This window comes from Lysinibacillus sp. NPDC056232, from assembly GCF_042267565.1.
Lineage (GTDB): Bacteria > Bacillota > Bacilli > Bacillales_A > Planococcaceae > Lysinibacillus.
Genome location: NZ_JBHJTF010000001.1, coordinates 44,932 through 102,602 on the forward strand (window position 1 = coordinate 44,932; position 57,671 = coordinate 102,602).

Below are 57,671 nucleotides of genomic sequence, written 5' to 3' on the forward strand. Positions count from 1 at the left end.
GTTGCTGTCGCTACGTTAGCACTGCGCTTTCGCACAGAAAACATTTGTTGCTGTCGCTACGTTAGCACTGCGCTTTCGCACAGAAAACATTTGTTGCTGTCGCTACGTTAGCACTGCGCTTTCGCACAGAAAACATTTGTTGGCCCAAAGCCTTCGGACGCAATTATGCCGGGTATAATTGATTGTGAAACATAAAATGACACATAAATTTCATTGGAAATAAGAAGGCATCTGGAATAATCTTATTCAGATGCCTTTTTGAACTTTTTCGTAATTCGACGAAATTTGCGATTGGTTAACATTGCTTCAAATTAAGTCGAACTATGGTTTAGTACTAAATAGGGGGGAGGAATCATCTATATTTTAATCCTTTTTCTCATTTTCTATAGGTAAGTTTTCAACCCTCTTAGATTCTAATATCGTTGCTTTATCCCTAAGTTTGACTTTTCGTATAGGCACTACTTTTTGCATAAGTAAAAAAAATAAATGCTCCAATTGTTACCTGTAAGACAGTATAGAATCACTATTCAGAATTTTATGGAATATTATAGACTTAGATTTGAATAGTAAAAAGGAACTCTAATTTAGACATTGTGTCTACCGTTATTTTGTAATAAAATGGAAGAAAACAGATCCCAAAACCGTAAACACTGTCAAAGTAGTGTAAAATGACTAGTAGCGAGTTGTGTTGTGTGAAGCTAGTAAAATCAAGGGATACGGAAGTATTGTCCTGGTTATTTATGAATAAAAATAGGGCATTTATACTATTAGAAAGTGACAAAAGACAATAGACACTACGTATCATCTTAATTACAATTGTATTATTGGATAAAATAAGAAGTACATAAATGAGGTGAGTTTTTTGGATATGTTTGGAGGGACTATTAGTAGCCTGGAAAATGGACTTTCCTATGCAACTTTAAATCATAAAACGATCGCTAATAACATTGCGAATGTCGATACACCGAACTATAAGGCGAAAAGTGTAAGTTTTAAAGATATGTTGGAGAAAGAACAACAAATATCAATTTCGGCATATCGTACTGATAATAGACATTATGATTTCGAGATTCGACAATCAACACCTGGTGTGAATAATATGAATGGCTTACGTTATCGAAATAATGGTAATGCCGTAGATATGGATGCTGAACAAGCAAAACTTGCGGAAAATCAAATTTATTACAACGCATTAATTGAACGTATGAACGGTAAGTTAAATACTCTAAATACGGTTATTAAAGGAGGTAAGTAATAGATGTCTATTTTTCATGGGATGAATACCACTGCCTCAGCTTTAACAGCACAGCGTTTGCGAATGGATGTCATTTCTTCAAATATGGCAAACACGGATACAACGCGTGCTAGACAAGTGAATGGGGAGTGGGAACCGTACCGTCGAAAGTCTGTGACGTTTACAGCGCAAGAGGGACAGTTTTCAAAGTTCTTTAATGCCGCACTTGGCAAAAACGCAAAAAGTGGTGTTGGCAACGGCGTAAAAGTTACACAAATAAAAGAAGATAGTGAAACACCTTTCAAACTTGTGTATGATCCAACTCATCCAGATGCAAATGCAGATGGCTATGTAAACATGCCGAATGTAGATCCATTAAAAGAAATGGTAGATTTAATGTCAGCTACTCGTTCCTACGAGGCAAACGTAACTGTATTGAATGCAAATAAATCCATGCTGACAAAGGCTTTAGAGATTGGAAGATAAATAAGAGGAAAGGAAGATACATAATGACAATTTCGTCCGTTGCACAAATGACACCTACGCAGGTTGTAAATGAAACAAATAAACTCAATACGACACCTTATGAAGCACAACAGAGCTTTGCGAACTCTTTAAAAGAAGCAATTTCGAAAGTTAATGATCAACAAATTACTTCTGATAACCTTACTCAAAAGTTAATTAATGGTGGAGATGTAGAGTTGCACGAAGTGATGATTGCATCACAAAAGGCGAGCATTACATTAAATGCAACAATTGAAGTTCGCAATAAGGTGATTGAAGCTTACCAAGAAATAATGCGTATGAGTGTCTAACTTTATTTGAATAAGCACAATTGAAGTAAAGAATATATCCCATATTTTAAATGAATGATTGATGTGGAGGTTGGGTGTCTCCTTAGGGATCACGTTCACGTTACAGAAGGTGATAGCCTTGAAGTGAGACGATAGAAAAACGGAGGCAAAAAGCATCACGTTTTGTGATAATGCCTTCGTGACCAACATCCTGATTGCCCCAAATGGTTTATCGGACGCTCCTAGTCGAAACGGAAATCAACCCGATATGGTGATAATAATGATTGAATGTTATGGGATATCACTGTTTTCGCGAATTATTAGATGGATAGGTTGTTCACTATAACCGGAGGATTCATAATGAATGAACGATTGACGAAAATAAAAAACGACACCAGCCAATTTTGGACAAGTCGTAGTAAAAAACAAAAAATTGTAATGATTGGTTCAGTGGTAGGGGTTATAGCACTTGCTGCTGTTATTACACTTTTTGCTACAAAAATTACATATGTACCACTTTATAAGGATTTATCGACAAGAGAAATCGGACAAGTGAAGGAAGAGTTAGATACCAAAGGTGTAAAATATGAACTTGCACCGGGAGGGACATCGATTTTAGTACCTGAAGAACAAGTTGATTCATTGTTAGTACAGTTGGCATCGGACGGATATCCGCAAACAGGGTCGATTGATTACTCTTTTGCAAAGGGCTCTGGATTTGGTATGACGGATAATGAGTTTAATCTATTAAAAAAAGCAGCGACCGAAACAGAAGTTGCAAAGCTCATTAAAAATCTAGATGGTGTAAAAGATGCAAAGGTAATGATCAACGTTCCAGAAGAGGGAGTTTTCCTAAAGGATGTTAAAGAAGATGCGACAGCATCTATTGTTTTGAATACTGACTCTGGCTATAAATTTACAGAACAACAAATTACTACTATGTACAATCTAGTTGCCAAAAGTGTTCCGAATTTAAAGACGGACGATATTGTTATTTCTAACCAATTTTCTGAGTACTTTGATCTGCATGCTGCAACTACTGATGGAACTTCAACAACGACAGCTGAAGGTCAGTTACAAGCGAAGAAATTGGTTGAGCGCGATCTACAACGACAAGTTCAAAGTATGCTAGGTACGCTTATGGGACAAGACAAAGTAATTGTTTCTGTGACAACAGACATCGATTTCAAAAAAGAAAATCGTGAAGAAAACCTAGTTACACCGGTTGACGAAGAGAATATGGCAGGAATAGAAATTAGTGCACAACGTATTTCGGATCAATATTCTGGTACAGCTGCGGCTACTGGTACACCTGAAGCTGAAACGACAACAGATAACTTTACCACTTATAACGAAGGTACCATGGGTAACGGGGATTCCGAGCATACCGAAGAAACAATTAATTATGACGTAAACCGTATACGCAAAGAGATCCAAGAGGCACCATATAAAGTTCAAGATATAGGTATCCAAGTAATTGTTGAACCGCCAACAGCAACTGACGCAGCAACATTACCAGATGGGATTCGTGAGGACATCCAACAAATTTTAAGTACTATTGTGCGTACGACGATTTCGAAAGATGTAGCAGCTGAACTTACTCAAGATCAAATCGATGAAAAAGTAGCTGTTTCAGTGCATCCTTTAAATGGTAAAGCAACAGAGACGGCTAGCGAAAAATCTGTTATTCCATGGTGGGTTTGGGTAATCGGCGGCATATTACTCGCTGTCATCGTATTGCTTGCCTTCTTCATTGTCCGTTCTCGTAAACGTGCACAGGAAGAAGAAGAGCTTAGTATCCTAGATGAACAAGAAGAACTAATGATTGAAGATATAAATGAAGAAATTGAAACGGAAGCTACAATGCGTCGTAAGCAACTTGAAAAAATGGCAAAAGAAAAGCCAGACGATTTTGCGAAGTTACTGCGTAGTTGGATTGCGGAAGACTAACTAGGAGGTTCGGCTGTGTCCAAGAAAGATAAGGAATTAACAGGAAAACAAAAGGCCGCTCTCTTGTTAATTTCATTAGGGCCTGAGGTTTCAGCTTCTGTCTATAAACATTTAACAGAAGAAGAAATTGAACGTTTAACATTAGAAATTTCGAGCGTAAAAAAAGTAGAAGCAAATGTTAAAGAGGAAATTATTGAAGAATTCCACAATATCGCACTTGCGCAAGATTATATTACACAGGGTGGTATTGGGTACGCGAAGACAGTATTGGAGAAAGCACTTGGTGTAGAACAGGCGCAAACAATTATTAATCGTCTAACATCTTCTTTACAAGTGCGTCCCTTTGACTTTGCGCGTAGAGCTGATCCAGCACAAATTTTTAACTTTATTCAAAATGAACATCCACAAACAATTGCCCTTATCCTCTCTTATTTAGAGGCAGGGCAAGCGGGTGTTATTTTATCTTCATTGCCACAGGAAGTACAGGCTGATATTGCTAAACGTATTGCTGTAATGGAATCAACTTCACCAGAAGTTATTAGTGAAATTGAATCTGTTTTAGAGCGTAAATTATCATCGACTGTGACACAGGATTACACTGAAACGGGTGGCGTTGATGCAGTTGTTGAAGTGTTAAATGGTGTAGACCGACAAACGGAAAAAACGATTCTCGATGCACTCGAAATTCAAGATCCGGAGCTTGCAGAAGAAATCAAAAAACGTATGTTTGTATTCGAGGATATTGTTACGCTCGACAATCGCTCGATACAACGTGTTATTCGTGATTGTGAAAATGAAGACTTATTGCTTTCGATGAAAGTTTCAAGTGAAGAAGTAAAAGATATTATTTTCCGCAATATGTCACAACGTATGGCTGAGACATTTAAAGAAGAAATGGAAATTATGGGTCCTGTTCGTCTGCGTGACGTAGAAGAAGCGCAATCTCGAATTGTTGCGGTTATTCGTCGCTTAGAGGATGCGGGTGAGATTATTATTGCACGTGGTGGAGGAGATGACGTCATTGTCTAGAATCATCCGTTCTGTACACACACAGTCCAATGGTGATCATGTCAAAAAGATTCAAATCCGTGAAATGTTTGAGTTGCATGAGATAGAAAATGGAGAAATTCCACCTCAAAAACAAATTACTATGGAAGAAGTGCTAGAAGAACGCGAGCGCTTACTTGCAGAGGCTAGAGCTGCTTTACAGGCAGAACGTGAGGCTTTTGAGCAAGAAAAACAAATGTTTTTTCAGGAAATGGAACATTTAAAGCAAGGTTGGGAAGAAGAACGACCTAATCGAGTGCAAGAAGCTTATGATGAAGGATTTGGTCAAGGCTATGAGGATGGGACAAACAAGGCAAATGAAGCGATGGCACAATCTCTCCAAACGGCCAATGAAATAATTATTCATGCGGGGGAGAATGCTCGAAAATATATTGAAGATCAGGAGTCGATTATTTTAGAGCTAGGCTTAACCGCCGCAGAGCGAATTATTGATGCATCTTTAGAGCGAGACAACGAATTATTTGCGTCAATCGTTCGTAGAGGACTTAAAGAAGCAAGAGAAATGAAAGAAATAAAAATCTATGTTTCCCCTACTTACTATGCATTAATTACTGCTAATCGTGATGAACTAGCTGAAATGTTTCCACCTGACATACCATTTATGATTTTTGTAAATGAGGATTTAGAAAATGAAACAGATTGCTATATTGAAACAAATCATGGTCGTATTGTTGTAAGTATTGATGAGCAATTAAACGAACTAAGATTGAAGTTACATGAAATATTAGAAAGTAAGGAATGATCTAGATGAAAACGGCTCAATTAATCGAACAAATTCCTCAAATACCAACCTTTAAAAAGTTTGGTAGAGTAACTAGAGTTGTCGGCTTGATGATTGAGTCGCAAGGTCCAGATAGTTCCATTGGTGACGTTTGTAAAATTTATGTGGAAACTTCTAAAAACGGTCCTCAAATTATCTTGGCAGAGGTTGTAGGCTTCAAAGATGAAATTGTTGTCTTAATGCCTTTTACCTCCCTTCGAGAAATATCAATTGGCTGTCTAGTCGAAGGTACAGGGGCACCACTTGAGGTAAAAGTTGGCCCTGAGCTAATCGGTAAGGTACTTGATTCTATGGGAAATCCAATAGATGGAACTGTATTACCGAAAGGATTAATGTCAGTTCCGACAGAGCAGGACCCACCAAATCCACTAACACGCCCACCTATTAATGAAAGACTTGAAGTAGGTGTGAAAGCAATTGATGGCATGCTTACAGTGGGTAATGGACAACGTGTTGGTATTTTCGCAGGTTCTGGGGTCGGGAAAAGTACATTGCTCGGTATGATTGCGCGAAATACACAAGCGGATTTAAACGTAATCGCACTAATTGGAGAGCGTGGTCGTGAGGTTCGTGAGTTTATAGAGCGAGATTTAGGGCCAGAGGGTTTAAGTCGTTCGATAGTTGTTGCCGCCACTTCTGATCAGCCTGCGCTTATGCGAATTAAAGGAGCCTTTACCGCAACAGCGATTGCCGAATATTTTAGAAATCGTGGCTTAAATGTCATGTTGATGATGGACTCCGTAACTCGTGTTGCTATGGCACAGCGTGAGATCGGTCTTGCGACAGGTGAACCACCAGCTCAAAAAGGATACACACCATCTGTTTTTGCGATTTTACCTAAATTATTAGAGCGCACAGGTACTAATGAGAAAGGCTCTATTACTGCCTTTTATACAGTATTAGTAGATGGTGATGATATGAATGAGCCAATTGCAGATACTGTTCGAGGGATTTTAGATGGTCATATAGTCCTTGATCGAAACCTTGCCAATAAAGGTCAATATCCAGCTATTAATGTGTTAAAAAGTGTCAGTCGTTTGATGAATCATGTGGCAGAACCAGAGCACAAAAAAGCTGCGGAACGATTAAGGGAGCTCTATTATACATATGACAAGTCGGAAGATCTAATTAATATCGGTGCTTATAAGAGAGGAACGTCAAAAGAAATTGATGAAGCGATTTACTATGAACCTCTCATTACCGCTTATTTAAAACAGGGCTATTTAGATAAAGTGACCCTTGAGGAAAGTATGAATGAGTTAATTTCATTATCATCGAACGGTGGTGGACATTAGGGTGGCAAATTATGTATATCGTTTTGAAAAAGTGTTAACCATTCGAGAGCAGGAAAAAAATGAAACAGAAATAGCTTATAAAGAATCCGTACGTTCTTTTGAAGAAGTAGCAACTAAGCTATATGATTTGTTAAAAAAGAAGGAAGATTTAATAGAGTTTCAGCAGGAGCGTTTAGCTGTAGGTTCATCAATAGAGGAGGTACATCATTATGCACGATTTATTGATAGCCTCGAAAAAACAATTGTTGATGTACAGCAGAAAGTTGTTCAAGCTCGTGCAAAAATGAATTGGCACGAAGAAAAATTATTAGAAAAAAACTTGGAAGTACGTAAATTTGAAAAAATGCGAGAAAAAGATTTAAAAGTATTCCAGCAAGAGCAGGATCGTATCGAAGGCATTTTTTTAGATGAGATTTCATCGCTTACGTATAACAAGAGAGAAATCAGGTGATTTCATGGCAAAAAAAGATAATCGACTTAAAACGGAATTAGTAGAACAACCGCCTAAACGTAAGTCAGGAGGCCTTCGAAAGTTTTTTACATGGTTTGTAATACCTATCATGTTTGTAGCCGCAGTTCTACTTGTTGTTGCAACCCTAATGAATACGAATGTCTTTGATTTAGGGAAGAAGGCAGTTCAAAGCTTACCATTCGTTCCTTCAGAAGAACAACAAGCAAAAGATGCTGTCGTGAATAATGGTTCGAAGGTTGTAAATTTACAGGCTGAAATACAAGAAAAAGAAGCAGAAATCGTGCAGCTACAAAAAAAGATGGATACGGCAACAACTGAAAAAGAAAAGTTAACGACAGAAAATGAACAGCTGAAATTCGAAGTTGAAAAGTTAAATAGGGAGCAAAGTGACGTAAAGCGTGATTTTAATGATATTTTAAAAACATACGATAAGATGTCCCCTAAAGCAGCAGCGCCAGTTCTTATTAAAATGAGTGATACGGAAGCACTTCGTATTTTAACAAATTTAAAGCCAGATAAATTAGCAGCGATTCTTGAAAAAATGGATCCACAAGATGCAGCGAAATATACAGAAATGATGGCTAAACAATAAGAACATCTGAAAGGAGGTGAAATGATGGATGTAGCAATGATGCAAATGATGTCTAAGGCTATACCAACTAAAAACGCCGCTACAAAGCCTTCAACATCAGACGATTCCAATGTGAAAGCAAATGGACCGTCGAACAAAGATAATTTAACAACGTTTGGGTCTGTTTTTGGAAAGGTTATTTCTTCTTCAAACCAAATACAGCAGCATACACAGTCAACTGATACAAAAGATACCTCTGATTTAGCAGCAGTTTTAAATGCTGAATCTATAGAAGAGGTACTAGATGTACTAGGTATTCCACACGACGATGGCTTGTTAATGCTTCAAATTGGTGAAGAAGGCAAAGCTGTTGCAATAGATGAAATGTTAAATCTTGATCACTTAATGGATGCATTGGGGATTGATACTGAGCAACTTCAAAAATTAGTGCAACAGTTGCTAGGAGAGGATAAAGAAGCAAGAGATATATGGGAGCTTCTAGCAATAGTAGACGCTCAGGCACCTGTGCTTCAAACACAAATCGTAGCAGCTTTACAAGGTGAAGGACAAGTGACACCAAAAGAAGTAGCGCCCTTGCTTCAAGTGTTAAAGTTAGCGCAGCTAGTTGGGCAAAAAACGGACTTAACAGCATCACAAGAAAACTTGCTAACTGACATAAAAAGTCTTTTGACAACGATGCAAACACAAGTAGAGACGACTCTATCTGAACAGCAAGTAACAACTAAAACAACCGTAACACTTCCGTTACAAGGCTTTCAGAAAGTAGTTCAACAAGTTCAAGTTACAAAACAGACAGACACAAGTGCTAATGAGATGGTGACTTCTAATACAGTCCAAACAAAAGCAGACACGTTCCAAGTAACATTGCCGGCTGCAAAACCAGCACAATCTGAGGCATTATTGAAAGAGATGCAAGCAATCATCAATAAAGCCCAAATCTCGAATGCACAAGGTATTACACGCTTAACTTTGAAATTGTATCCTGAAAATCTAGGAACAATACGTATCGAGCTTGTGCAAAATGACGGTGTCCTGACAGCACGACTACTGGCTTCTACGGCTCATGGACGTGAATTACTTGATAGTCAGGCACATCAATTAAAGCAAGCCTTTGTACAGCAAAATATTCAAGTTGATCGTCTCGATATTGCTCAATCATTGCAAGACGCAGATCGCCAACAACGCGACCAAAGCTTCTTCAATAATTTCTTCAAGCAACAACAGCAAGATGAGGAGGAGCAAAAAAACGACGATGACGATGAAGGTAAGACCTTTAATGACTATCTAATAAGTGAGGAGGTGTAGGAGTGGCAGATACAACGACTGATAAAATGACTGGAAAAATAACCGATGACTTTTACCATAAGAATTACAAGAAGCCAGTTAGGGAAACGGGTAATAGCGAACTAGGTAAGGATGCTTTTCTACAATTACTAATTACGCAATTACGAAATCAAGATCCAACGAACCCTATGGACGACCGTGAATTCATTTCTCAAATGGCACAATTCTCTTCTTTAGAGCAAATGCAAAATATGTCAAAAGCGATGGAATTATTACTTGCCTCACAGCAACAAACACAGCTTATGAGTTATACAACATTTGTTGGTAAGGAAGTAAAGTGGCGTGAGGGAACGGATGAGAAGGATGAAAAAGGTAATTCTATAGTCAACGAAGGAACGGGCATTATTGAATCATTAAAATTTGTTGACGGAGCTGTAGTATTCGTATTAGCTGATGGTAAGGAAATAACACCTGGCAATATCTCGGCAATTTTAGGCGGTACAGGAACGGATTCGAATGGTAACACTACTGAAAAAGAATCTCCTCTTGTACAAGCAAGCAAGCTAATTGGTAAAAAAGTTACCTATAAAGATGGCGAGCAAGAACTACAAGCACGTATTGTTTCTGTTTCGAGTAAAGATGGCGTTATCTATTACGTATTAGACAATGACAAAAAATTAACACAAAAAGAATTTACCGAAATAAGCGAATAAAGGTGGAGAAGAATGATGGATCAGTTTTCAATACATCGTGTACCATTGCATCCATCCATTCGCCAGACACAACCTACGCCAATAAAATCACAGCAATCGTTTAAAGCCCATTTACAGGAGGCTACTAAGCAACAAGAACTAAAAGTGAGCAAGCATGCGCATGAACGGATTATCCAGCGTAATATTGCGATTACTGAACAAGAATGGCAGGTTGTATCGGACAAGGTATTTGAAGCGCACTCAAAAGGTGTCAAACAACCATTAGTCTTGATGGATCAAGCAGCTTTAATTGTCAGTGCTAAAAACGCAACTGTCATTACAGCAATGGACCGCACGGAGGCAAAGCAGCAAATATTTACAAATATTGATGGCACAATCGTGCTGTAAGGGCTGGACCTGTAATAGGAGGCCTAGGTGTGCTGATTGATAGAGGCACACAATTAAAAGACGAAGGGAGAACGACATTATGTTACGTTCTATGTATTCTGGTATTTCAGGTTTAAAAAACTTCCAAACGAAGCTAGATGTAATTGGGAATAATATTGCTAATGTAAATACTTACGGCTTTAAAAAGGGGCGTGTCGTATTTAAAGATTTAATTTCTCAAACGCAAGCAGGTGCCTCTTCACCTACTCAAACTCGTGGTGGTGTTAATGCTAAACAAATCGGTTTAGGCTCACAACTTGCTGCAATCGATACAATACACGGTTCAGGTTCATTACAATCAACTTTTCGTGATTTAGACTTAGCTATCGCTGGTGATGGCTTCTTCATGGTAGGTGACGCAAATGGTGCACCCGATGAAGAGGGGGCGCTTGATGCAGAAGGTTATAGAAATATTCTTTATACACGTGCTGGTAATTTTTATATGGATAGAAATGGATATTTAGTGAACGCTGATGGTAAATATTTAGTAGGTCACGCAAGTGATGAGTTATCGATTTCTGCTGATGGTGATTCAATTGATGGTACTGCAGCTGACGAACAAAAAGAAGCGAATGGACTATCTGATATAGAAGGTAATATCGCTGAGGATATGGATTTCTCAACTGAAATTTCACCAATTCGTATCCCTACAACAGCGCAATCAATGTCTATTGGTCCAGATGGTACAGTTAATTATGTAGACTATAAAGGCGACCGACAATATGCAGGTCAGCTTATACTCGCGAAGTTCCCAAATGCTGGTGGTCTTCAGAAAGTCGGTGGTAACTACTTCCAACCTACAGCTAACTCTGGCGAACCATACGCTCAAGTGGCCACAGTAGGAGGAATTGGTAATGTTGAATCTGGCTTCATTGAAATGTCCAATGTCGACCTTTCTGAGGAGTTTACTGAAATGATTGTGGCACAACGTGGTTTCCAAGCAAATACACGTATTATCACAACTTCTGATGAAATTCTTCAAGAGCTTGTGAATTTAAAACGCTAGATTTTAGTATGAGATTTATACTTAATATGTAGGTAAAGAAAATACCGGTTAAGATGACAAAGTGCTCAAAACTAAAAACATAATTTCATATGAGGGAGGGTCGGGCCGGCTCTCGTGCTAGACCCGGCCCTATTTCAATGATTGAACTAACACGTTTAAATGGCAAAGCATTTACATTGAATGCTTTATACATAGAAACGGTCGAATCTTTTCCAGATACGACCATTACATTAACGACTGGAACCAAAATCATTGTTTTACAGAGTGAAGATGAGGTGCGACAAAAGGTAACAGCCTTTTATAAAAATATACAAATACTATCAAACCCGCATCTACGAGGTGAAGAAGATGAAGAATAACAAAGCGTTAACGATGATTATCATCGTACTAGTAGCAATCATACTTATCGGGGGTATTGGTTTTGTGTTATATACCCAATTTAATAAGCCAGCAGGCTCTCTTGAGCCAACTATTGATGAAATCGTAGAAGCTTCTGTAGAAGTTCCGGAAATTACGACAAATCTAGCTGATAACAAAATTGTACGCTTTTCGTTAAAAATTCAAACATCAAGTAAAGATGCTGCTGCTGAATTAACGAAGCGTGATTTCCAAGTGAAAAATATTGTTATTCAAGAGCTTTCCGAAATGGAGCAAAAAGATTTAGAAGGTAAGCAAGGTAAACAAGTCTTCCAAAAATCATTAAAAATAAAAATTAATGAATTGATGCAAGAGGGAGAAGTTCAGGAAGTTTATTTTACCTCCTTCATCACCCAATAAAACAGAAACTGCTTGAAATGGAGGTGGGCAAATGGCAGGAGATGTGTTATCTCAATCCGAGATAGATGCGCTGCTTTCCGCAATATCAACCGGGGAAATGTCAGCGGACGACATAAAAAAAGAGGACGAGGGGCGCAAGGTTAAGGTATATGACTTTAAACGAGCACTACGTTTCTCAAAAGATCAAATCCGAAGTTTGACCCGAATACATGAAAATTTTGCACGATTACTGACAACCTTCTTTTCTGCACAGCTGAGAAGCTATGTGCAGATTACTGTTGCATCAGTGGACCAAATACCATTTGAAGAGTTTGTACGTTCGATTCCGAATATGACACTCATTAATGTGTTTGAAGTGCCGCCATTAGATGGTAATATCTTAATGGAAATAAACCCAAACATTGCCTACTCTATGTTAGATCGTTTAATGGGCGGTAGTGGGGCGAGTCATAGTAATGTGGATAACTTAACAGAAATTGAAACTAAAATTATGACAAACCTTTTTGAGCGTTCATTCGACAATTTACGCGAGGCATGGGAAAATGTTGCGGAAATTGATCCAATTTTAGTAGAGCTTGAGGTCAACCCTCAATTTTTACAAATGATTTCGCCAAATGAAACGGTTGTCGTTATTTCCTTAAATACGATAATCGGTGAGACAAGCGGTATGATCAATATTTGTATTCCGCATGTTGTATTGGAACCTATTGTTCCAAATCTTTCTGTTCGCTACTGGATGCAGGCAAATACAAAAGAGATGTCTCCAGAGCAAACAAAAATGCTTGAAACAAGTGTGAAACAGGCCCAACTACCGGTTTCTGTTGAACTAGGTATTACCGACATTACCATTGAGGATTTCCTCACAATGCAGATTGGAGATGTCATTCAATTAGAACAAAAAATTGAAGATCCACTACTATTAAAAGTAGGAACCTTACCGAAATTTACCGTTCAGCCAGGAAAACAAGGTAAAAAATTAGCAATCCAGATTATCGACCCTTTGAAAGGAGGAGACGAAGATGAGTGATGAAATGCTCTCCCAAGAAGAAATTGAAGCGTTATTAAGGGGCGAAACGTTGGAAGATAAAAACAGCGGCACTGAAGCTTCTACAAATGAGGATAATAATGATATAAGAGTAGAGGATTACCTCGATTCGTTTGCCCAAGATGCGTTAGGTGAGGTAGGAAATATATCGTTTGGTAGCTCTGCCACAGCGCTGTCAGCGTTATTAGGGCAAAAAGTAGATATTACTACCCCAAGTATTTCAATGATTAACCGTAATAAATTAGAAGAGGAATTTCCTCATCCTTATGTAGCCGTACAGGTTGAATATACAATCGGATTAACAGGTATGAATTTACTCGTTATTAAGCAATCCGATGCAGCGATTATTGCTGATTTAATGTTAGGTGGAGATGGCTTAAATCCGAAACCAGACTTAGGTGAAATTCAGCTAAGTGCCGTGCAAGAAGCTATGAATCAAATGATGGGTTCTGCGGCTACTTCAATGTCGACAGTATTTAATAAAAAAGTGGATATTTCGCCACCTACTATTGATTTAATGAATATTTCTCAAAATGAAGGACGAGAAAACATTCCTGAAGATGATTTACTCGTAAAAGTATCGTTCAGATTGAGAATTGGTAATTTAATTGATTCGAATATAATGCAATTATTACCGCTGAAATTTAGTCAAAACATTGTTAAATCTCTATTAGGAGAAACACAATCAATTGAGGAACCTGTGGCTGCAACACTAGCACCTGAAGCGCCAGTAGCGCCGTCGCCTGTCCAACCACAAGCGCCTATGCAACCACAAGCACCTGTAACACCACCGCCTGCACAGCCAGTATATCAACAGCAGCCAGCGCCGGTGCAGCAACCAATGTATCAAGAGCAACAACAGATTCCGCAAGCAACAAGACCTGTTCAACCGGTCAATGTTCAACAAGCACAGTTTGCTAGTTTTGATCCGAATGTTATCTCGCAATCTGAAGCTAGAAATTTAAATATGCTACTTGATATTCCATTGCAAGTTACTGTAGAGTTAGGACGTACAAAGCGTTCTGTAAAAGAGATATTAGAACTATCTAGTGGTTCGATTATTGAACTAGATAAATTAGCTGGTGAACCAGTTGATATTTTAGTTAATAGCCGTTTAATCGCTAAAGGTGAAGTCGTTGTTATTGATGAAAACTTCGGTGTCCGCATTACAGATGTTTTAAGTCAAGCAGAGCGTTTAAATAATTTAAGATAGTTTCAATTGGAGGAGTTAACCATGTCTAAAAGAATTTTGATTGTAGACGATGCTGCATTCATGCGCATGATGATCAAGGATATTTTATCGAAAAATGGGTTTGAAGTTGTTGGGGAGGCAGCGGATGGTTTACAGGCTGTTGAAAAGTACAACGAATTAAAGCCAGATTTAGTAACAATGGATATTACAATGCCAGAGATGGACGGTATTGCAGCTCTTAAAGCAATTAAGGGTTCAGATCCAAATGCAACTGTCATTATGTGTTCAGCAATGGGACAACAAGCAATGGTAATCGATGCAATTCAAGCTGGTGCGAAAGACTTTATCGTTAAACCTTTCCAAGCTGATCGTGTAATTGAAGCGATTCAAAAAGCTCTAGGATGATTGAATGCAAATGTTAAAATCATTTCGTCTAACGATGGTTTTCGCATTTCTTGTATCCTTCCTGTTTTTGTACCCTACAACGACTTCTGTATATGCAGAATCTAACACGAATTCTGTTAGCGACTGCATCAAAAAAGGAGATTGTAAAGAAGATATTACTCCAGCTGCTAAGAAAGATTCAGATATACAAGCGGCTGGAGACATGTCTGCGTGGGAATACATAAAAATGGTTTTGGCGCTTATTTTTGTTGTAGCTTTATTTTATGGATTAATGAAGTTTTTAAATAAAAGAAATTTAAACTTTCAACGTAATCAATTAGTACAAAATTTAGGCGGTTTATCGTTAGGTGCCCAAAAGTCGGTACAACTATTACAAGTAGGTAAAACACTCTATTTAGTTGGGGTCGGTGAGGATGTCCAGCTATTACGTGAAATTACTGATCCGGATGAAGTTGCAACACTTTTAGCGCTATATAATGAACGACAAGAACTTGCAGCAACATCACCGTATATTGCAGAAGTATTATCTAAGTTTAAGAAAAAAAATAATGAGAGTGCATCAGTACAGCAAAAACAAAACTCTTTTGGTGAGCTGTTCGAAAAAAAGATTTCCGAAATTAAACAGGAGCGCAGTGAAGAACTAGAGAGATGGAAGCAAAAGGAGAATGATGATAAATGAATGATGTAATCAGTGTTTTTTCCAACAGCGACCCAACAAATGTCTCTAGTGCTGTGAAGCTTCTCTTGCTGTTAACAGTTCTTTCACTGGCACCGAGTATTTTAATTTTGATGACATCGTTTACACGAATAGTGATCGTGTTATCGTTTGTTCGTACTGCGTTAGCTACACAGCAAATGCCACCGAACCAGGTCATTGTAGGTCTTGCCTTGTTTTTAACTTTCTTTATCATGGCCCCAACATTTCAAGAGGTCAATAAAGAGGCATTACAGCCATTATTTTCTGAGGAAATTGGCATTGAAGAGGCGTATGATCGGGCCAGTGAGCCGTTTAAAGAGTTTATGAGTAAACATACAAGACAAAAGGATCTTGATTTATTCTTAACGTATAATAAAGCAGAAAAACCAGCATCTGTAGAAGAAATTCCCCTTACAATGCTAGTACCTGCTTTTGCATTGAGTGAGATTAAAACAGCATTTCAAATTGGCTTTATGATTTTTATTCCATTCCTAGTAATCGACATGATTGTCGCAAGTACTCTAATGTCGATGGGGATGATGATGTTACCACCGGTTATGATTTCATTGCCGTTTAAGATTTTATTATTTGTACTCGTTGATGGTTGGTATCTTGTGATGAAATCATTACTACAAAGTTTTTAGGGGATGATACAGTATGACAGGTGAATTGGTTATTTCAATTGCAGAGCGTGCCATTATGATTATCCTTCTAACAAGCGGTCCGCTACTATTAGTTGCTTTAATCACTGGTTTAGCGGTAAGTATTTTTCAGGCAACAACATCGATTCAAGAGCAAACTTTAGCATTCGTTCCAAAAATCGTCGCTGTATTAGCAGCCATCGTATTTTTCGGTCCTTGGATGTTATCACAAGTGACTAGCTATGCGAGAGACATTTTTGAGAATTTAACGCGTTATATAGGGTGAGTAGATGAATGAATTAATCCCGCATTTTACGGTTTTCTTATTAGTACTTGTGCGCGTATCGGCATTTTTTGTCACGGTGCCTTTTTTCTCGTACAGAACGATTCCGCCACAAGTTAAAATAACGCTCGCATTAGTTTTAGCTTGGATGATGTACTACACGATTGACGTCGAACCATTTGTATTTAATGGTGATTACATACTTTTAGTGATGAAAGAAGCGCTCATTGGGCTGTTACTTGGTCTAGTTGCTTATATCATCATGTCGGCAATTCAAATTGCCGGAAGCTTTATAGATTTTCAGATGGGTTTTGCCATTGCCAACATTATTGACCCGCAAACAGGCGCACAAAGTCCATTGATAGGACAATTTTTTAATTCGCTAGCATTACTGTTCCTTCTAGCTATAAATGGACATCATATGATTCTTGATGGAATTTATTATAGTTATCAATTCTTACCGATGAATCAAGGATTTCCTAATTTCGCAAATGACAATTATATCGAGTTTATCATCACAACATTTACGGCTGTTTTTGCGATTGCCTTTCAAATGGCTGCTCCTGTTGTAGCAACTTTATTTTTAGTTGATTTAGCACTAGGTATCACAGCGAAAACTGTACCACAATTAAATATTTTTGTTGTCGGTTTTCCTATTAAAATAGGCGTTAGTTTTCTAGTGTTGTTCACAATGATGGCTGTAATGATTCAAGTTATTCAAAAGCTTCTTTCAATTATGATTTATGCTATGCGTGATTTAATGGCTATTTTAGGTGGTGGGTAAAATGTTGCTACTGCTAGATTTAGATTTACAGTATTTTGCGGGAGAAAAAACGGAAAAGGCGACGCCTAAAAAACGACAAGATGCTCGAAAAAAAGGACAGGTTGTCAAAAGTCAGGATATTTCCAGTGCAATTGTCATGCTCATGGTATTTATCTTTTTATTCTTCTTTGCGGGTTCAATGCGAGACGATCTTTTAGCTTTTTTCAGGCAAACTTTTATTCATAACATTCGCGTAGAAACACTAACAATTGATAGTGTGATGCACCTATTTACAGAAACATTAGTGCAAATGGCTTTTATTGTTGTCCCAATAATGGGAATTGCATTTGTTGGAGCATTAGCAGGTAACTTCCTACAGTTCGGTTTTCTATTTACATTAGAGCCGATGAAGTTTGATTTAAAAAAGATGGACCCGATCAAAGGGTTGAAAAAAATATTTTCTGTTAAAGCCATTATAGAGCTTCTCAAGTCAATATTAAAGATTAGCTTCATAGGTGGCGTTACAACAATTATCGTTTGGACGAATTTGCCGGAAGTTTTGGCGTTATCCTTTAAAAGCCCATGGATGACTCTCATTACAGTGGGTAAGCTTGTTGGTATCATGGGGATTGCTGCTTCGCTCGTCTTACTATGTGTATCCCTTTTAGACTGGATGTATCAAAAACATGATTACGAAAAAAATCTTAAAATGTCTAAGCAAGACATTAAAGATGAATATAAAAATAGTGAGGGCGATCCGCTGATAAAATCGAAAATCAAACAACGCCAACGCGAAATGGCGATGCGTCGAATGATGTCAGAGATTCCAAACGCCGATGTTGTCATAACAAACCCAACTCACTATGCGATTGCCATCAAATATGATGAGGAAAGTATGGATGCCCCACGCATCGTTGCTAAGGGTACAGACTTTATCGCTCAAAAAATTAAACTGATTGCGAAAGAACATGATGTGGTTATGGTTGAAAATAGACCATTAGCACGAGCAATGTACGATCAAGTAGAAATTGGTGATCAAGTACCAGAAGAGTTTTTCAAAGCAATAGCAGAAGTGCTTGCTTATGTTTATCGAATTAAGCGGAAAATTTAAAGCTTTTAGTAGGAGGGACACAAATGAAAGTTCGCGATATAGGGGTATTAGGTGCGGTTATTTTAATCGTTGCGATGCTCATCATCCCTCTTCCTCCGTGGATGTTAAGTTTCTTAATCGTCATTAATATTACATTAGGATTAATAGTACTGTTAACAGCAATGAGTATGAAGGAAGCATTAGACTTTTCTATTTTTCCTTCAGTTATTTTATTGTTAACTTTGTTCCGACTCGGACTGAGTGTTTCAACAACACGTGCCATTTTAGCGAAGGGTGATGCAGGTTCTGTTGTTGAAACGTTTGGTGATTTCGTAGTCGGCGGGAATGTACTAGTTGGTTTAGTTGTATTCTTAATTCTTGTGTTAATTCAGTTTATCGTTATTACAAAAGGAGCGGAGCGTGTAGCGGAAGTAGCAGCACGTTTCACACTTGATGCGATGCCGGGTAAACAAATGAGTATTGATGCTGACTTAAATGCAGGAGTTATTTCTGAGCGGGAAGCTCGTGAACGACGCGAGAAAGTAGCGGGTGAAGCGGACTTCTACGGAGCGATGGATGGTGCCACAAAATTCGTAAAAGGGGATGCCATTGCCTCAATGGTCATGGTTATTATCAACTTATTATTTGGTATCATCATCGGTGTTGTGCAGATGGGGCTTCCATTTGCAGAGGCAGCAAATCATTTTTCTAAGTTAACGGTTGGGGATGGTATTGTCTCACAAATTCCCGCGCTACTGATCTCTACAGCGACAGGGATTGTCGTAACACGTGCATCTTCTAAAGGTAGTCTTGGTGAAGATATTACAGGACAGTTATTTGCTCAAGCAAAACTGCTTTATGTAGCGGGTGGAACAATACTTTTACTTGGATTTTTCACACCTATTCCCCTCTGGATAACACTTCCAATTGGTGGTTCGCTAATTGCTGGTGCTTATATGATGGACCATAAAAAACCAGAGGATGAAGAAGAATTACTTGAAATTGAGGAAGAAGTGGCAACAGACGGCATGAAGAGCCCTGAAAATGTTGTGAATTTATTAAATGTGGACCCAATCGAGTTTGAATTTGGCTATGGTTTAATACCGTTAGTAGATGCTGCTCAAGGTGGCGATTTATTAGATCGAGTCATTATGATACGTCGACAGTTAGCATTAGAATTAGGGATTGTCATTCCGGTTGTCCGTATTCGCGATAATATTCAATTACAACCAAATGAATATCGAATTAAAATAAAGGGTAATGAAATGGCACGTGGTGAACTTCTGCTTGATCATTATTTAGCAATGAGTCCAGGAGATGATGATTCCATCGAAGGAATTGACACAGTTGAACCGTCATTTGGCCTACCTGCAAAATGGATTACGGAGCAAGTGAAAGAGGATGCTGAAATGTTTGGCTACACAGTAGTTGACCCACCGAGCGTTGTGTCGACTCACTTAACGGAAATGATTCGTGCAAATGCTTATGAATTACTTGGTCGTCAAGAGACGAAGCAGCTAATCGATCATTTACGTGAAACGCATCCAATTTTAGTTGAAGAATTGACACCTACTCCATTATCGACTGGGGAAATTCAAAAAGTACTAGGTAAACTTCTACGAGAAAATGTTTCAGTGCGAAACTTACCAATTATTTTTGAGACTCTAGCAGACTATGCAAAGTTAACGAGTGATGCCGATATATTAACTGAGTATGTACGTCAAGCATTGGCACGTCAGATTACTTCTCAATACGTAGGGGACAGCTCATCATTAAAAGTTATTACTGTCTCAGGTAAAGTAGAGAAATTGATTGCTGATAGTATTCAACAAACGGATCACGGAAATTATTTAGCGATGGATCCACAAGATTCTCAAACGATCTTAGAGACCATTGCTGCAGAAGTAGAACGCGTTTCCTTTATGGAACAATCTGCTATTATCTTATGCTCTCCAGCAGTTCGTATGTATTTACGTCAACTTACGGAGCGCTATTTCCCGCAAATTCCAGTTCTATCATACAACGAACTTGATGCTTCGGTTGAAATTCAAAGTGTTGGGGTGGTGAATGTTGAATGAAAATGAAAAAATATTATGCATCCTCCATACCAGAAGCGATGAAGCTTGTGCGTGCTGAATTAGGTGAGGACGCTGTCATTTTGAACTCAAAAGTAGTCGTTACAAAGAAATTTTTTGGGATCATTAAAAAGAAAAGCTTTGAGGTTGTTGCAGGGATTGATTCAATGGAGCCAAGTAATGTGGCTCCAGCACCTGTAGCTTACCCTATAACAACACCTAAACATGAAAATGCAAGGTTACAAGAGATTACAAATGCTGTTCAAGCTAAAATACACCAAGTACAGCCGCAGAATGATGCGCCCTTACATGAGGAAGCCAGCATTTCTGATGATTTGAGGAAGGAAATTGCAGATTTAAAATCTTTAATGCATTCTATGCATAAGAAGACTATCCAAGATCAATATCCAGATGAACTCTTACCCTTCATTGAATACTTAAGACAGCAGGAGCTAAGTGAGGAGCTCATCACAACGATTGGTGATGAGCTTTTTACGCATTTCAAAGAAGCGTCAGACATCAATTTTTCTCAATGTAAGATGATTACGAAAAGCTTATTGCGCAAAGTGCTAGAGGATCTCCCAATCGGAGGTATATCCTATGAAAAAAAATATATTAATGTTTTAGGTCCAACAGGTGTCGGAAAGACTACGACAATTGCTAAAATGGCTGCTAGAGCAGTTTTAGAAAAAAAGAAAAAAGTAGGGTTTATCACGACAGATACCTACCGTATTGCCGCAATTGAGCAGTTAAAAACGTATGCTGGACTGTTACAGGCTCCTGTCGAAATTGCCTATAATGCAACAGATTTTGAACAAGCAATCCACCGATTGGCCCACTTAGATATAGTGTTTATAGATACAGCAGGCCGCAATTATAAAGAGGTAAAATATGTAGACGATTTACAGCGTCTTATAAAATTCGATGATCAAGCAGAGTCCTTCTTAGTGCTTGCAATGACAACGAAAGAAAAGGACATGTCAAACATTATAGAGCAATTTAAGCAATTACCAATTGAAAAATTCATTTTTACAAAGATGGATGAAACAAATTCTATTGGCACAATGATTAATTTAATGATTAAATATAATAAAGGACTTGCTTACTATACGAATGGTCAAGAAGTACCAGAAGATATTGAAGAAGCTGATATAGAAGCAGTACTAAATTTATTTTTTCAAGGTGAAGAAAAATGAGAGACCAAGCTGAAACATTGCGCTTGAAAATGTTGAAACAGCAGGGTGAATTAGGTAGGGCAATTGCGGTTGTGAGCGGCAAAGGTGGGGTTGGTAAAAGTAACTTCACGATGAATTTTGCCATTACATTGGCCAATAAAGGGAAAAAAGTTGTCATCGTTGATATGGATATTGGTATGGGCAATATCAATATTTTAATTGGAAAAAATGTTTCTTATAGTTTAAAAGATTACTTGGGAGGAAATAAGTTACTAGATGAGGTAATATTTGAAGGTCCTTACAATTTAAAGTATATTTCAGGTGGGTCTGGTATGTCGGGCGTCTTAGAATGGTCAGAGGAAATGTTTGAACGACTCGTTTACGCATTTGAGCAGCTTCAACAAAGCTTTGATTACATTTTGTTCGATATGGGAGCAGGAGCTACTAATTGGTCATTAGATTTATTAACCTCTATAGATGAAATCATTGTTTTGTCAACAGCAGAGCCGACATCTATAACTGATGCGTATTCAATGATGAAATATATTCATATGCGAGATGCGGACAAGCAATTTTATGTACTCTGTAACCGAGCCTATAGTAAAGAAGAAGGAATGGAAACCAATGAGCGACTAAAGCGTACGATGGAACGTTTTTTGGACAAAGAGGTTACGATATTAGGCTCATTACCTGAAGATTCTGCTGTGCGTAAGGCTGTGCGTGAGCAAGTGCCTTTTTCACTTGCTTATCCAGACGCACTTATTACAAAGACACTTCAACTTATAGTGGCGCGTTTTATGGAACACCGTGTGGAAGAAGTTCATGCACATGATCAGTCAGCGGGTAAATTCTTAACTAAATTAAGAAATATTTTTTCGAAAGGACGTGATTAATTGGACTTTTTACATAAAAGCAAGCTGTTAGTTGTTGATGATTCTGCTTTTATGAGAAAGCTAATTAGTGACTTTTTTGTTGGCAACTCGAAGGTTGAAGTAGTTGGAACAGCACGAAATGGGAAAGATGCGATAAAAAAGATTCAAACATTGCAGCCAACAGTTGTGACGATGGATATTGAGATGCCTGAAATGAATGGGCTTGATGCTTTAAAAGAAATTATGGCTGTATGTCCAGTACCTGTTGTTATGCTCTCTAGTACAACACAACGAGGAGCAGAAAATGCCTTATCAGCAATTGAATTTGGGGCAGTAGATTTTGTCGCAAAGCCGAGCGGAACAATTTCTCTTGATTTACATAAAATCCAAACGGAACTTGTCCACAAGGTTGAACAAGCATCATTGGTACCTATTTCAAAATTAAAGAAACCTTCTGGTAGTAAAAGACAACAAGAACAGCCATTACAAGCGAGTATCATTGGAAGAAATTCACTTAGTGAAGGCAGGGTGACTCCTTCTGTCAATGTTTTCCCGACAAGGGCAGAACTATCCAAGCCACATGAAGAATGGAGTAAAGTAGGTCGGAAAATTGTACTGATAGGGACCTCCACAGGCGGGCCTAGAGCTTTACAAGAAGTGATTACAAAAATCCCAAAATCAATTCAAGCACCAATTTTAATTGTCCAGCATATGCCGGCAGGATTTACAAAATCTCTTGCTAATCGTCTGGATCAATTAAGTGAGATTACCGTAAAAGAAGCTGAGCAAGGAGATATTCTCCAAAATGGAGTGGCGTATATTGCACCTGGTGGGTATCATTTAAAACTTAGAAAAGTAGGTACCTCCTTTGGCATAGTCCTTGATAATAATGAACCACCTAGATCTGGACATCGCCCTTCTGTAGATGTGATGTTTGAAGATGTGAGCCAATTGAAAGATTTTGATAAAGTGGCGGTTATTATGACAGGTATGGGCCATGACGGCTCTAACGGACTAAAAGCACTAAAAAGTACTGGAAATGTGATGGCAATCGCTGAGTCAGCTGAAACTTGCATAGTGTATGGTATGCCGAAAGCGGCAGTGGAAACGCAACTTGTCGATGTAGTAGCAGATGTAGACGATATTGCACAAACAATAATGAAATATTTGCCTTAAAGGGGTGTCCTCTTATGGAAGTCAATCAATATTTAGAGATGTTTATTGAAGAAAGTAAAGACCATTTACAAGCGTGTAGTGAACATTTATTAGAACTAGAAAAAAATCCAGATGATTTGGCGATTGTCGGAGAAATTTTCCGCTCTGCGCATACATTAAAAGGTATGTCTGCGACAATGGGCTTTGAAGATTTAGCGGATTTAACTCATAAAATGGAAAATGTGTTGGATGCGATCCGAAACGAGAAAATCCATGTAACTCCTGAAATTCTAGATGTTGTCTTTGAATCTGTAGACCATCTAGAAGAAATGGTGATGGACATTGCGAATGGCGGAGATGGAAAACGTGATGTATCTTCAACTGTTGCTCAATTAAAGCGCATTGAATTGGGTGAGGAAGCGATTCCTGAAGTGGTAGGAACTACTGAGACACCAACAACTGCTGTAGCAAGTACATTAGAGTATGACGGCTTTGAACAAACAGTTATTTCACAATCTGCTGAACAAGGTTTCAACGCATTCGAAATTTCAGTGAAATTACGTGAGGATTGTCTTTTAAAAGCAGCACGAGTATTTATGGTGTTTGAGATTTTAGAAAAAGATGGAGAGGTTATTAAATCAAGTCCATCTGTAGAAAAGCTTGAAGACGAACAGTTCGATCAACAATTTTACGTCGCTTTCGTAACAAAAGAATCTGCTGAAGATATGCAGAAAAAGATTATGAAAGTTTCAGAAGTCGAAGAAGTGATTGTCGCCGCTATTGAATCAAAGCAACATAGTGAAAATGAACAAGCAATTCAAGAAGTAGCAGCAACAGCAACGGTAGAAGCGGAGGCTAAACCGGCTACTGTCCCTGAAAAAAACACTGCTACACCTAAACCTGCAACAGCAGCGGCTCCTGCTAAGGCTGATAAAAGCCATGCGCCTGTTGGTAATAAAACAATTCGTGTGAATATCGAGCGACTTGATATATTAATGAATCTATTTGAAGAGCTTGTGATAGATCGAGGACGACTACAGTCTATTGCAACAGAGGTTAACCATGGGGAGTTAAATGAAACAGTAGAGCGCATGAGCCGCGTCATGGGTGACTTACAAACGATTATTTTAACGATGCGTATGGTTCCGGTTGAAACAGTATTCAATCGCTTCCCGAAAATGATTCGTCAGTTATCTCGTGATCTAAACAAGAAAATTAACCTCGAAATTATTGGTGCTGAAACAGAACTAGATCGTACAGTAATCGATGAAATTGGGGATCCACTTGTTCATTTAATTCGTAACTCTGTTGACCACGGTATTGAAAATCCTACAGCTCGCCTTGCAAAAGGTAAGCCAGAAGAAGGAACAGTTGTACTGCGTGCTTATCATAGTGGTAACTATGTCTTTATCGAAATTGAAGATGATGGAGCAGGTATTAACCGTGAAAAAGTACTTGCGAAAGCCATTTCTAAAGGTATTGTTACACAAGAACAATCATACTCGATGTCAGATAAGCAAATTAATGAGCTTATTTTGGCCTCAGGGTTCTCAACGGCGGATGTTATTTCTGATGTATCAGGCCGAGGTGTTGGATTAGATGTTGTTAAAACAACAATCGAATCCTTGGGTGGAAATATTTCAATTGAATCTACACAAGATGTAGGCTCAGTATTCTCGATTCAATTACCACTAACATTATCGATTATTTCTGTCATGCTAGTAGAAATCGAAAAAGAAATTTATGCAATTCCACTTTCATCAATTATTGAAACTTCAATTATCCGTTCATCAGAAATTATGAATGCGCATAATCAAAAAGTAATCGACTTCCGTGGCAAAGTAGTACCACTAGTATTCTTAGAAGAAATCTTTGAGGTACCTCGCAAAGAACCTCAGGGTGACGAATTCCATTCAGTGGTCATCGTTCGAAAAGGTGAGAAGCTTGCTGGTTTAGTTGTGGATTCATTCATTGGCCAACAAGAAATTGTGCTGAAATCATTAGGGAATTACTTAACGAATATCTTTGCAATTTCAGGTGCAACAATTTTAGGTAACGGGAAAGTAGCCTTAATTGTGGATTGTAACGCACTTATTAAATAAGGTGAATGAATAAGAGAGGTGTAAACAATGACAAACGCAGTGGAACAAGAAAGTATTAAAGTAATTGTTTTTCAACTAGCAGATAAAGAGTATGCGATTCCGGTGTCACATGTACAAGGAATTGAAAAACTAATGCATATTACACGTGTACCGAAAACAGAAAAATATGTAAAAGGTGTTATTAACCTACGCGGTGTCGTAACGCCAATTGTTGATTTACGTGAACGATTTGAATTACCTATTTCTGAGCATGAAGAAACAACACGCATCATCATTATTTCATTAGAAGATATGGAAGTAGGTTTCGTCGTTGACTCTGCAAATGATGTATTAGACATCCCAGCTGACTCAATTGAACCACAGCCCGAAGTAGTAGGTTCACTGGAAGAAGAGTTTATTTCAGGAGTAGCAAAAATAGATAAACGATTATTAATTTTATTGCATTTAGAGAAAGTATTAAATCCACTAAAGTAGGGATCGATAATGACATATAATCAGAAGATTACATCACTACATTTAGACGTATTAAAGGAAATTGGTAATATAGGTGCTGCGCATGCTGCGACAGCACTTTCCAATTTACTTGGTAAAAAAATTGATATGCGAGTACCAAAGGTTGAAATGGTGTCATTTAATGACATGATGGAGCTTGCAGGAGGATCTGAAAATGTCGTAGTTGGAATCTATCTACGCATTGAAGGTGATGCTGAAGGTAGTATGTTCTTTATCCTGCCAATTGAACAAGCAAATCGTTTTATCCGTCGTCTCATATTTGATGAATCATTCGACTTTAAAAAACGACCTGTTTCAGAGTTAGGTTTATCAGCTATGCAGGAAATGGGTAATATTTTATCCGGCTCTTATTTATCGGCATTATCTGACTTTACGAATTTAAAAATTTATCCAACTGTGCCGGGACTAAGTGTTGACATGTTTGGTGCCATTATTAGTATTGGCTTGATTGAATTATCACACGTTAGCGATAATGTTATCGTTATAAACACATCCATTTTTGAAGACGGTGTAGAGGATCAAGAAACAGTGAGAGGTCATTTCTTCTTATTACCAGATCCAGACTCCTTTGATGCTATTTTTAAAGCATTAGGAGTTTCATAGATGATGCTAAACAGTAGTGATGGGCAAGTTATAAAAGTTGGAATCGCACAAATGGATGTAGTAAAGTTACCAAATACGATAAGAACATCAGGTCTTGGGTCTTGTGTAGGTGTTATTTTATATGATGAATCAAAAAAAATGGCTGGTTTAATACATGTGATGTTGCCAGATTCGAGTTTAGGTAGACAAGAGTCAATAAATGTGGCTAAATTTGCTGACACAGGCATTGCGGCAATGATTGACTTATTAAAGTTAGAAGGCGTGCAAAAATTCAAGCTAAAGGCAAAAATTGCAGGTGGTGCGCAAATGTTTCAATTCACTTCAGATAAAGATTCTATGCGCATCGGCCCACGTAATGTAGAAGCTGTAAAGCATGAGCTGAAGCGTCATGGAATTCGTTTAGTTGCCGAAGACACAGGCGGCAATAGTGGTAGAACAATTGAATTTAATCCTGCGACGTCGACATTACATATTCGAACGGTTAACCAAGGAGTGAGCGAAATATAATGTTTGGTTCTATTTTTTATAACCTATGGGGAACATTATTGGCCTTTTCTCTATATTTTTTTATTACATTTCAAAAACCCTATACACCACTACGTATTATCATAGGGTCATTTGTGGCGGGAATAATTGTGTTTTTCGTCATGTATATTGTCAGATTTTTAATTGCCTACGTTTTATTCACACCTGAGGGCGAGGAAGAAGTCGTTGAAGGTGAGCATGAAGAAAACGAATCTGACAATCCAGAGGAAGAAAATCAAGAAACACCGACGGCTAACTCAACCGTTGAGTTTCAAGATGAAAACTCGGAAGAAATTGCTCAGGCTGTACGAACGATGATGAATCGTGAGGCGGATCAACAATTAAATAATGCTTAAAAAAGGGAGTCGCAAGTAGCGGCTCTTTTTAGTTATCTTAATTCTTTTGCAAATTCTTATTTTATAGCTTAGGGTGTTTTAACGGGTTTTGACTATATCCGAACTAAAATATGCTGACACATAAATGTAAAGAATCTGTGATAGAGTACGAGAAACAAATGAAATTATAGTCGATTCTTGTTATAATATAGGAAAGAATTAGATGGGTTTTTATGTTAAGGGCTCATAACTAGTAAAGCTTTGTTGCTTATGCCGAGGCATAATGGATCTTCTTTCAACAAGTGTTTTCGTAGCGAAAGTGGAACGTCAGCTACAAGTGTTTTCGTAACGAAAGTGAGACGTCAGCTACAAATATTTTTTTGTATTGATATAAGACAGTGGCAAACAGGCGCGTAAATGCGTTTTTCTTAGAGAGGTGGATTACATGACACAACCAATTCTGAACGATGAACAAAAGCTGTGGAACCGCTGGATAAATGAACGTGATCCAGATGCTGGTGATTTGCTTATAAAAAAATATATTTCGCTAGTATCTTATCATGTACAACGCATAGGTGCGAGCTTACCAAAGAGTGTATCGCGAGACGATTTAATGAGCTTAGGTATGGTAGGTCTGTTTGACGCGTTGAATAAATTTGATATTAATAGAGACTTGAAATTTGATACATATGCTTCTTTTAGAGTAAGAGGAGCCATTATTGATGGTTTACGTAAGGAAGATTGGTTGCCACGTTCAGCACGTGAAAAAGCGAAAAAGTTAGATGCACAGATTGAACAGTTAGAACAAAAATATATGCGTCATGTAACACCTGAGGAACTTGCAGAACATATGACTTTACCTGTTGAGGAAGTTTACCAAACTGTACAGGAGCACTTCTTTTCAAATGTTCTTTCCATTAATGAGCAGCAAGATCAAGAGGAGACTGATGGAAAGTCATTTGTTATTCGTGATGATACGACTAAGACACCTGAGCAAGCCATCATTAAGTCAGAACTGCTTGGGGATTTAGCGGAAAATATCCAAAAGCTCAACGATAAGGAGCAGCTAGTGCTTAGTTTGTTTTATACTGAGGAATTAACACTAACAGAAATTGGAGAAATGCTTGAATTATCAACATCACGCATTTCACAAATCCACTCCAAGGCGCTATTAAAGCTACGGAAATTATTATCTAATGAAATGATTAATGCATAATAATCCTTATATACATATCGTTGAAGGAGGGGTCTTATGAGTTTAAAGGGTGTCGAACTACAAATAGCTATTCCAAAAACATTTGAAGCAGGAAAAATGGCTGATCAGGCACAACAACAAACTTTGGCTCAGCAAGCACATGCAAATGAAGCGTTGAAAAAAGAAGTAGAACGCAAGCAAAAAGTTGTGAATACTTCAGAGGGTATGGATGGGATTAGTGAAGATGAAGAAGCAGGTGGCGAGTATATAAAAGGTACTCGAAAAAAGAAAAATAAGGATAACGAGAAGCGAGAAACGCAAGCGCAGCATCCGTTTAAAGGAAATTTCGTGGATTTTAGTGGATAGGAGTTTACTATGACAATCATACTAATTGCGGTTCTATTTATTTTACAGCTACTTTCATTTTATTTCCTTATTATATTAAATACGAAGCTAGCAAAATTTAAGGACTTAGAAAAAAAACAGGAGCGCTTAATGCGTGAAATGGATGACACCATTAGTGTCTATTTAGCGGAGATGAAAGATGAAAATGATCGCCTAATTCAAGAGCTGCAAAGAGTTTCAAAGTCTGAAACTCAAACGAATGCTGTGAAACAGGAAGAACAGATTGCGAGACTAAAGGAGCAGGAGCAACCGCCTTCTCTGACAAAGGAAGAAAGTACAGTAGATGGTTCTATTAGTCTCGATCATGAACCGCGTATTTATGTGCCCAAAAATATCGTAGCCAATGCTTATTCACGTCAACAGCAAACTGGAGCTAAAGCTGAAGCTAAGATGGTACATTCGGCCCAACAACCAAGTGATGCAACCGAAAAGGAAGAAGCTAAACCATTAACAGTGGAACAACAAGTTGTTGAATTAGCGAAACAAGGTAAAACATCAGAAGAAATTGCAAAACAGCTTCAAAAAGGAAAAACAGAAATCGAGCTTTTATTGAAATTTCATAACTAAAACAGTTGCGAATGGGGTAAAGCTATGATATAGTTGCAAATGGTGTTATTAATACACACGCATTTTGATGTAGTAAGTGGTGCTCTAAGCTTAGGGTAGCTTGTTGCAAGTGATAAATGCGGAGGATAAAAACCAAACATACTAGGAGGAAATACACATGTCAGTAATTTCTATGAAACAATTACTTGAAGCTGGTGTACATTTCGGTCACCAAACTCGTCGTTGGAACCCAAAAATGAAGAAATATATCTTCGTTGAACGTAACGGGATCTACATCATCGACTTACAAAAAACTGTTAAAAAATTAGAGGAAGCTTATGACTTCATGCGTCAAGTTGGTCAAGACGGTGGTAAAGTTCTTTTCGTAGGTACGAAAAAACAAGCACAAGAAGCGATCAAAGATGAAGCTGAACGTTCAGGCAACTACTACATCAACCAACGTTGGTTAGGTGGTACTCTTACAAACTTCGGTACAATTCAAAAACGTGTTGCACGTATGAAAGCAATCGAAAAGATGGAAGAAGATGGAACTTTTGAAGTTCTACCTAAAAAAGAAGTAATCCAACTTAAAAAAGAACACGAACGTCTAATCAAATTCTTAGGCGGTATCCGTGATATGCACGCTCTTCCAGACGTAATGTTCGTGGTTGACCCACGTAAAGAACGTATTGCTGTTGCAGAAGCTATTAAATTAAACATCCCTCTAGTAGGTATTGTTGATACAAACTGTGATCCAGATGAAATCGACTACGTAATTCCTGCTAATGATGATGCTATTCGCGCTGTTAAACTTTTAACTGCTAAAATGGCTGACGCTTTAATCGAGTCAAAACAAGGTGAAGAGGAAGCTCCAGCTGTAGAAGCTGCTGCTGAGTAATTCACGTTTAGAAAAAGGTGATAAGTGGCTCAAAACCCTTATCACCTTTTTTAGAACCTATCACTAAAATTTGTACAACCAATTTGAGGAGGAAACACTAAATGGCAAACATTACTGCACAATTAGTAAAAGAATTACGCGAAAAAACTGGCGCTGGAATGATGGATTGTAAAAAAGCATTAGTACAAACTGATGGCGATTTAGATGCTGCAATCGATTTCCTACGTGAAAAAGGTCTTTCTTCAGCTGCTAAAAAAGCTGACCGTATCGCTGCAGAAGGTACAACTTTCATCTTAGAACAAGGTAACGAAGCAATCATTCTTGAAGTAAATGCTGAAACAGACTTCGTTTCTAAAAACGAAAAATTCCAAGTATTAGTTTCTTCTTTAGCTGAGCAATTACTTGCTGCTAAACCTGCAACAGTTGAAGCTGCTTTAGAGCTTGCAAATGCTGAAGGTGTGAAAATTGCAGACCAAATTTCAACTGCAGTTGCAACAATCGGTGAAAAAATCACTCTTCGTCGTTTCGAAGTGAAAACAAAAACTGATGCAGATGCATTCGGTTCTTATCTACACATGGGCGGTCGCATCGGTGTGTTAGTTTCTTTAGAAGGTTCTACAGATGCTTCTGCTGCAAAAGATATTGCTATGCATATCGCAGCTATTAACCCTACTTATGTTTCTCGCGATGAAGTTTCTGCAGAAGAAGTTGAACGTGAGCGTAAAGTATTAACTGAACAAGCTCTTAACGAAGGTAAACCAGAAAACATCGTAGCAAAAATGGTTGAAGGTCGTCTTGGTAAATACTTCGAAGATGTTTGCTTACTTGACCAAACATTCGTTAAAAACTCAGATCAAAAAGTACGTGATTTCGTTGCTTCAACTGGCGGTTCAGTAAATGGCTTCGTACGTTATGCTGTAGGTGAAGGTATCGAAAAACGTGAAGATAACTTTGCTGAAGAAGTAATGAGCCAAGTTAAAGGTAACTAATTTAGCTTGCATTTGATCTTAATCAAATAATATCTAGATTTTCTAGAAAAAAATGGGGAACACAACATAGCGTGTTCCCTATTTTTCCGAAATGAACGAAAAAAAGATAAAATTGGTTCATCAACCACTCGTTATGGTGATGAACCATATAATTTCTTATTCTGCCTTATTCATAACTAGCAATTATTGTTATTTATACTATAATGGAAAAGGGAATAGAGATGTTTTAAATAAAGTCTGACGGAGGTTTACAATGAGTGTGCCACAATATAAACGAGTAGTTATAAAATTAAGTGGTGAAGCGTTAGCTGGAGAAGCGGGCTTCGGTTTATCACCAAAAATAATCAAGTCTGTTGCAGAAGAAGTAAAAGAAGTAGTAGATCTTGATGTTGAAGTTGCTGTTGTTGTAGGTGGCGGTAATATATGGCGTGGAAAAATCGGTAGCGAAATGGGAATGGATCGTGCGGCAGCCGACTATATGGGTATGCTAGCAACGGTTATGAACTCTTTAGCGTTACAAGATGCACTGGAGAAATTAGGAATTGAAACACGTGTACAATCTTCAATTGTAATGACACAAGTAGCAGAGCCATATATTCGCCGTAAAGCAGTTCGTCATCTAGAGAAAAAACGTGTAGTAATTTTTGCAGCAGGTACAGGTAATCCATTCTTCTCTACTGATACTACAGCTGCGTTACGAGCGGCTGAAATCGACGCAGATGCGATTTTAATGGCGAAAAATAATGTAGATGGTGTTTATTCTGCAGATCCGAAAATAGATGCAACTGCCGTTAAATATGATACACTCACATACTTAGACGTTATTCAACAGGGCTTACAAGTAATGGATTCAACAGCTTCTACTTTATGTATGGATAACGATATTCCGTTAATTGTCTTCTCAATTACGGAACCAGGTAATATTAAACGTGCCGTACAAGGCGAGAAAATTGGAACAGTTGTTAGGAGGAATGCATAATGGCTAAACAAGTTTTAGAACAAGCTAAAGAAAAAATGAACAAAACAATTGCCGCTTTTTCACGTGAACTAGCTTCAATCCGTGCAGGTCGTGCAAATGCTTCTCTATTAGATCGCATTACGGTTGATTATTATGGTGCACCAACACCGATTAATCAGCTTGGAGGTGTTTCGGTACCAGAAGCGCGATTATTAGTTATTACACCTTACGATAAAACAATCTTAGGTGAAATCGAAAAAGCGATTATGAAATCAGATATTGGTATTACACCAACAAATGATGGATCTGTTATTCGTTTAATGATCCCGGCTTTAACAGAAGAGCGTCGTAAAGATCTTGTGAAGCAAGTGAAAAAAGAAGCAGAGGATGCAAAAATCGCTGTACGTAATGTTCGTCGCGATGCTAATGATGATCTGAAAAAACTTGAAAAAGCTGGCGAAATCACAGAAGATGGTCTACGTGGCTACGGTGAAGATATTCAAAAATTAACAGATGAATTCATTGTTAAAGTAGATCAAGTTACGAAAGAGAAAGAAAAAGAAATTTTAGAAGTGTAAGCAACTCGCTTTGCATATCTATGATGGAACTTTTTGATGAGATGAAGGCGTCCTATAAATATCAGGACGTCTTTTCTCTTTACTTTTAAATTATTATGTAAAAGATGTAGTAAAGTCTTATACATTAAACTTTAACTTCTTTCATCAGAAGTCCCCCACCTCTATGAGTGGTGAGATGAATGCGGATTTAAGCTACTTTTCAGCGGATGTCCAAACACCTGATGAAAGAAGTTAAAGCCTCCGGCGGATGTCACGGAATCGGAGAGGAGTTCTTAGGGGATGTTAGCCTAAAACCATCGCATCCATGCGATAACGGCTAACTGACCTGCATCGGTAAAAACGCCACGTCCTGTGGCATTACCGAAATGACCGACATCGTGTCGGCCCTCGTGCAGGCCTAAGCACAAAGCCGATTCCGGACGCAATTATGCCGAGGCATAATTGATTAGTTTTAGGGAAATACCTTTCATCTATTTTTGCTTTCTTTTAAGATTAAGAAGAACTGTTCTTTACTTAAGCGAAATACATTATTGAAGATTGAACGAAATAAGGGAAACACCTCTTAATATTCATACTTGAGTGGGCATGATAAAAGTTTTCTAGCCTTTCTTTATAAAGGGATCATCACCAAAAGCTAGGGATGACATTTTGTTAAAACGTATATCATGAGGATAAGTTGATTGGAGTGGAGACTGGGCGACTACTTGGGGATTAGCGAAAGAGGAACGAAGGCTAAAAACATCACGTTCTGTGATAACGCCTGCGTCAGCAACAAAGCGCCCAGTCGGAACGGAAATCAACCCCACGTTATGGTTTATGGTGATAAGCCTAAAATGTGTGTAGTTCTAAAATAAGATAGTTCATACATAGTCAATTTAGAGGGAAAAAAAAGACAAAAAGCGCTTTTGTTTGTTATGATAGGTTAGTATACGTCCGATTAGTTGTAGTGGGGGAGTTAGCATGTTTAAAAAGCTATTAGGTAAACAAGTAAATATGGATTCACAATCATTGGAGGAACGTGTTGCCCTTGCTAAAAACGAGCCGATTCCTGCCCATGTAGCGATTATTATGGACGGAAATGGACGTTGGGCGAAGAAACGTGCCATGCCACGTGTTGCTGGGCACCACGAAGGTATGAAAACAGTACGAAAGGTAACTAGATTTGCATCAGATCTAGGTATTAAAGTTTTGACGGTGTATGCGTTCTCTACAGAAAATTGGAAGCGACCAAAACCTGAGGTCGATTTTCTAATGCGTTTACCTGTGGAATTTTTAGGTTCCTTTTTACCTGAAATGATGGAACGCAATGTACGTGTTGAAATGATAGGAGATCCATCTTTGTTACCTGCACATACGCAAAAAGCGTTGTTTGAGGCGATGGAGGAAACGAAACATAATACAGGATTAATTTTAAATTTTGCTCTGAATTATGGAAGTCGTTCGGAAATGGTTAATGCCATGAAAACCATGCTTCAAAAGGTGCAGGAAGGTCAATTAACGATGCAAGACATAACAGAAGAATGCTTGACATCTCATTTAATGACGGCTCATCTACCTGAGCCAGATTTATTAATTCGTACTAGCGGTGAAGTGCGTTTAAGCAACTTTATGTTATGGCAGCTCGCCTATACAGAATTTTGGTTTACAGATACATTGTGGCCAGATTTTAGTGAGGAAAACTTACTGGAAGCGGTGGAAAACTATCAGAAACGTAATCGCCGTTACGGTGGGTTGAAGGGAGAAGAAACAACTTGAAACAACGAATTATCACAGCAATAATTGCAGCAGCGTTATTTATTCCATTTGTTATTTATGGAAAAGTGCCGTTTACAATACTTGTGCTTGCAATGGCTGTTGTTGGCTTTTATGAAATCCTAAAAATGAAAGGTATTTCACTATTTTCAGTGCCTGGTTTTTTAGGGCTACTAACATTAATACTACTTGTTATACCAAAGGACTGGTCAAGTAAGGTAGTAGATGCATTTGGCTATTCCTCCGATTTAATGGTTGTGTATGGTCTAATGATGCTATTGCTCATATATGTAGTCCTTGTAAAAAATAAAATTACATTCGATGAAGTTGCATTTATTTTATTAGGTGCGTTTTATGTCGGGTTAGGCTTCCATTACTTAATCGAAACACGAAGCTATGGTCTAGAGTTTGTCGTATATTGTTTACTTGTAGTTTGGACAACTGACTCAGGTGCATATTTTGTTGGAAGAAAACTAGGTAAAAATAAGCTATGGCCTGAAATTTCACCGAAGAAAACTGTAGAAGGTTTTGTAGGTGGCATTGTTATTGCAGTAATCTTTGCTGTTGGTATGCAGGCAATTTATCCATTTGCGAATGGTGGCTATGTCTCGCTTATTTTCATCACAATCTTGGCATCAATTATTGGTCAAATGGGCGATTTAGTGGAATCGGCTATAAAGCGCCATTTTGACGTAAAAGATTCAGGCAAAATTTTACCTGGGCATGGCGGTATTTTAGACCGCTTCGATAGTCTACTATTCGTCGTGCCTTTACTACATTTTTTACACTTTTTTTGGTAACTAAAAACAATAGTGGCTCATCGGACGCCTCTAAAAAGCGCCCAGTCGGAACCGAAATTAACTCTACGTTATGATGATGAGCCCTAATAATAGCATTTTCCTCTAAACAGAGTGGTAATAATCGTGCTATATCATTTGCTGAGATAGAAAAAGGGGACAATTTGTCGTGAAAAAAATTAGTTTACTTGGTGCAACTGGTTCAATCGGTTGGCAAACCTATGATATTTTAAAAGAACAACGCGATGCCTTTCATTTAGTGGCGTTTTCTTCAGGAAAAAATATCGAAAAAACGCGTGAAATGATTGAAACTTTAAAGCCTGAGCTTGTATCTGTTCAATTAGAAGAAGATGCAATAATGCTCGCTAATGATTATCCACAAGTACACTTTACGTTTGGTGCAAAAGGACTTGTAGAGGTTGCTACACATCCTGATTCGACAGTGCTTGTAAATGCGGTTCTTGGAAGTGTTGGACTAGAATCGACATTGGCCGCAATTCGCATGGGCAAAACTATTGCCATTGCCAATAAAGAAACGCTTGTAACCGCTGGACATTTAGTAATGGCAGAGGCTAAGAAATACAATGCAACAATTTTGCCGGTAGATAGTGAGCATTCAGCAATTTTCCAATCGATGAATGGTGAGAATCCAAAAAATATTGAACGTTTAATTATTACAGCTTCTGGTGGTAGCTTCCGTGACAAAACACGCGAGGAATTGAAGCATGTAACGGTTGCAGATGCACTAAACCACCCGAACTGGTCAATGGGTGCGAAAATTACGATAGATTCTGCTACAATGATGAATAAAGGACTAGAAGTCATTGAAGCACATGTCTTATTTGACATGCCATATGATAAAATTGATGTACTTTTGCATAAAGAAAGTATTATTCACTCCCTAGTTGAGTATCATGATACTAGTGTCATTGCACAGCTAGGTACGCCGGACATGCGTGTACCTATCCAATATGCATTAAGCTACCCAGATCGTATGCCTCTGCATAACGGACAACGACTTAATTTAGCACAAATTGGTCAGTTACATTTTAAAGAAATGGATTTTGAACGTTATCCAGCATTGCAATTAGCATATGAGGCTGGGCGCACAGGCGGTACAATTTTAACAGCGATGAATGCAGCGAATGAAGCGGCAGTTGCGGCATTTTTACAAGGGAAAATAACTTTCCTTGAAATTGACGAAACGATTGAGCGTGTAATGCAAGCACATAACAACATATTAGTGCCAGATTTGCAAACAATTTTGCATGTAGACAGTGAAACAAGAAAAACAGTGTTAGACATGGTAAAATAAAGAGAAAGATATCGATAACTATTCGCTTTTAAAGGTGGGGGATTATGCAAACAGCTATTGCATTTATTTTAATATTTGGCCTACTTGTATTCTTCCATGAATTTGGTCACTTCTTGTTTGCGAAACGAGCAGGAATTATGGTTCGAGAATTTGCAATCGGTATGGGACCGAAAATTTATGGGAAAACACATGGTGAAACAATCTATACGCTACGTTTATTGCCGATCGGTGGTTACGTGCGTATGGCTGGTGAGGACATGGATGGCGCCGAATTACAGCCGGGCTATCGAGTAGGGCTTATTGTAGATGAAGATAATGTGGTAAAGAAAATTATCTTTAATCAAAATAATAAGCAATTACCAGATTTATTATTTTTAGAAGTTGAGCGTGCCGATTTAGAAAAGGATTTGTTTGTAGAAGGCTACGATGAAGAGGAAAAATTAGTTCGTTATAATGTTGCAAGAGATTGTATTCTCGTAGAAAACGGTAAAGAAACGTTAATTGCACCATATGACCGTCAATTTAACGCTAAAACAGTCGGTCAACGAGCTATGACAATCTTTGCAGGCCCATTATTTAACTTTATATTAGCTTTTGTTATTTATATGCTGATTGGTTTAATTCATGGTGTGCCTACGTATGAGCCAATCATTACAGAAGTAGTAGAAAATGATCCAGCTGCACAGGCAGGAATGCTTGCAGGGGATAGAGTAGTTAACATTGACGGACAAGCGGTTGAAAAATGGCAAGATTTAGCTGCTATTGTACAAGATCATCCAGGTGAAGATATTACTGTTATAGTTGATCGAAATGGTCAGCAAGTTAACCTAAATATGAAGGTAAAAGAAATAGAACAAAATGGCGATAAGTATGGTCAAATAGGGGTTAAGTATGAGAGCCCACGTGAATTTAATCCGTTAAAGTCTGTTGTTTATGGCGCTCAAGAAACTTATAATATGACTGCTAAAATATTTGAATTGCTTGGTATGTTAATTACCGGTAAATTCACGATAGATGCTTTATCAGGTCCAGTAGGAATTTATAAAGCGACAGAGCAGGTAGCTCAATATGGATTCATCAATTTAATGAATTGGGCTGCGATGTTAAGTATTAACCTTGGAATTATGAATTTACTACCGCTTCCAGCACTTGACGGTGGTCGTCTATTGTTCTTTGGTTTCGAAGCAGTAAGAGGCAAACCAATCGATCGTCAAAAAGAGGGGCTTGTTCATTTTGTAGGTATCGTCCTATTAATGATCTTAATGGTCGTAGTTACATGGAACGATATACAACGATTTTTCTTTTAACTAAATGAAAGTTAAGTTAAGTTTTTCAAGTAAAACATATTTAGAAGAAGCCCTGGCAATTACGCCAAGGTGAAAATTGATTGGAAAAACATAGCTTTGAGCGCAATTTTTTTGAAAGATTGCGTTCAAAGCTAAATTTGTTTATGCTAATTAGAGTATAAAACTTATCTATTAAAAAGGTGGAACACTGAATGAAGCAAAGTAAAACATTTATCCCAACGCTACGTGAAGTACCTGCTGATGCAGAGGTAAAATCACACAAACAATTACTGCGTGCAGGGTTTATTCGTCAAAATACAAGTGGGGTATACTCGTATTTACCGCTTGCAAAACGTGTGTTAACAAAAATAGAAAATATTGTTCGTGAAGAGATGGAAGCAATCAATTCAGTTGAGCTTTTAATGCCTTCATTACAATCTGCAGAACTATGGCAGGAGTCAGGCCGCTGGGAAAAATACGGTCCAGAATTAATGCGTATAAAGGACCGTCATAATCGTGATTTCGCATTAGGGCCAACACATGAAGAAGTGATTACAACTTTAGTACGCGATGAAATCAAATCTTATAAAAAATTACCGCTAACACTTTTCCAAATTCAAACTAAATTCCGTGATGAAAAGCGTCCTCGCTTTGGTTTACTACGAGGCAGAGAGTTTATTATGAAAGATGCATACTCTTTCCATGCATCGCGTGAAAGTTTAGATGAAACATATGATGATATGTATCGTGCTTATTCAAATATTTTCTCCCGTCTTGGTTTAAACTATCGTGCAGTTATTGCAGATGCCGGCTCAATTGGTGGGAAAGGTACCCATGAATTTATGGTGCTTTCTGAAATTGGGGAAGATACTATTGCATACTCTGATACATCTGACTATGCTGCGAACATTGAAATGGCAGAAGTTCTTGTAGACTATCAACCATCAGATGCAGCATTAAAAGACATTGAAAAAGTGGAGACACCAGATCAAAAAACGATTGAAGAAGTATCAGCTTTCTTAAATGTTGACCCTTCAAATGTCATCAAGTCATTAGTATTTGATGTAGACGGTGAATTAGTGGTAGTACTTGCTCGTGGAGATCACGAAATTAATGATATTAAACTGAAAAATGCACTTGATGCTGGTTCTGTTGAACTTGCTAGTGAAGAGGCAATCCGCGAGTTATTAGGCTGTGGAGTTGGTTCAATCGGTCCTGTTAAATTACCAGTAGACATAAAAGTAGTAGCTGACAAAGCTATTAAATCGATTCGTAACGGTGTAGCTGGTGCAAATGAGGATGGGTTCCATTTAGTAAATGTTAATCCAGAGCGTGATTTTGCAGTGAATGAATACTTAGATATTCGTTTTATTCAAGAGGGTGATCCATCTCCAGATGGACAAGGTATTATTAAATTTGCAGAAGGTATCGAGGTTGGTCATATTTTCAAGTTAGGCACAACTTACTCTGAAAAAATGAATGGTACATTCTTAGACGAGCAAGGTAAGGCACAGCCATTTATTATGGGATGCTATGGTATTGGTGTATCACGTATTTTAGCTGCTGTTGCAGAGCATTTCCAAGATGACAATGGTTTTGTTTGGCCAACACAATTAGCTCCTTATGATATCCATGTTGTACCTGTTAATACAAAGGATGAAACACAGGTTGCCTTAGCTGATGAGCTATATGGCTTATTGAAATCATACCGTTATGATGTGCTATTTGATGATCGTGCAGAGCGCGCAGGGGTTAAATTCGCAGATGCTGACTTAATTGGCTTACCTGTTCGTGTAACAGTAGGTAAAAAAGCGACTGAAGGTATTGTTGAGGTTAAATTCCGTCAAACAGGTGAAACGTTCGAATGGAAAAAAGAAGAGGTCATTGATCGCTTAAATGAATTTTTCCGCAAACATTAACTTCCTTAAAAACTTCTGTCCCAAATGGTATTAAATAGATAAAAAATTCGCGCCACTTCTCGGGGACAGCGAGCCAAGCATGAATTCATAGATGTTTAGGATTTGTGAGGCTTGATGGTCGCCCGCGGAAAGGGTGCGAATTTTTTTCTTCAAATCGTAAATGTTGGTGAGGAAATAAAACAAGGGGCATGTAAGTCTGCCTCTTTCTGAAAGTAGGTGTCAATAGATTGGAACAGCAACAAGAAGCAAGAACAAGGTTTCAAATGCTCTTGCAACAACTAGAATTAACAGATGATGTGTATATGTCTTTTTTTGAGGAAGGTGAATTATCACGACTAACTGTACACAAAAAGAATAGGCTATGGAATTTTACCATTAAATTACGAGATATACTTCCTTTTTCATTATACCAACTTTTTCGTACTCGCTTAGCTGAGAAATTTTCAGCTATCGCTGAAATCCACACAACTTTTGATACGGTAGAGCAAAATGTTACGGAGGAGCTTGTCCAACAATATTGGTTAACAATAGTAGAGCAAATCGATGATATGGCGCCAACTTTAAAAAATTGCCTAGTATCGCAAGTCCCTATGTGGAATGGGCAAAAAATTACGTTGTCCTGCATGCAAGAAATGGAATTTATGATGCTGAAAACAAAGTATGCAGAAAAGATTTCTGCAAGCTATAGTCAGTTCGGCTTTCCGCATATTGTGAGTGATTTCGTGCTTCAAGATCAAACAGAAGAAATGATTGCGGCACAGGAAGCTTTCATGGAGCAGAGGCGTTTAGAAGAAGCCGCTTTAGCTCAGCAAGCAATCCAAGATTACCAAAAACGTGAGAAGGAGAAGAAAGAAAATCCTGCTCTTGCCAATCTTGGTGATCGACCATTCCAGCTTGGTATGTTTATTAAAGATGATGAAACAATGGAAATTAAACGCATTGTTGAGGAAGAACGTCGTGTGATCATTGAAGGCTTTGTATTTGATGCAGAAGTTAAAGAGCTGAAAAGCGGTCGTTCTTTATTGCAAATTAAAATTACCGACTATACAGATTCCATCGTTGTAAAAATGTTCTCACGTGATAATGATGATGCGGAACTTATGCAATATTTGAAAAAGGGTATGTGGGTAAAAGTACGAGGCTCCGTACAAACTGACACATTCATTCGTGATTTAATCGTTATGGCAAACGATATCAATGAAATCAAAAAAGAAACACGACAGGATAAGGCTCCAGAGGGAGAAAAACGAGTTGAATTGCATTTGCATACACCAATGAGCACAATGGACGCTGTGACACCAGTTGATAGACTTGTTGCGCAGGCTGCGAAGTGGGGTCATCCAGCGGTAGCTATTACCGACCATGCTGTTGTGCAGTCCTTCCCAGAGGCTTATGCAGCAGGGAAAAAGCATGGTATAAAAGTTATTTATGGCTTGGAGGCTAATTTAGTAGATGATGGTGTGCCGATTGCTTATGCAGCTGAGCATCGATTATTAGATGATGATACCTTTGTCGTGTTTGACGTAGAGACGACAGGTCTGTCTACTGCTTACGATACGATCATTGAGCTTGCCGCGGTGAAAATTAAAGATGGGCAGGTAATCGACAAATATGAGAGCTTTGCCAATCCCCATCACCCACTTTCTGCGACGACCATTGAACTGACAGGCATTACAGATGATATGGTACGAAATGCACCAGAAGTGGAGCAAGTCATTAAGGAGTTCCATGCATTTATCGGAGATGGCATAGTAGTAGCCCATAATGCATCATTTGATATTGGCTTCTTATACACAGGCTATAAAAAATATGGGCTAGAGGGAACAATTCATCCAGTTATTGATACGTTGGAGTTAGCTCGATTACTTTATCCAACGATGAAAAACCATCGTTTAAATACACTTTGTAAAAAATTCAATATCGATTTAACTCAGCATCACCGGGCTATTTACGATACAGAAGCAACCGGCTTCTTACTTTTACAGCTGTTAAAAGATGCAGATGAATTAGGTATTAAATATCACGATGACTTTAATAAGCATATTGGTGGCGGGGATGCCTATAAAAAGGGACGACCAATGCACTGCACGATATTAGCAGTAGATAATGTTGGACTAAAAAATTTATTTAAATTAGTTACCCACTCGCATACAAAATCGTTCTATCGTGTACCTCGTGTCACACGAGCGGTCCTAGAGCAATATAGAGAAGGGTTATTAATCGGATCAGGTTGTAATAATGGTGAATTATTTGAGACGATGATGAATAAATCCCCAGAGGAAGCAGAGCAAGTTGCGAGATTCTATGATTATATTGAAGTTCAACCAAAGGCCGTGTATGCACCGTTAATTGAGCGCAATGTCGTACGTGATGAATGGACGCTTGAAGATATTATTCGCAAGCTTGTAAAGCTAGGAAAGAAAATGGATAAACCCGTTGTAGCTACCGGTAATGTCCATTACTTAGATCCAACAGATGGGATGTTCAGACAAATTCTAATTGGCTCTCAAGGTGGCGCCAATATTTTAAATAGATCGAAGTTGCCTGAAGTTCATTTTAGAACTACTGATGAAATGCTTGAAGAATTTGATTTTTTAGGACCGGATCTTGCGAAGGAAGTTGTTGTTACCAACTCTCAAAAAGTCGCCAATATGATAGGCGATGTAAAGCCAATTAAAGATGATTTATATACACCAAAAATTGAAGGCTCAGATGATGAGGTTACAAATTTAACCTATGAAATGGCTCATCTTATATACGGAGAAGAGCTTCCAGAAATCGTAAAGGCCCGAATTGAAAAGGAATTAAAATCAATTTTAGGACATGGTTTCGGAGTAATTTATTTAATTTCTGCAAAGCTTGTGAAAAAATCATTAGCTGATGGCTATTTAGTAGGTTCCCGTGGTTCAGTTGGATCTTCACTAGTAGCGACCTTTATGGAGATTACTGAAGTAAATCCACTTCCACCTCATTATATTTGTCCAAATTGTAAGCATTCCGAGTTTTTTAATGATGGTTCAGTAAGCTCAGGCTTTGACTTACCAAATAAAGATTGTACGGAATGTGGAACACCGTATAAAAAGGATGGGCAAGATATCCCATTCGAAACGTTCCTTGGCTTTAAAGGAGATAAGGTACCTGATATCGATTTGAGTGCGACACGTTGTTAACTGAAAAGGTTAACCACCTTAGTTGGTAGAACTGCTATTTCGAAGTGTGGAATGAGAGAGTAACGCCTTGAAACACACTCGCTGAAGCTACGACAAGCGTAGATGGTATTGCAAACACCAAAAACGTTTGAAGCTCGTTAAAGTAGGCTGAAGTTCACCCAAACAGTTCGGCTGTGGAAAGAGAGATAGAAATCTCTTGTGAATGATAGGCCTGGCGTCTATAAAATTCCTATGGTTAGAAGCGGTAGAATAACCGAGACGAACCCTCGACTGACTTTTCGTGAATGTCACGTAGTAGAAATGCTACGGGGTCCAGTTAGGACTTCTAGGTGTGGATGAGTAAGTGTTAGGTTATGAAAATCCATATTGTGTTACAGGCACAATCCAGCCTAGCGGAATTTAGAGGGAACCTAAGGGAATTATGTACAGATAGAAATAGTGGAACGTGTGAAGCTCCTAACGTAAGAGAAGATTGCACTTCAATGACGACGGTGTATGGAAATGCTAAATGGCTATAACATACTTTAAAGGAGTGGCAGTAGTGCCGTAGTACTGACGAAGAAATGCTGTTGATGACTGAATAACCAATAAGTCGGAGGGAAAAACATTTCAGAGGGAAGGGCACAAGTCGTTAACGTTGAAACAAAACCTACAATAAGTCAGATTCGTGTATGACTAAAGAGAACGAAAACTTCGTAAAGGAAGTGATTAGTTGGCTGACTTAATGATTCAAAAGTTAAGAAATAACGAATATTTTGGCTTACAAGAGACATTTGATAATCTCTTTATAGAAAGCGAAAAGGGTCGATACTTTACAGATATTTATGAGCTGATTATTTCTGAAGAAAATATTTTACTCGCTTTTCGTAACCTAAAAAGTAATACAGGTAGTAAAACGAAAGGTACAAACGGACACACAATTAAACATTTAAACAAAATGAATGCCGACAAGCTAATAAAGATAATAAGAAAAAGACTTGAAAACTACAAACCACATTCGGTTAAAAGGTTGTTTATTCCGAAGCCAAACGGAAAAATGAGACCACTTGGAATTCCTACGATTGAAGATAGATTGATTCAGCAAATGTTCCTACAAGTGCTGGAGCCGATTGTAGAAGCTAGGTTTCATCCTCAAAGCTACGGATTTAGACCGAAAAGAAGCACACATGATGCATTAGCAAGGTGTTATCATTTGGTTAATCATAGTCATCAACACTTTGTGGTCGATATAGATATTAAAGGATTTTTCGATAACGTTAGTCATAAAAAGCTTATGAGGCAATTATGGACAATTGGTATAAGGGACCAAAAAGTTTTAACAATTATTAAAAAGATGCTAAAAGCTGAAATTACAGGTGAAAGTATTCCGACAAAGGGAACTCCACAAGGCGGTATCTTATCCCCGCTTCTTGCTAATATAGTATTGAACGAATTAGATTGGTGGGTATCGAACCAGTGGGAAACAAAGCCGACAAAAGTACCTTATAAACTGAAACGAAATAAAACGGATGCTCTAAAGAAAACAAGGTTAAAGCCTATGTACCTTGTCAGATATGCAGATGATTTTAAAATCTTTACAAACTCTTTTGAAAACGCTCGAAAGATTAAAGTAGCTGTTGAAAAATGGCTAAAAGAGCGTCTAAGGCTTGAGGTAAGTGAAGAAAAGAGTAAAATCACGAATCTACGTAAAAACGGTACAGATTTTTTAGGGATACGATTTAGGGCTGTTCAAAAAGGCAACGCTAAAACAGGGTATATCGTAAATTCTAAAATGGACCCTAAAGCAAAAGAAAAAGTGCAAGGGATTATAAGGTATCAGTTAGTTAAACTTAGAAAAAGTCCTACTCCAGAAAAAGTGATGAACTTTAATGCAAATATTCTTGGACTGCATAACTATTACAAAATTGCGACCAGGATATCACAAGATTTCAATGCAATAAGACATAAAGTGCATCCGAATATCAAATCATTGTTGTTTAGAAACATATTCGTGAAAACGAGGGAAACAAACAATGTCATTGATAAATTTTATGGGGATTACAATTATCAAAGATTTAAAAGTAATGGATTGCTGGTATATCCTATTGAAGCAATTCGACATGATATACGAGGACAGAGAAAGCCTGAATTTACGATTTACAATGAGAAAGACAGGTCCTTAATTCATAAAGATTTAAAACATGTGTCTGTACGTGAAATTGAGATGTTTCGTAAAGGAATATATAAAGCTAAAAGTGTTTTGTATGAAAATAATCGCCTGAGTAAGTATGTGGCTCAAAAAGGGAGTTGCGGAATAACAGGAGAAAGACTTACTCCACATCAAGCCGTTTGTCATCATATTAAGCCGACAGCTCACGGTGGAACAGACGACTATGATAACCTGATTATTATCAACAGGAGTTATCACATGCTTGTTCATACAAAAGACCCGCTCGCTTATAAAGATTATGTAAAGATATTAGCTCGATTCGAAAAGAAGGCTATAAATAAAATAAACGAACTAAGAACGGAAGTAGGAAATCCAAAGCTTAGTTTATAAATTTCAACAAAGTTAACGATGGAACGCCGTATGACGCCGAAAGGGTCACGTACGGTGTGGGACGGGGGAAAAGCTGGAGATAATATCAAAAGTTTACCTATCGTCATACTTCTCCGGGGAATATCAACCACAAGCTCATAACTATACGAAGGTACTATTCGGTGAAGATTATGTATATCGTGCCGGGACAATCGGTACTGTTGCGGAGAAAACAGCTTATGGCTATGTAAAGGGCTATGCCAATGATAACAATCTACATTTCCGCGGTGCCGAGGTAGATCGATTAGTGCAAGGCTGTACAGGCGTTAAACGTACATCAGGACAGCACCCTGGAGGAATTATCGTAGTACCAGATTATATGGATATTTATGATTTCTCACCAGTGCAATTCCCTGCGGATGCACAGGATGCAGAATGGCGTACAACGCACTTTGATTTCCATTCCATTCACGATAATATTTTAAAGCTTGATATACTTGGGCACGATGATCCGACTGTGATTCGGATGTTGCAGGATTTATCAGGGATAGATCCAAAAACGATTCCAACTGATGATCCAGTCGTTATGAAAATCTTTAGTTCTCCAGAATCTTTAGGCGTAACAGAAAAACAAATTGGCTGTAAGACAGGAACACTTGGCATTCCTGAGTTCGGTACCCGTTTTGTACGCCAAATGCTTGAAGATACAAAGCCATCAACATTCTCGGAGCTCGTGCAAATTTCAGGACTATCTCACGGAACAGACGTATGGCTGGGTAACGCGCAAGAGTTAATTCAAAACGGTACATGTGTGCTGAAAGAAGTAATCGGCTGTCGTGACGATATTATGGTGTATTTAATTTATCAAGATCTAGAACCGTCACTGGCGTTTAAAATTATGGAATCCGTGCGTAAAGGGAAAGGATTATCTGAAGAATTTGAAGCGGAAATGCTGGCGAATAAAGTACCAGGCTGGTATATCGAATCATGTAAAAAGATAAAATACATGTTCCCGAAAGCCCATGCTGCAGCTTACGTGTTAATGGCAGTTCGTATTGCATGGTTTAAGGTACATTTCCCAATTCTTTATTATGCAGCGTATTTCACAGTACGTGCAGATGATTTTGATTTAATTGCCATGGTACAGGGCCCGCAAATGATTCGTACAAAAATTGATGAAATCAATCTGAAGGGCTTAGATGCTTCAACAAAAGAAAAAAACTTATTAACTGTAATGGAACTAGCACTAGAAATGTGTGAGCGTGGTATGAGCTTCCAGAAGGTGGACTTATATCGTTCACATGCTAGTGAATTTATCATTGATGGGAACACTTTAATTCCACCATTCGATGCGATTCCTGGACTTGGTACAAACGTTGCTAAACAAATTGTAGCAGCACGTGAGGACGGAGAATTTTTATCGAAGGAAGATTTACAGCAACGAGGACGAGTATCCAAAACATTAATAGAATATATGGATCAATTGGGTTGTTTAGAAGGAATGCCTGATGCCAATCAGTTATCACTTTTCTAAGAAGGTTAGTTTTGAAGGCATCTTCATCAAATTCACGAATAACTTCTCTGCATTATGTTCAAATTAAGGCTTATAAAGTTGGGGATGACAATTTGTTAAAATGTATACCATGTATATAGTTGATTAAAGGTAATGCTGGGCGACTCTGGGAAAGCGCCCAGTCGGAACGGAAATCAACCCCACGTTATGATGATGAGCATAAAAATAAAGCACAAATCTCAATTTCCAGACACAATTAGGGCTATCTATAACTTCTTTCAAGAAATGTTTTCTGTAGCGAAAGCGAAGCGTCAGAAGTCTCCCGCCTCTATCGGTGGTGAGACTGACCTGCATCGGTAAAAACGCCACGTCCTGTGGCATTACCGAAATGACCGACATCGTGTCGGCCCTCATGTTGTTTGCTGTCGCTACGTTAGCACTGCGCTTTTGCACAAAAAACATCTGCTGCTGTCGCGCAATAAACATCTGCAGGCCTAAGCCCAAAGCCGATTCCGGACGTAATTATGCCGATTCATAATAGATTAGATGTCTAGAAAAAGGAAATTTGCATTGTGCTGTAAACTATGCTATCCTTATTGTAATAATTTGTTGATATTTTTCCAGCAAAAGAGTGGGACCTTCCCGCTCTTTTCTGTTGTTATACCGTAGCAAAACAAATTTTGACTAACAGCAGGTAAGACCGTTAAATTTCACCAAAGCTACTGGTGGAATTTCTGTTTTATTACGCCAGATTTTGATAGATACAGGAGGAAACAATGAGCAAAGTACCATCTTTAATTGAAGAGCTCGCTAAACCGATTGTTGAAGAGTTGAATCTTGAGCTTGTAGATGTCGAGTTCGTAAAAGAAGGACGTAACTGGTTTTTACGTGTTTATGTGGATACACCTGAGGGTGGAATTGACATTGAACAATGTGCTCAAGTTAGTGAACGACTAAGTTTGCTATTGGATGAAAATGATCCAATTACACAAAACTATTATTTAGAAGTTTCTTCACCTGGAGCAGAACGTCCATTAAAAAAAGATACTGATTTTGAAAAAGCGATTGGCAAATTTATTTATGTTAAAACCTATGAGTCCATCAAGGACATGAAGGAATTCCAAGGCTACTTAACGTCATATGATGAACATACATTAGTGATGGAAGTACGCATTAAAACGCGTAAAATTACAATAACGATTGAACAAGAAAAAATCGCATTGGCACGACTTGCCATCGATTTTTAAGCATAATGCATATTTAGGAGTGAAAACAAAAATGAGTAGTGATTTGTTAGATGCGCTAAATGCGCTAGAAGAACAAAAAGGAATTTCAAGAGATGTGTTAATTGAAGCAATAGAAGCGGCATTAGTTACAGCTTACAAACGCAACTTCAATCAAGCACAAAATGTTCGTGTGGACTTAAATTTAGATAAGGGCTCTATTCGTGTCTTTTCACGTAAAGATGTTGTTGAAGAAGTAGAAGATGAACGTTTACAAATCTCTGTAGAAGATGCCAAGGCAATCAACCCTGCATATCAATTAGAAGATATCGTGGAGCAGGAAGTGACACCTCGAAACTTTGGTCGTATTGCTGCACAGACAGCGAAACAAGTTGTTACACAACGTGTGCGCGAAGCAGAACGTGGCCTAATTTACGAGCAATATGTGGACCGTGAAGATGATATCGTAACTGGTGTAGTTGAGCGTCTAGATGCTCGTAATATTTACGTAGGTTTAGGAAAAGTAGAGGCTGCATTACCACAAAACGAACAAATTCAAGGTGAAACATATCATCCACACGATCGCATTAAGGTCTATATTACAAAAGTTGAACGTACAACACGCGGACCACAAGTAATTGTTTCACGTACACATCCTGGTTTATTACGCCGCTTATTTGAAATGGAAGTACCTGAAATCTACGAAGGTATCGTAGAAATTAAATCAATCGCTCGTGAAGCAGGGGACCGTTCTAAGATCTCTGTTTATGCACATAACGAAGAGGTAGATCCAGTAGGTTCATGTGTAGGGGCAAAAGGCGCTCGTGTGCAAACAATTGTAAATGAATTGAACGGCGAAAAAATCGATATCGTTGAATGGTCAGAAGATCCAGTTGTGTTTGTAGCAAATGCTCTTAGCCCATCAAAGGTTTTAGATGTTCAAGTAAATGAAGAAGAAAAATCTACTACAGTTGTTGTTCCAGACTATCAATTATCACTAGCAATTGGTAAACGTGGTCAAAATGCTCGTTTAGCTGCCAAGCTAACTGGCTGGAAAATTGATATTAAGAGTGAAACAGATGCTCGTGAGTTAGGTATTTATCCATCTGCTACAAGCACTTTCATACCTGCTGAGGATGAAGAAAGTGATTTTGATGATGTGGCAGTTGACTTATATCAAGACGACGAAGAATAAGTAAGAAAGCCCGTGTGACTAGTTAACTACCATTATTCAGTAGGCGTTGGGCTGCGCCGACTGAATAATGGCAGAGCCTACAATGGAAAATATTACGGTAATAAATTAAAATGCAAGTATATAACCAATGTAGTGCATGGCTAGTCCACCTCTTACGACAAGCTTCAGAGAGGAAAGGTGATTCTTATGGCTATTAATAAAAAAGTACCTCTTCGAAAATGTGTAGCTACTGGAGAAATGCTACAAAAGAAAGAAATGATTCGTGTCGTTCGTTCGAAAGAGGGCGAGGTAAGTGTAGATGTCTCCGGGAAAAAACCTGGACGTGGTGCCTATGTCTCTAAATCGGAGGAAGCGATTGAAATCGCCCGAAAGAAAAATGTTTTAGGGCATCAACTTGATGTGAAAATCCCTGAAGAAATCTACGATGAACTTATATTGTTGATTCGTAGGGAGTCTATACTATGATCAATCAAGCAGTGCATAATTTGCTTGGAATAGCGGCAAGAGCCCGTAAAGTGATTTCAGGGGAAGAGTTAGTAGTAAAGGAAGTTCGCAATGGTAATGCTAAGCTAGTACTGCTTGCAAACGATGCTTCTAAAAACTCTAGCAAAAAAATTCAAGATAAATGCACGTACTACAACGTTGAGTATCATGTAATTGGTGATCGTTATGATCTAGGACATGCTACAGGTAAAGAGGCCCGAGTGGCTTTAGCTATTACCGATAAAGGTTTTGCAAGCAAATTGTCTAGTCTACTCAACGAAAAATAATCGGGGGTGAGCAGATGACCAAAATCAGAGTTCATGAATATGCGAAACAAGTGAATAAAACGAGTAAAGAGGTTATTGAAGCACTAAATAAATTAAATGTGAGCGTAACAAATCATATGTCAATGTTAGAAAAAGACATAGTGACAAAGTTAAACCAAACATTTAAAAATATTAAAGATGTGAAGCAACCTACTCAAAATGTATCGCAAAAACAACAGCAACCGGTAAAAAAGCAAGAAGGGCAAAAGCAACAATCTGCTACTTCTAAGCCTAAAACAAGTAATCAGCAACAAACGCGTCAAAACTCAAATTCGTCTAACGAAAAATCTAAGAATACAAAAGGTAGTCAAAATCGAAATATGACAAATAATAATAATAACAATAATAATAATAATAATAATCGCAGAGGTGGCGGAGGTTACAACCAACGTCCAAGACCAGGAATTCATGGCGGAAAACGTCGCCATCCAAAAACACACCAACCAAGTCAGCCAATGAAACAAAAGGAATTACCAGAAAAAATTACTTTTGTTGAATCACTTTCTGTAGCAGAATTAGCTAAAAAATTACACCGTGAACCATCAGAAGTTATTAAAAAATTATTTATGCTTGGTGTAATGGCAACAATTAACCAAGAATTAGATAAGGATGCAATTGAATTAATTTGCGCAGACTATGGTGTAGAAGTTGAAGAAGAAATTCGTGTAGATATTACGGATTTAGAAACACACTTCGAACAAACAGAAGAAGTTAACGAGGAGAACTTATCAGAACGTCCTCCTGTAGTGACAATTATGGGACACGTTGACCATGGTAAAACTACATTGTTAGACTCTATTCGTAATACTAAAGTTACCGCTGGAGAGGCTGGAGGTATCACTCAGCATATCGGTGCGTATCAAGTAACTGAAGGCGACAAAAAAATTACTTTCCTTGATACACCAGGACACGCTGCGTTTACAACTATGCGCGCGCGCGGTGCGAAAATAACGGACTTAACGATTTTAGTGGTAGCTGCGGATGATGGCGTTATGCCACAAACAGTAGAAGCAATTAACCACGCAAAAGCAGCAGAAGTACCAATTATTGTTGCAGTTAACAAGATGGATAAACCTTCAGCTAATCCAGACCGTGTGATGCAAGAGTTAACAGAGCATGGCCTAGTTCCTGAAGCTTGGGGCGGCGAAACTATTTTCGTACCAATCTCTGCATTAAAAGGCGAAGGCATTGACACATTACTTGAAATGATTTTACTTGTCGCTGAAGTTGGGGAACTAAAAGCGAACCCTAATCGCTTAGCACTTGGTACAGTAATTGAAGCACAGCTAGATAAAGGTCGAGGCTCTGTAGCAACGCTTTTAGTACAAGATGGAACATTAAAAGTTGGGGACCCAATTGTTGTTGGCCATACTTATGGTCGTGTACGTGCTATGGTGAATGACAAAGGCCGTCGTGGGAAAGAAGCTGGACCATCAACGCCAGTAGAAATCACAGGTTTAAATGATGTACCACAAGCTGGCGACCGTTTCGTTGTCTTTGAAGACGAAAAAACAGCACGTCAAGTTGGAGAAACTCGTGCAATGTCAGCGATTCAAGCACAACGTTCAGAAAAACAACGCGTAACGCTTGATAACTTATTCGAACAAATGAGTCAAGGCGAAATGAAAGAGCTTAACTTAATTGTTAAGGCTGACGTTCAAGGTACTGTAGAAGCTATGGCTGCATCATTAATGAAAATTGATGTTGAAGGCGTAAACGTGAAAATTATTCACACTGGTGCTGGAGCGATTACAGAATCAGATATTTCTCTTGCTGCGGCTTCAAATGCAATTGTTATCGGCTTCAACGTTCGTCCAGATGTCAATGCAAAACGTGCAGCAGAAGAAGAGGGCGTAGATATTCGTCTACACCGCATTATCTATAAAGTAATCGAAGAAATTGAACAAGCAATGAAAGGTATGCTTGATCCAGAATTCGAAGAAAAAATTATTGGTCAAGCAGAAGTTCGACAAACAATTAAAGTATCAAAAGTTGGTACAATTGCTGGTTCATACGTAACAGAAGGTAAAGTAACTCGTGATTCAGGCGTACGTGTGATTCGCGATAACGTAGTAATTTTTGAAGGTGAATTAGATACACTTAAACGTTTCAAAGATGAAGTAAAAGAAGTTGCCAGAGGTTACGAATGTGGTATTACAATTACAAACTTCAACGATATTAAAGAAGGCGACATTATTGAAGCCTATATTATGGAAGAAGTTAAACGTGCTTAATGATTGTTTACGCAGAGGTTGAATTTATTATTCAAACTGCCCATTCGTTGAAGGAAAAACGTGCTGTCTTACAGCGTATGATTACCCGCACGAAACAAAAATTTAATGTATCCATTGCGGAAATTGACCATCAAAATGTATGGCAACGCACGAAATTAGCGCTTGTTGCTGTTTCTTCTTCAAAAGAAGCAGCCGAGCGTGAGATTAATCACGCGCTTCACTACTTACAGTCAAATCCATCTTGGGAACAGCTAAATGTGTGGCGAGACTATTTATAAGTAACATTAGAAGTTGTGTTGTATGGTTTACCACCCTTGCATGTAAATATAGGTGCAAGTGAGGACACAACTTTCTGTACATCGAAATTGAGGTGACAAACTATGTCTCTACGCTCAAACCGTGTCGCTGAGCAAATGAAAAAAGAGCTTGGTGATATTATTGGACGTAAAATAAAAGATCCGCGTGTTGGTTTCGTTACTGTTACTGGTGTTGAGGTGACAGGTGATTTACAGCAAGCGACAATTTATATTACAACTCTAGGCAATGAACGTGAAAAAGAGGAAACACTAAAAGCTTTATTAAAGGCTGCTGGTTTCATTCGCTCAGAAATCGGTTCACGAATCCGTTTACGTCGTACACCAGAACTAATTTTTGAATTCGATTCATCTATTGAATATGGGAACCGTATTGATACATTGCTACGTGGTTTACACGAAGAATAAGCTTAACTTAAAAAAGTCTGCCATATGCATGTTCATGCAGGCAGGCTTTTTATATTGATTTGAAAAATAACAAGGCATTTAAAAAGTAACGGACAATTAAAATAGGCTAAAAATGAATTGATTTTAGGAGGAAATGTATGAACGGTATTTTACCGCTTTGGAAGGAACGCGGCATGACAAGTCATGATTGCGTCTTTAAATTACGAAAAATTTTACGCACCAAAAAAGTTGGACATACAGGCACACTTGATCCAGGCGTTGAGGGAGTTCTCCCGATTTGTATCGGTCAAGCAACACGCATCGCAGAATATTTAACGGATGCAGGAAAAACCTATGAAGCCGTTATTTCAATTGGTCGTACAACGACAACTGAAGATGCAGAAGGAGAGACGGTTGAGCAAAATAGTATGAATAAAAAGTTCACACGTACTCAATTACAAGAAGTTTTAGCTTCGCTAACAGGTGTGATTCAACAAACGCCACCGATGTTTTCAGCTGTCAAAGTAAATGGTAAACGTCTCTATGAATATGCCCGAAAAGGCGAAATTGTCGAAAGACCTACACGACAAGTTACTATTTATGCATTAGAACTACTAGATGATGTAGAAATATATGAAGGGGAAGAAATTACATTCCCAGTACGTATAGAGTGTAGTAAAGGGACGTATATTCGAACACTAGCTGTGCAAATCGGAGTGGCACTTGGCTATCCAGCACATATGAAAGAGCTCGTACGTACAGCCTCAGGTACATTTACGCAAGAGAATTGCTTTACGTTGGCACAAGTTGCTGAACTGATGGAAGCTGAACAAATTGATACATGCATTTTACCAGTTGAGTATGCATTAACAGATTATCCATTTATTGAAATAACTTCTGCTAATGAAAAAGAAATTTTCAATGGACAAGTGCTTCCCGCAGATGCATTATTAAAGATACATGATAAAATTGTTTTTGGAATCAACGGGAAAGCAATTGCGGTCTATCAAGCCCATCCTACAAAGGAAGGGTTTATGAAGCCACATAAGATGTTTCCGACGATAGAGTAGGAGGATTTTTTGTATGGAGGTCATTCATTTAAAATACCCACACCAGCTACAGCAACGAGAAAGCATGCAAGCATATTCATTGGCACTTGGTTTTTTTGATGGTGTACATAGAGGGCATCAGGAAGTAATTAAGGCAGCGAAGGAAGAAGGAGACAAACGTCAAATTCCAACGGCTGTTATGACATTCGATCCACATCCTTCTTTAGTGCTTGGCGGACGTAACGAAAAAGTATTTTATATAACGTTATTACAGCAAAAATTGCAACTTTTTGAAGAACAAGGTGTTGATACAGCATTTGTTGTCCATTTCACATCTGATTTTGCAAAGCTTTCACCTGATGCATTTATTGATACATTTATTCGTGGGTTGAATATTCAACATGTTACAGCTGGCTTTGACTATTCTTTTGGTGCATTCGGTAAAGGTAAAATGGAAGATATGCGTGCATTGAGTAATGGAGATTACGGCGTAACGGTTGTTGAAAAGAAAACTGACGATATCGAAAAAATTAGCTCTACACGTATCCGAAAGCTATTGCAAGAGGGAGATATGGAAGCAGCAAGATTGCTCCTAGGACGACCATTTGAAATTACGGGTATCGTTGTACATGGTGATAAAAGAGGACGCACAATAGGTTTCCCAACTGCTAATGTCCAAGCGTTAGAGGGGACTTATATTCCAGCAAGCGGTGTGTATGCGGTTCGATTACTTGTACAAAATAACTGGTATGATGGTGTATGTAATGTAGGCTATAAACCAACATTTAAAGATCCAAATGACAAGCAATTATCCATCGAAGTCCATATATTAAACTTCGAAAAAAATATCTACGGTGAAGAAGTGCATGTCGCTTGGTATAAACGTATAAGAAGTGAACGAAAATTCGATGGGATCGAAGCTTTGAAAGCACAAATCCAAAATGATAAACAGGAAGCAATTAAATATTTTGCAACTATTACCAAAGGTTAAAGCGTACACCATGAGTTGATTGGAGTGGAGACTGGGCGACTCCTTGGGGATCAGCGATAGAGGAACGAAGGCTAAGAGCATCACGTCCTGTGATAACGCCTTCGTGACCAACATCCTGTCGCTGCCGCTACGTTACACTACGCTTTCGCACAAAAAACATCTGTTGGCCCAAACGGCTCATCGGACGCCCCCAGGAAGCTTTGCTCTGTGCGAAAGGGAAGCGTCAGCGACAAATGTTTTATCTGCGCGAAAGCGAAGCGTCAGCGACAAAGCGCTCAGTCGGAACGGAAATCAACCCCACGTTATGGAGATGAGCTTAAATCTGCTTTAGCCTATAAATAGGCGCTTACGTTAACACTTGCTAGACCTTTTGATTTATGGTAACATTCATAAGTGCATAATATGCTTAACCTTAGCTCGGTATATCGATGACTCCAACGTTTACTGTGCTAATGGGGATTAACAATTATTTAGGAGGTCCATACAAATGGCTATTTCAAAAGAACGTAAAAACGAACTAATTGCTGAGTACCGTACTCACGAAAGTGACACTGGTTCTCCAGAAGTACAAGTTGCAGTATTAACAGAGGAAATTAACGCTCTAAATGCTCACTTACGTACACACAAAAAAGATTTCCACTCTGAGCGTGGTCTTCTTAAAATGGTAGGTCGTCGTCGTCACCTATTAAAATATCTTCGTGAAACTGACGTACAACGTTACCGTGAACTAATCACTCGTTTAGGCTTACGTCGCTAATTGTCGATCGAAAAGCGGGATTAATCCCGCTTTTTCTTTATGTTTATAAACATTAAGAAGACGGATTGAGAAAAAAAGCATATATGACATGAATTTCAAGCAAAAAAACATCGTTTCAATCAAGTATAGAAATAAATCCTAAATAAATTGGCAATAACTGAATTTAAATGTATGATTATTTAATGAAATATTTAGCATAGAACAAGCATTTTTGGTACACTTACTATTAGTACATACAGACGAAGTAAGTGTTTTTATAATAGAGAGGGGTTCATTGAATGAACGAAAAGAAAGTCTATTCCTATGAATGGGCTGGCCGTCCACTAGTAATCGAAGTTGGACAGTTAGCAAAACAAGCAAATGGGGCCGTATTAGTACGCTATGGTGATACATCAGTACTTTCAACAGCAACAATGTCAAAATCACCGAAACCACTTGATTTCTTCCCATTAACAGTAAACTATGAAGAACGTTTATACGCAGCAGGTAAAATTCCTGGTGGCTTTATTAAACGTGAAGGCCGTCCGTCTGAAAAAGCAATACTAGCAAGCCGTTTAATCGACCGTCCGATTCGTCCGATGTTCCCAGACGGTTTCCGTAATGAAGTACAAGCGATTTCGATGGTCATGTCTAACGATCCGGATTGCACGTCTGAAATGGCTGCAATGGTTGGTTCATCATTAGCGTTAGCTATTTCAGATATTCCATTCGGCGGACCGATTGCAGGTGTACAAGTTGGATATATCGACGGTAAATTTATCGTGAACCCAACAGTGGAACAATCTAATCAATCAACAATCCATTTATCTGTAGCAGGTAACAAGGATGCTATCAACATGGTTGAAGCAGGTGCACTAGAAGTACCGGAAGAAGTAATGCTAGAAGCTATTATGTTCGGTCATGAAGAAATCAAAAAAATTATTGCTCTCCAAGAGCAAATCGTTGCAGAAGTAGGAAAAGAAAAATTACCTGTAACATTATTTGAAATTGATGAAGCGATTCAAGCAGAT

59 protein-coding genes and 2 pseudogenes (1 of these 61 running past the window's edge) are annotated in these 57,671 nt (G+C 38.3%); 60 read left to right on the forward strand and 1 reads right to left on the reverse strand.

The window, feature by feature from the left end; genetic code table 11:
- Nucleotides 1–862: 862 nt before the first annotated feature.
- From flgB to ACFCYJ_RS00455, 48 genes and pseudogenes are all read left to right on the forward strand, one after another.
- Nucleotides 863–1,255, forward strand: coding sequence for a flagellar basal body rod protein FlgB (gene flgB / locus ACFCYJ_RS00220; RefSeq protein ID WP_376069120.1), 393 nt, complete (start codon nucleotides 863–865; stop codon nucleotides 1,253–1,255).
- A gap of 3 nt (nucleotides 1,256–1,258) precedes the next feature.
- Nucleotides 1,259–1,720 carry a flagellar basal body rod protein FlgC gene (flgC, locus tag ACFCYJ_RS00225; protein WP_376069122.1) on the forward strand — a complete coding sequence of 154 codons (462 nt, stop codon included), beginning with the start codon at nucleotides 1,259–1,261 and terminating at the stop codon, nucleotides 1,718–1,720.
- Between the two features lie 23 nt (nucleotides 1,721–1,743).
- Nucleotides 1,744–2,049: a flagellar hook-basal body complex protein FliE gene (gene fliE, locus ACFCYJ_RS00230; protein ID WP_376069125.1), complete on the forward strand. Its 306-nt coding sequence runs from the start codon at nucleotides 1,744–1,746 to the stop codon at nucleotides 2,047–2,049.
- A gap of 339 nt (nucleotides 2,050–2,388) precedes the next feature.
- A complete protein-coding gene (gene fliF / locus ACFCYJ_RS00235; protein ID WP_376069127.1) occupies nucleotides 2,389–3,978 on the forward strand; it encodes a flagellar basal-body MS-ring/collar protein FliF in 1,590 nt (529 codons plus the stop codon).
- A 15-nt stretch (nucleotides 3,979–3,993) separates the two neighbouring features.
- Nucleotides 3,994–5,007, forward strand: a complete 1,014-nt coding sequence (fliG, locus tag ACFCYJ_RS00240) for a flagellar motor switch protein FliG (RefSeq protein WP_053483301.1) — start codon at nucleotides 3,994–3,996, stop codon at nucleotides 5,005–5,007.
- Nucleotides 5,000–5,788 carry a flagellar assembly protein FliH gene (gene fliH, locus ACFCYJ_RS00245; protein ID WP_376069130.1) on the forward strand — a complete coding sequence of 263 codons (789 nt, stop codon included), beginning with the start codon at nucleotides 5,000–5,002 and terminating at the stop codon, nucleotides 5,786–5,788. Before fliG ends, fliH begins: the two co-directional genes overlap by 8 nt.
- A gap of 5 nt (nucleotides 5,789–5,793) precedes the next feature.
- Complete coding sequence (gene fliI, locus ACFCYJ_RS00250) at nucleotides 5,794–7,122, forward strand: flagellar protein export ATPase FliI (RefSeq protein WP_376069133.1); 1,329 nt, start codon at nucleotides 5,794–5,796, stop codon at nucleotides 7,120–7,122.
- A gap of 1 nt (nucleotide 7,123) precedes the next feature.
- Complete coding sequence (gene fliJ / locus ACFCYJ_RS00255) at nucleotides 7,124–7,573, forward strand: flagellar export protein FliJ (RefSeq protein WP_376069135.1); 450 nt, start codon at nucleotides 7,124–7,126, stop codon at nucleotides 7,571–7,573.
- Nucleotides 7,574–7,577: 4 nt separating this feature from the next.
- A complete protein-coding gene (locus tag ACFCYJ_RS00260; RefSeq protein WP_386845292.1) occupies nucleotides 7,578–8,186 on the forward strand; it encodes a MotE family protein in 609 nt (202 codons plus the stop codon).
- Nucleotides 8,187–8,207: 21 nt separating this feature from the next.
- A complete protein-coding gene (locus ACFCYJ_RS00265) occupies nucleotides 8,208–9,491 on the forward strand; it encodes a flagellar hook-length control protein FliK (protein ID WP_376069139.1) in 1,284 nt (427 codons plus the stop codon).
- 2 nt (nucleotides 9,492–9,493) lie between these two features.
- Nucleotides 9,494–10,183, forward strand: a complete 690-nt coding sequence (gene flgD, locus ACFCYJ_RS00270; RefSeq protein ID WP_376069140.1) for a flagellar hook assembly protein FlgD — start codon at nucleotides 9,494–9,496, stop codon at nucleotides 10,181–10,183.
- Between the two features lie 15 nt (nucleotides 10,184–10,198).
- A complete protein-coding gene (locus ACFCYJ_RS00275; protein ID WP_376070000.1) occupies nucleotides 10,199–10,570 on the forward strand; it encodes a TIGR02530 family flagellar biosynthesis protein in 372 nt (123 codons plus the stop codon).
- Between the two features lie 79 nt (nucleotides 10,571–10,649).
- Nucleotides 10,650–11,615 carry a flagellar basal body rod protein FlgG gene (flgG, locus tag ACFCYJ_RS00280; protein ID WP_376069143.1) on the forward strand — a complete coding sequence of 322 codons (966 nt, stop codon included), beginning with the start codon at nucleotides 10,650–10,652 and terminating at the stop codon, nucleotides 11,613–11,615.
- 137 nt (nucleotides 11,616–11,752) lie between these two features.
- The gene (locus ACFCYJ_RS00285) at nucleotides 11,753–11,974 is read left to right on the forward strand and encodes a flagellar FlbD family protein (RefSeq protein WP_049668748.1); all 222 of its coding nucleotides are present in this window, start codon (nucleotides 11,753–11,755) and stop codon (nucleotides 11,972–11,974) included.
- Nucleotides 11,964–12,392 carry a flagellar basal body-associated protein FliL gene (gene fliL, locus ACFCYJ_RS00290; RefSeq protein WP_376069145.1) on the forward strand — a complete coding sequence of 143 codons (429 nt, stop codon included), beginning with the start codon at nucleotides 11,964–11,966 and terminating at the stop codon, nucleotides 12,390–12,392. Before ACFCYJ_RS00285 ends, fliL begins: the two co-directional genes overlap by 11 nt.
- 31 nt (nucleotides 12,393–12,423) lie before the next feature.
- Nucleotides 12,424–13,419 (forward strand): flagellar motor switch protein FliM, encoded by a 996-nt coding sequence (fliM, locus tag ACFCYJ_RS00295; RefSeq protein ID WP_376069148.1) that lies wholly within the window; start codon nucleotides 12,424–12,426, stop codon nucleotides 13,417–13,419.
- Entirely contained in the window at nucleotides 13,412–14,650 is a 1,239-nt protein-coding gene (fliY, locus tag ACFCYJ_RS00300) for a flagellar motor switch phosphatase FliY (protein WP_376069151.1), read from the forward strand. The genes fliM and fliY overlap by 8 nt, the downstream gene beginning before the upstream one ends.
- A 21-nt stretch (nucleotides 14,651–14,671) precedes the next feature.
- A complete protein-coding gene (locus ACFCYJ_RS00305; RefSeq protein ID WP_049668450.1) occupies nucleotides 14,672–15,034 on the forward strand; it encodes a response regulator in 363 nt (120 codons plus the stop codon).
- Nucleotides 15,035–15,044: 10 nt separating this feature from the next.
- Complete coding sequence (locus ACFCYJ_RS00310; protein WP_376069154.1) at nucleotides 15,045–15,713, forward strand: flagellar biosynthetic protein FliO; 669 nt, start codon at nucleotides 15,045–15,047, stop codon at nucleotides 15,711–15,713.
- Entirely contained in the window at nucleotides 15,710–16,375 is a 666-nt protein-coding gene (fliP, locus tag ACFCYJ_RS00315; protein ID WP_376069157.1) for a flagellar type III secretion system pore protein FliP, read from the forward strand. Before ACFCYJ_RS00310 ends, fliP begins: the two co-directional genes overlap by 4 nt.
- Before the next feature lie 13 nt (nucleotides 16,376–16,388).
- Nucleotides 16,389–16,658, forward strand: coding sequence for a flagellar biosynthesis protein FliQ (fliQ, locus tag ACFCYJ_RS00320; RefSeq protein WP_197141919.1), 270 nt, complete (start codon nucleotides 16,389–16,391; stop codon nucleotides 16,656–16,658).
- 4 nt (nucleotides 16,659–16,662) lie between these two features.
- Entirely contained in the window at nucleotides 16,663–17,439 is a 777-nt protein-coding gene (fliR, locus tag ACFCYJ_RS00325; protein WP_376069162.1) for a flagellar biosynthetic protein FliR, read from the forward strand.
- Nucleotide 17,440: 1 nt separating this feature from the next.
- Nucleotides 17,441–18,529, forward strand: a complete 1,089-nt coding sequence (gene flhB, locus ACFCYJ_RS00330; protein ID WP_376069165.1) for a flagellar biosynthesis protein FlhB — start codon at nucleotides 17,441–17,443, stop codon at nucleotides 18,527–18,529.
- Between the two features lie 23 nt (nucleotides 18,530–18,552).
- The gene (gene flhA / locus ACFCYJ_RS00335; protein ID WP_376069168.1) at nucleotides 18,553–20,586 is read left to right on the forward strand and encodes a flagellar biosynthesis protein FlhA; all 2,034 of its coding nucleotides are present in this window, start codon (nucleotides 18,553–18,555) and stop codon (nucleotides 20,584–20,586) included.
- Nucleotides 20,583–21,779 carry a flagellar biosynthesis GTPase FlhF gene (gene flhF / locus ACFCYJ_RS00340; RefSeq protein ID WP_376069171.1) on the forward strand — a complete coding sequence of 399 codons (1,197 nt, stop codon included), beginning with the start codon at nucleotides 20,583–20,585 and terminating at the stop codon, nucleotides 21,777–21,779. Before flhA ends, flhF begins: the two co-directional genes overlap by 4 nt.
- The gene (locus ACFCYJ_RS00345; RefSeq protein WP_376069173.1) at nucleotides 21,776–22,651 is read left to right on the forward strand and encodes a MinD/ParA family protein; all 876 of its coding nucleotides are present in this window, start codon (nucleotides 21,776–21,778) and stop codon (nucleotides 22,649–22,651) included. Before flhF ends, ACFCYJ_RS00345 begins: the two co-directional genes overlap by 4 nt.
- Nucleotides 22,652–23,806, forward strand: coding sequence for a protein-glutamate methylesterase/protein-glutamine glutaminase (locus tag ACFCYJ_RS00350; protein ID WP_376069176.1), 1,155 nt, complete (start codon nucleotides 22,652–22,654; stop codon nucleotides 23,804–23,806).
- A 14-nt stretch (nucleotides 23,807–23,820) separates the two neighbouring features.
- Nucleotides 23,821–25,887: a chemotaxis protein CheW gene (locus ACFCYJ_RS00355; RefSeq protein ID WP_376069179.1), complete on the forward strand. Its 2,067-nt coding sequence runs from the start codon at nucleotides 23,821–23,823 to the stop codon at nucleotides 25,885–25,887.
- A 27-nt stretch (nucleotides 25,888–25,914) separates the two neighbouring features.
- Nucleotides 25,915–26,361 (forward strand): chemotaxis protein CheW, encoded by a 447-nt coding sequence (locus ACFCYJ_RS00360; RefSeq protein WP_079560480.1) that lies wholly within the window; start codon nucleotides 25,915–25,917, stop codon nucleotides 26,359–26,361.
- Nucleotides 26,362–26,370: 9 nt separating this feature from the next.
- On the forward strand, nucleotides 26,371–27,003 hold the full coding sequence (locus ACFCYJ_RS00365; RefSeq protein ID WP_132357421.1) for a chemotaxis protein CheC: 633 nt from the start codon (nucleotides 26,371–26,373) through the stop codon (nucleotides 27,001–27,003).
- A gap of 3 nt (nucleotides 27,004–27,006) precedes the next feature.
- The gene (locus tag ACFCYJ_RS00370) at nucleotides 27,007–27,510 is read left to right on the forward strand and encodes a chemotaxis protein CheD (protein ID WP_323645584.1); all 504 of its coding nucleotides are present in this window, start codon (nucleotides 27,007–27,009) and stop codon (nucleotides 27,508–27,510) included.
- The gene (locus tag ACFCYJ_RS00375) at nucleotides 27,510–27,884 is read left to right on the forward strand and encodes a hypothetical protein (RefSeq protein WP_376069184.1); all 375 of its coding nucleotides are present in this window, start codon (nucleotides 27,510–27,512) and stop codon (nucleotides 27,882–27,884) included. Before ACFCYJ_RS00370 ends, ACFCYJ_RS00375 begins: the two co-directional genes overlap by 1 nt.
- Before the next feature lie 424 nt (nucleotides 27,885–28,308).
- Nucleotides 28,309–29,079 (forward strand): FliA/WhiG family RNA polymerase sigma factor, encoded by a 771-nt coding sequence (locus tag ACFCYJ_RS00380; RefSeq protein ID WP_376069187.1) that lies wholly within the window; start codon nucleotides 28,309–28,311, stop codon nucleotides 29,077–29,079.
- 36 nt (nucleotides 29,080–29,115) lie between these two features.
- On the forward strand, nucleotides 29,116–29,424 hold the full coding sequence (locus ACFCYJ_RS00385; RefSeq protein WP_349660875.1) for an RNA polymerase subunit sigma: 309 nt from the start codon (nucleotides 29,116–29,118) through the stop codon (nucleotides 29,422–29,424).
- A gap of 9 nt (nucleotides 29,425–29,433) precedes the next feature.
- The gene (locus ACFCYJ_RS00390) at nucleotides 29,434–30,030 is read left to right on the forward strand and encodes a hypothetical protein (protein ID WP_376069190.1); all 597 of its coding nucleotides are present in this window, start codon (nucleotides 29,434–29,436) and stop codon (nucleotides 30,028–30,030) included.
- Nucleotides 30,031–30,187: 157 nt separating this feature from the next.
- Nucleotides 30,188–30,907: a 30S ribosomal protein S2 gene (gene rpsB / locus ACFCYJ_RS00395; protein ID WP_049668466.1), complete on the forward strand. Its 720-nt coding sequence runs from the start codon at nucleotides 30,188–30,190 to the stop codon at nucleotides 30,905–30,907.
- Nucleotides 30,908–31,008: 101 nt separating this feature from the next.
- Nucleotides 31,009–31,896: a translation elongation factor Ts gene (gene tsf / locus ACFCYJ_RS00400; RefSeq protein WP_376069194.1), complete on the forward strand. Its 888-nt coding sequence runs from the start codon at nucleotides 31,009–31,011 to the stop codon at nucleotides 31,894–31,896.
- A gap of 253 nt (nucleotides 31,897–32,149) precedes the next feature.
- Complete coding sequence (pyrH, locus tag ACFCYJ_RS00405; RefSeq protein ID WP_376069197.1) at nucleotides 32,150–32,875, forward strand: UMP kinase; 726 nt, start codon at nucleotides 32,150–32,152, stop codon at nucleotides 32,873–32,875.
- Nucleotides 32,875–33,432: a ribosome recycling factor gene (frr, locus tag ACFCYJ_RS00410; RefSeq protein ID WP_079560488.1), complete on the forward strand. Its 558-nt coding sequence runs from the start codon at nucleotides 32,875–32,877 to the stop codon at nucleotides 33,430–33,432. Before pyrH ends, frr begins: the two co-directional genes overlap by 1 nt.
- Nucleotides 33,433–34,112: 680 nt before the next feature.
- Nucleotides 34,113–34,286: a hypothetical protein gene (locus ACFCYJ_RS00415; protein ID WP_376069201.1), complete on the forward strand. Its 174-nt coding sequence runs from the start codon at nucleotides 34,113–34,115 to the stop codon at nucleotides 34,284–34,286.
- 106 nt (nucleotides 34,287–34,392) lie between these two features.
- Entirely contained in the window at nucleotides 34,393–35,187 is a 795-nt protein-coding gene (locus ACFCYJ_RS00420) for an undecaprenyl pyrophosphate synthase (protein ID WP_376069203.1), read from the forward strand.
- Nucleotides 35,184–35,984, forward strand: a complete 801-nt coding sequence (locus tag ACFCYJ_RS00425) for a phosphatidate cytidylyltransferase (protein ID WP_376069205.1) — start codon at nucleotides 35,184–35,186, stop codon at nucleotides 35,982–35,984. Before ACFCYJ_RS00420 ends, ACFCYJ_RS00425 begins: the two co-directional genes overlap by 4 nt.
- Before the next feature lie 166 nt (nucleotides 35,985–36,150).
- Nucleotides 36,151–37,296 (forward strand): 1-deoxy-D-xylulose-5-phosphate reductoisomerase, encoded by a 1,146-nt coding sequence (gene dxr, locus ACFCYJ_RS00430; RefSeq protein WP_376069208.1) that lies wholly within the window; start codon nucleotides 36,151–36,153, stop codon nucleotides 37,294–37,296.
- A 44-nt stretch (nucleotides 37,297–37,340) separates the two neighbouring features.
- Nucleotides 37,341–38,603, forward strand: a complete 1,263-nt coding sequence (rseP, locus tag ACFCYJ_RS00435; RefSeq protein WP_376069210.1) for an RIP metalloprotease RseP — start codon at nucleotides 37,341–37,343, stop codon at nucleotides 38,601–38,603.
- Nucleotides 38,604–38,794: 191 nt separating this feature from the next.
- Complete coding sequence (locus ACFCYJ_RS00440) at nucleotides 38,795–40,501, forward strand: proline--tRNA ligase (protein WP_376069212.1); 1,707 nt, start codon at nucleotides 38,795–38,797, stop codon at nucleotides 40,499–40,501.
- 227 nt (nucleotides 40,502–40,728) lie between these two features.
- A pseudogene (locus ACFCYJ_RS00445) lies at nucleotides 40,729–43,656 on the forward strand (PolC-type DNA polymerase III); the annotation flags it as partial.
- Between the two features lie 727 nt (nucleotides 43,657–44,383).
- Entirely contained in the window at nucleotides 44,384–46,210 is a 1,827-nt protein-coding gene (ltrA, locus tag ACFCYJ_RS00450; protein ID WP_376069215.1) for a group II intron reverse transcriptase/maturase, read from the forward strand.
- Between the two features lie 109 nt (nucleotides 46,211–46,319).
- Nucleotides 46,320–47,723 (forward strand): annotated as a pseudogene (locus ACFCYJ_RS00455) (PolC-type DNA polymerase III); the annotation flags it as partial.
- A 123-nt stretch (nucleotides 47,724–47,846) separates the two neighbouring features.
- Here the strand turns inward: ACFCYJ_RS00455 and ACFCYJ_RS00460 are convergent.
- Nucleotides 47,847–48,155: a hypothetical protein gene (locus ACFCYJ_RS00460; RefSeq protein ID WP_376069217.1), complete on the reverse strand. Its 309-nt coding sequence runs from the start codon at nucleotides 48,153–48,155 to the stop codon at nucleotides 47,847–47,849.
- A 323-nt stretch (nucleotides 48,156–48,478) separates the two neighbouring features.
- On the opposite strand from ACFCYJ_RS00460, the gene rimP reads away from it, so the two are divergent.
- From rimP to pnp, 12 genes are all read left to right on the forward strand, one after another.
- A complete protein-coding gene (rimP, locus tag ACFCYJ_RS00465; RefSeq protein WP_376069220.1) occupies nucleotides 48,479–48,949 on the forward strand; it encodes a ribosome maturation factor RimP in 471 nt (156 codons plus the stop codon).
- 31 nt (nucleotides 48,950–48,980) lie between these two features.
- Nucleotides 48,981–50,120, forward strand: coding sequence for a transcription termination factor NusA (gene nusA / locus ACFCYJ_RS00470; protein WP_376069222.1), 1,140 nt, complete (start codon nucleotides 48,981–48,983; stop codon nucleotides 50,118–50,120).
- Between the two features lie 186 nt (nucleotides 50,121–50,306).
- Nucleotides 50,307–50,585 carry an RNase P modulator RnpM gene (gene rnpM / locus ACFCYJ_RS00475; protein WP_376069225.1) on the forward strand — a complete coding sequence of 93 codons (279 nt, stop codon included), beginning with the start codon at nucleotides 50,307–50,309 and terminating at the stop codon, nucleotides 50,583–50,585.
- Entirely contained in the window at nucleotides 50,582–50,890 is a 309-nt protein-coding gene (locus tag ACFCYJ_RS00480) for a YlxQ family RNA-binding protein (RefSeq protein WP_053483263.1), read from the forward strand. The genes rnpM and ACFCYJ_RS00480 overlap by 4 nt, the downstream gene beginning before the upstream one ends.
- Nucleotides 50,891–50,904: 14 nt before the next feature.
- The gene (gene infB, locus ACFCYJ_RS00485; protein ID WP_376069228.1) at nucleotides 50,905–53,163 is read left to right on the forward strand and encodes a translation initiation factor IF-2; all 2,259 of its coding nucleotides are present in this window, start codon (nucleotides 50,905–50,907) and stop codon (nucleotides 53,161–53,163) included.
- Entirely contained in the window at nucleotides 53,163–53,441 is a 279-nt protein-coding gene (locus tag ACFCYJ_RS00490) for a DUF503 domain-containing protein (RefSeq protein ID WP_004225006.1), read from the forward strand. Before infB ends, ACFCYJ_RS00490 begins: the two co-directional genes overlap by 1 nt.
- A 102-nt stretch (nucleotides 53,442–53,543) precedes the next feature.
- On the forward strand, nucleotides 53,544–53,885 hold the full coding sequence (gene rbfA, locus ACFCYJ_RS00495; RefSeq protein ID WP_376069230.1) for a 30S ribosome-binding factor RbfA: 342 nt from the start codon (nucleotides 53,544–53,546) through the stop codon (nucleotides 53,883–53,885).
- 137 nt (nucleotides 53,886–54,022) lie between these two features.
- Complete coding sequence (gene truB / locus ACFCYJ_RS00500) at nucleotides 54,023–54,934, forward strand: tRNA pseudouridine(55) synthase TruB (RefSeq protein WP_376069233.1); 912 nt, start codon at nucleotides 54,023–54,025, stop codon at nucleotides 54,932–54,934.
- Nucleotides 54,935–54,947: 13 nt separating this feature from the next.
- On the forward strand, nucleotides 54,948–55,904 hold the full coding sequence (gene ribF / locus ACFCYJ_RS00505; RefSeq protein ID WP_376069236.1) for a riboflavin biosynthesis protein RibF: 957 nt from the start codon (nucleotides 54,948–54,950) through the stop codon (nucleotides 55,902–55,904).
- Between the two features lie 207 nt (nucleotides 55,905–56,111).
- Nucleotides 56,112–56,246, forward strand: a complete 135-nt coding sequence (locus tag ACFCYJ_RS00510; protein ID WP_376069238.1) for a hypothetical protein — start codon at nucleotides 56,112–56,114, stop codon at nucleotides 56,244–56,246.
- Between the two features lie 145 nt (nucleotides 56,247–56,391).
- Nucleotides 56,392–56,661, forward strand: coding sequence for a 30S ribosomal protein S15 (gene rpsO, locus ACFCYJ_RS00515; protein ID WP_376069241.1), 270 nt, complete (start codon nucleotides 56,392–56,394; stop codon nucleotides 56,659–56,661).
- Between the two features lie 278 nt (nucleotides 56,662–56,939).
- Nucleotides 56,940–57,671, forward strand: the start of a protein-coding gene (gene pnp / locus ACFCYJ_RS00520; protein WP_376069244.1) for a polyribonucleotide nucleotidyltransferase. 1,383 nt of this gene lie beyond the right edge of the window; 732 of the gene's 2,115 nt are visible here — the first part of the coding sequence; its start codon is at nucleotides 56,940–56,942; its stop codon lies off the right edge, out of view.

Excerpts from the sequence above, each read along its gene's own strand:
- flgC (WP_376069122.1), top strand. The coding sequence starts at position 1,259 with ATGTCTATTTTTCATGGGATGAATACCACTGCCTCAGCTTTAACAGCA.
- fliE (WP_376069125.1), top strand. The coding sequence starts at position 1,744 with ATGACAATTTCGTCCGTTGCACAAATGACACCTACGCAGGTTGTAAAT.
- fliF (WP_376069127.1), top strand. The coding sequence starts at position 2,389 with ATGAATGAACGATTGACGAAAATAAAAAACGACACCAGCCAATTTTGG.
- fliI (WP_376069133.1), top strand. The coding sequence starts at position 5,794 with ATGAAAACGGCTCAATTAATCGAACAAATTCCTCAAATACCAACCTTT.
- ACFCYJ_RS00260 (WP_386845292.1), top strand. The coding sequence starts at position 7,578 with ATGGCAAAAAAAGATAATCGACTTAAAACGGAATTAGTAGAACAACCG.
- ACFCYJ_RS00265 (WP_376069139.1), top strand. The coding sequence starts at position 8,208 with ATGATGGATGTAGCAATGATGCAAATGATGTCTAAGGCTATACCAACT.
- ACFCYJ_RS00275 (WP_376070000.1), top strand. The coding sequence starts at position 10,199 with ATGGATCAGTTTTCAATACATCGTGTACCATTGCATCCATCCATTCGC.
- flgG (WP_376069143.1), top strand. The coding sequence starts at position 10,650 with ATGTTACGTTCTATGTATTCTGGTATTTCAGGTTTAAAAAACTTCCAA.
- ACFCYJ_RS00285 (WP_049668748.1), top strand. The coding sequence starts at position 11,753 with ATGATTGAACTAACACGTTTAAATGGCAAAGCATTTACATTGAATGCT.
- fliL (WP_376069145.1), top strand. The coding sequence starts at position 11,964 with ATGAAGAATAACAAAGCGTTAACGATGATTATCATCGTACTAGTAGCA.
- fliM (WP_376069148.1), top strand. The coding sequence starts at position 12,424 with ATGGCAGGAGATGTGTTATCTCAATCCGAGATAGATGCGCTGCTTTCC.
- fliY (WP_376069151.1), top strand. The coding sequence starts at position 13,412 with ATGAGTGATGAAATGCTCTCCCAAGAAGAAATTGAAGCGTTATTAAGG.
- ACFCYJ_RS00305 (WP_049668450.1), top strand. The coding sequence starts at position 14,672 with ATGTCTAAAAGAATTTTGATTGTAGACGATGCTGCATTCATGCGCATG.
- ACFCYJ_RS00310 (WP_376069154.1), top strand. The coding sequence starts at position 15,045 with ATGTTAAAATCATTTCGTCTAACGATGGTTTTCGCATTTCTTGTATCC.
- fliP (WP_376069157.1), top strand. The coding sequence starts at position 15,710 with ATGAATGATGTAATCAGTGTTTTTTCCAACAGCGACCCAACAAATGTC.
- fliQ (WP_197141919.1), top strand. The coding sequence starts at position 16,389 with ATGACAGGTGAATTGGTTATTTCAATTGCAGAGCGTGCCATTATGATT.
- fliR (WP_376069162.1), top strand. The coding sequence starts at position 16,663 with ATGAATGAATTAATCCCGCATTTTACGGTTTTCTTATTAGTACTTGTG.
- flhB (WP_376069165.1), top strand. The coding sequence starts at position 17,441 with ATGTTGCTACTGCTAGATTTAGATTTACAGTATTTTGCGGGAGAAAAA.
- flhA (WP_376069168.1), top strand. The coding sequence starts at position 18,553 with ATGAAAGTTCGCGATATAGGGGTATTAGGTGCGGTTATTTTAATCGTT.
- flhF (WP_376069171.1), top strand. The coding sequence starts at position 20,583 with ATGAAAATGAAAAAATATTATGCATCCTCCATACCAGAAGCGATGAAG.
- ACFCYJ_RS00345 (WP_376069173.1), top strand. The coding sequence starts at position 21,776 with ATGAGAGACCAAGCTGAAACATTGCGCTTGAAAATGTTGAAACAGCAG.
- ACFCYJ_RS00355 (WP_376069179.1), top strand. The coding sequence starts at position 23,821 with ATGGAAGTCAATCAATATTTAGAGATGTTTATTGAAGAAAGTAAAGAC.
- ACFCYJ_RS00360 (WP_079560480.1), top strand. The coding sequence starts at position 25,915 with ATGACAAACGCAGTGGAACAAGAAAGTATTAAAGTAATTGTTTTTCAA.
- ACFCYJ_RS00365 (WP_132357421.1), top strand. The coding sequence starts at position 26,371 with ATGACATATAATCAGAAGATTACATCACTACATTTAGACGTATTAAAG.
- ACFCYJ_RS00370 (WP_323645584.1), top strand. The coding sequence starts at position 27,007 with ATGCTAAACAGTAGTGATGGGCAAGTTATAAAAGTTGGAATCGCACAA.
- ACFCYJ_RS00375 (WP_376069184.1), top strand. The coding sequence starts at position 27,510 with ATGTTTGGTTCTATTTTTTATAACCTATGGGGAACATTATTGGCCTTT.
- ACFCYJ_RS00380 (WP_376069187.1), top strand. The coding sequence starts at position 28,309 with ATGACACAACCAATTCTGAACGATGAACAAAAGCTGTGGAACCGCTGG.
- ACFCYJ_RS00385 (WP_349660875.1), top strand. The coding sequence starts at position 29,116 with ATGAGTTTAAAGGGTGTCGAACTACAAATAGCTATTCCAAAAACATTT.
- ACFCYJ_RS00390 (WP_376069190.1), top strand. The coding sequence starts at position 29,434 with ATGACAATCATACTAATTGCGGTTCTATTTATTTTACAGCTACTTTCA.
- rpsB (WP_049668466.1), top strand. The coding sequence starts at position 30,188 with ATGTCAGTAATTTCTATGAAACAATTACTTGAAGCTGGTGTACATTTC.
- tsf (WP_376069194.1), top strand. The coding sequence starts at position 31,009 with ATGGCAAACATTACTGCACAATTAGTAAAAGAATTACGCGAAAAAACT.
- pyrH (WP_376069197.1), top strand. The coding sequence starts at position 32,150 with ATGAGTGTGCCACAATATAAACGAGTAGTTATAAAATTAAGTGGTGAA.
- frr (WP_079560488.1), top strand. The coding sequence starts at position 32,875 with ATGGCTAAACAAGTTTTAGAACAAGCTAAAGAAAAAATGAACAAAACA.
- ACFCYJ_RS00420 (WP_376069203.1), top strand. The coding sequence starts at position 34,393 with ATGTTTAAAAAGCTATTAGGTAAACAAGTAAATATGGATTCACAATCA.
- rseP (WP_376069210.1), top strand. The coding sequence starts at position 37,341 with ATGCAAACAGCTATTGCATTTATTTTAATATTTGGCCTACTTGTATTC.
- ACFCYJ_RS00440 (WP_376069212.1), top strand. The coding sequence starts at position 38,795 with ATGAAGCAAAGTAAAACATTTATCCCAACGCTACGTGAAGTACCTGCT.
- rimP (WP_376069220.1), top strand. The coding sequence starts at position 48,479 with ATGAGCAAAGTACCATCTTTAATTGAAGAGCTCGCTAAACCGATTGTT.
- nusA (WP_376069222.1), top strand. The coding sequence starts at position 48,981 with ATGAGTAGTGATTTGTTAGATGCGCTAAATGCGCTAGAAGAACAAAAA.
- rnpM (WP_376069225.1), top strand. The coding sequence starts at position 50,307 with ATGGCTATTAATAAAAAAGTACCTCTTCGAAAATGTGTAGCTACTGGA.
- ACFCYJ_RS00480 (WP_053483263.1), top strand. The coding sequence starts at position 50,582 with ATGATCAATCAAGCAGTGCATAATTTGCTTGGAATAGCGGCAAGAGCC.
- infB (WP_376069228.1), top strand. The coding sequence starts at position 50,905 with ATGACCAAAATCAGAGTTCATGAATATGCGAAACAAGTGAATAAAACG.
- ACFCYJ_RS00490 (WP_004225006.1), top strand. The coding sequence starts at position 53,163 with ATGATTGTTTACGCAGAGGTTGAATTTATTATTCAAACTGCCCATTCG.
- rbfA (WP_376069230.1), top strand. The coding sequence starts at position 53,544 with ATGTCTCTACGCTCAAACCGTGTCGCTGAGCAAATGAAAAAAGAGCTT.
- truB (WP_376069233.1), top strand. The coding sequence starts at position 54,023 with ATGAACGGTATTTTACCGCTTTGGAAGGAACGCGGCATGACAAGTCAT.
- ribF (WP_376069236.1), top strand. The coding sequence starts at position 54,948 with ATGGAGGTCATTCATTTAAAATACCCACACCAGCTACAGCAACGAGAA.
- rpsO (WP_376069241.1), top strand. The coding sequence starts at position 56,392 with ATGGCTATTTCAAAAGAACGTAAAAACGAACTAATTGCTGAGTACCGT.